The organism is Streptomyces sp. NPDC025618, from assembly GCF_055558795.1.
Window position 1 is genome coordinate 15,529 of the sequence record NZ_JBVHLW010000008.1, and the last position, 56,163, is coordinate 71,691.

General features: G+C 72.6%; 51 protein-coding genes (1 of these 51 only partly in view). 22 read left to right on the plus strand and 29 right to left on the minus strand.

Annotated features, from left to right (window positions below):
- Positions 1-182: 182 nt before the first annotated feature.
- The 5 genes from ACZ4A5_RS10195 to ACZ4A5_RS10215 form a co-directional block, all read right to left on the minus strand.
- Entirely contained in the window at positions 183-689 is a 507-nt protein-coding gene (locus ACZ4A5_RS10195) for a MarR family winged helix-turn-helix transcriptional regulator (protein ID WP_467580773.1), read from the minus strand.
- Between the two features lie 85 nt (positions 690-774).
- Positions 775-2,388 (minus strand): FUSC family protein, encoded by a 1,614-nt coding sequence (locus tag ACZ4A5_RS10200; RefSeq protein ID WP_467580776.1) that lies wholly within the window; start codon positions 2,386-2,388, stop codon positions 775-777.
- 22 nt (positions 2,389-2,410) lie between these two features.
- A complete protein-coding gene (locus ACZ4A5_RS10205) occupies positions 2,411-3,418 on the minus strand; it encodes an acyl-CoA dehydrogenase family protein (protein ID WP_467580779.1) in 1,008 nt (335 codons plus the stop codon).
- Between the two features lie 34 nt (positions 3,419-3,452).
- Complete coding sequence (locus tag ACZ4A5_RS10210) at positions 3,453-4,607, minus strand: acyl-CoA dehydrogenase family protein (RefSeq protein ID WP_467580782.1); 1,155 nt, start codon at positions 4,605-4,607, stop codon at positions 3,453-3,455.
- Positions 4,607-5,455 (minus strand): enoyl-CoA hydratase, encoded by an 849-nt coding sequence (locus tag ACZ4A5_RS10215; RefSeq protein WP_467580785.1) that lies wholly within the window; start codon positions 5,453-5,455, stop codon positions 4,607-4,609. The genes ACZ4A5_RS10210 and ACZ4A5_RS10215 overlap by 1 nt, the downstream gene beginning before the upstream one ends.
- A gap of 44 nt (positions 5,456-5,499) precedes the next feature.
- On the opposite strand from ACZ4A5_RS10215, the gene ACZ4A5_RS10220 reads away from it, so the two are divergent.
- The 3 genes from ACZ4A5_RS10220 to ACZ4A5_RS10230 are packed head-to-tail and all read left to right on the plus strand — an operon-like array spanning position 5,500 to position 8,125.
- Positions 5,500-6,318 (plus strand): SDR family oxidoreductase, encoded by an 819-nt coding sequence (locus tag ACZ4A5_RS10220; protein ID WP_467580788.1) that lies wholly within the window; start codon positions 5,500-5,502, stop codon positions 6,316-6,318.
- A gap of 14 nt (positions 6,319-6,332) precedes the next feature.
- Positions 6,333-6,947: a TetR/AcrR family transcriptional regulator gene (locus ACZ4A5_RS10225; protein WP_467580791.1), complete on the plus strand. Its 615-nt coding sequence runs from the start codon at positions 6,333-6,335 to the stop codon at positions 6,945-6,947.
- Positions 6,948-6,967: 20 nt separating this feature from the next.
- Positions 6,968-8,125, plus strand: a complete 1,158-nt coding sequence (locus ACZ4A5_RS10230; protein ID WP_467580794.1) for an acetyl-CoA C-acetyltransferase — start codon at positions 6,968-6,970, stop codon at positions 8,123-8,125.
- Between the two features lie 20 nt (positions 8,126-8,145).
- Here the strand turns inward: ACZ4A5_RS10230 and ACZ4A5_RS10235 are convergent, their stop codons facing one another.
- Positions 8,146-8,949: a phosphotransferase gene (locus tag ACZ4A5_RS10235; protein WP_467580797.1), complete on the minus strand. Its 804-nt coding sequence runs from the start codon at positions 8,947-8,949 to the stop codon at positions 8,146-8,148.
- Between the two features lie 332 nt (positions 8,950-9,281).
- The gene (locus ACZ4A5_RS10240) at positions 9,282-9,497 is read right to left on the minus strand and encodes a hypothetical protein (RefSeq protein ID WP_467580800.1); all 216 of its coding nucleotides are present in this window, start codon (positions 9,495-9,497) and stop codon (positions 9,282-9,284) included.
- 104 nt (positions 9,498-9,601) lie between these two features.
- On the opposite strand from ACZ4A5_RS10240, the gene ACZ4A5_RS10245 reads away from it, so the two are divergent.
- Entirely contained in the window at positions 9,602-10,432 is an 831-nt protein-coding gene (locus ACZ4A5_RS10245; RefSeq protein WP_467580803.1) for a helix-turn-helix domain-containing protein, read from the plus strand.
- Positions 10,429-10,635, plus strand: coding sequence for a DUF397 domain-containing protein (locus tag ACZ4A5_RS10250; protein ID WP_467580806.1), 207 nt, complete (start codon positions 10,429-10,431; stop codon positions 10,633-10,635). The genes ACZ4A5_RS10245 and ACZ4A5_RS10250 overlap by 4 nt, the downstream gene beginning before the upstream one ends.
- Before the next feature lie 62 nt (positions 10,636-10,697).
- On the opposite strand, the gene ACZ4A5_RS10255 is transcribed toward ACZ4A5_RS10250, so the two are convergent.
- The 4 genes from ACZ4A5_RS10255 to ACZ4A5_RS10270 are packed head-to-tail and all read right to left on the minus strand — an operon-like array spanning position 10,698 to position 14,120.
- On the minus strand, positions 10,698-11,747 hold the full coding sequence (locus ACZ4A5_RS10255; RefSeq protein ID WP_467580809.1) for an NAD(P)H-dependent flavin oxidoreductase: 1,050 nt from the start codon (positions 11,745-11,747) through the stop codon (positions 10,698-10,700).
- On the minus strand, positions 11,744-12,496 hold the full coding sequence (locus tag ACZ4A5_RS10260; RefSeq protein WP_467580812.1) for a CoA-transferase subunit beta: 753 nt from the start codon (positions 12,494-12,496) through the stop codon (positions 11,744-11,746). The genes ACZ4A5_RS10255 and ACZ4A5_RS10260 overlap by 4 nt, the downstream gene beginning before the upstream one ends.
- The gene (locus tag ACZ4A5_RS10265; RefSeq protein ID WP_467580815.1) at positions 12,493-13,359 is read right to left on the minus strand and encodes a CoA transferase subunit A; all 867 of its coding nucleotides are present in this window, start codon (positions 13,357-13,359) and stop codon (positions 12,493-12,495) included. Before ACZ4A5_RS10265 ends, ACZ4A5_RS10260 begins: the two co-directional genes overlap by 4 nt.
- Entirely contained in the window at positions 13,356-14,120 is a 765-nt protein-coding gene (locus ACZ4A5_RS10270) for an enoyl-CoA hydratase family protein (RefSeq protein WP_467580818.1), read from the minus strand. Before ACZ4A5_RS10270 ends, ACZ4A5_RS10265 begins: the two co-directional genes overlap by 4 nt.
- Before the next feature lie 79 nt (positions 14,121-14,199).
- Here ACZ4A5_RS10270 and ACZ4A5_RS10275 point away from each other — a divergent pair, with 79 nt between their 5' ends.
- On the plus strand, positions 14,200-14,985 hold the full coding sequence (locus tag ACZ4A5_RS10275; protein ID WP_467580821.1) for an SDR family oxidoreductase: 786 nt from the start codon (positions 14,200-14,202) through the stop codon (positions 14,983-14,985).
- Position 14,986: 1 nt separating this feature from the next.
- Positions 14,987-15,907, plus strand: coding sequence for an SDR family oxidoreductase (locus ACZ4A5_RS10280; protein ID WP_467580824.1), 921 nt, complete (start codon positions 14,987-14,989; stop codon positions 15,905-15,907).
- A gap of 14 nt (positions 15,908-15,921) precedes the next feature.
- On the opposite strand, the gene ACZ4A5_RS10285 is transcribed toward ACZ4A5_RS10280, so the two are convergent.
- From ACZ4A5_RS10285 to ACZ4A5_RS10320, 8 genes are all read right to left on the minus strand, one after another.
- Entirely contained in the window at positions 15,922-16,788 is an 867-nt protein-coding gene (locus ACZ4A5_RS10285) for an ABC transporter permease (protein ID WP_467580826.1), read from the minus strand.
- A complete protein-coding gene (locus ACZ4A5_RS10290; RefSeq protein ID WP_467580829.1) occupies positions 16,785-19,532 on the minus strand; it encodes an alpha/beta fold hydrolase in 2,748 nt (915 codons plus the stop codon). Before ACZ4A5_RS10290 ends, ACZ4A5_RS10285 begins: the two co-directional genes overlap by 4 nt.
- A gap of 55 nt (positions 19,533-19,587) precedes the next feature.
- Positions 19,588-22,626 carry an alpha-mannosidase gene (locus ACZ4A5_RS10295; protein WP_467580832.1) on the minus strand — a complete coding sequence of 1,013 codons (3,039 nt, stop codon included), beginning with the start codon at positions 22,624-22,626 and terminating at the stop codon, positions 19,588-19,590.
- Between the two features lie 26 nt (positions 22,627-22,652).
- Complete coding sequence (locus ACZ4A5_RS10300) at positions 22,653-24,674, minus strand: endo-beta-N-acetylglucosaminidase (RefSeq protein WP_467580835.1); 2,022 nt, start codon at positions 24,672-24,674, stop codon at positions 22,653-22,655.
- Positions 24,675-24,796: 122 nt separating this feature from the next.
- The gene (locus ACZ4A5_RS10305) at positions 24,797-26,035 is read right to left on the minus strand and encodes a glycoside hydrolase 5 family protein (protein ID WP_467580838.1); all 1,239 of its coding nucleotides are present in this window, start codon (positions 26,033-26,035) and stop codon (positions 24,797-24,799) included.
- A gap of 29 nt (positions 26,036-26,064) precedes the next feature.
- Positions 26,065-26,850 (minus strand): carbohydrate ABC transporter permease, encoded by a 786-nt coding sequence (locus tag ACZ4A5_RS10310; protein WP_467581229.1) that lies wholly within the window; start codon positions 26,848-26,850, stop codon positions 26,065-26,067.
- A 41-nt stretch (positions 26,851-26,891) separates the two neighbouring features.
- Positions 26,892-27,794: a carbohydrate ABC transporter permease gene (locus ACZ4A5_RS10315; protein ID WP_467581232.1), complete on the minus strand. Its 903-nt coding sequence runs from the start codon at positions 27,792-27,794 to the stop codon at positions 26,892-26,894.
- A complete protein-coding gene (locus tag ACZ4A5_RS10320; RefSeq protein ID WP_467580841.1) occupies positions 27,791-29,086 on the minus strand; it encodes an ABC transporter substrate-binding protein in 1,296 nt (431 codons plus the stop codon). Before ACZ4A5_RS10320 ends, ACZ4A5_RS10315 begins: the two co-directional genes overlap by 4 nt.
- A 174-nt stretch (positions 29,087-29,260) precedes the next feature.
- On the opposite strand from ACZ4A5_RS10320, the gene ACZ4A5_RS10325 reads away from it, so the two are divergent.
- The 4 genes from ACZ4A5_RS10325 (at position 29,261) to ACZ4A5_RS10340 (ending at position 33,817) form a co-directional block, all read left to right on the plus strand.
- Entirely contained in the window at positions 29,261-30,298 is a 1,038-nt protein-coding gene (locus ACZ4A5_RS10325; protein ID WP_467580844.1) for a LacI family DNA-binding transcriptional regulator, read from the plus strand.
- Between the two features lie 209 nt (positions 30,299-30,507).
- The gene (locus ACZ4A5_RS10330) at positions 30,508-31,506 is read left to right on the plus strand and encodes an NADPH:quinone oxidoreductase family protein (protein WP_467580847.1); all 999 of its coding nucleotides are present in this window, start codon (positions 30,508-30,510) and stop codon (positions 31,504-31,506) included.
- On the plus strand, positions 31,503-32,690 hold the full coding sequence (locus tag ACZ4A5_RS10335; protein ID WP_467580850.1) for an acyl-CoA dehydrogenase family protein: 1,188 nt from the start codon (positions 31,503-31,505) through the stop codon (positions 32,688-32,690). Before ACZ4A5_RS10330 ends, ACZ4A5_RS10335 begins: the two co-directional genes overlap by 4 nt.
- On the plus strand, positions 32,687-33,817 hold the full coding sequence (locus ACZ4A5_RS10340; RefSeq protein WP_467580853.1) for an acyl-CoA dehydrogenase family protein: 1,131 nt from the start codon (positions 32,687-32,689) through the stop codon (positions 33,815-33,817). The genes ACZ4A5_RS10335 and ACZ4A5_RS10340 overlap by 4 nt, the downstream gene beginning before the upstream one ends.
- 28 nt (positions 33,818-33,845) lie before the next feature.
- Here ACZ4A5_RS10340 and ACZ4A5_RS10345 read toward each other — a convergent pair whose 3' ends face one another.
- On the minus strand, positions 33,846-34,112 hold the full coding sequence (locus ACZ4A5_RS10345; protein ID WP_467580856.1) for a hypothetical protein: 267 nt from the start codon (positions 34,110-34,112) through the stop codon (positions 33,846-33,848).
- Positions 34,113-34,304: 192 nt separating this feature from the next.
- The gene (locus tag ACZ4A5_RS10350) at positions 34,305-34,535 is read right to left on the minus strand and encodes a hypothetical protein (protein ID WP_467580859.1); all 231 of its coding nucleotides are present in this window, start codon (positions 34,533-34,535) and stop codon (positions 34,305-34,307) included.
- A 158-nt stretch (positions 34,536-34,693) separates the two neighbouring features.
- Here ACZ4A5_RS10350 and ACZ4A5_RS10355 point away from each other — a divergent pair, with 158 nt between their 5' ends.
- The 9 genes from ACZ4A5_RS10355 (at position 34,694) to ACZ4A5_RS10395 (ending at position 43,148) form a co-directional block, all read left to right on the plus strand.
- Positions 34,694-34,960 (plus strand): GlsB/YeaQ/YmgE family stress response membrane protein, encoded by a 267-nt coding sequence (locus ACZ4A5_RS10355; RefSeq protein WP_467580862.1) that lies wholly within the window; start codon positions 34,694-34,696, stop codon positions 34,958-34,960.
- A 69-nt stretch (positions 34,961-35,029) separates the two neighbouring features.
- The gene (locus tag ACZ4A5_RS10360; RefSeq protein WP_467580865.1) at positions 35,030-35,758 is read left to right on the plus strand and encodes a tyrosine-protein phosphatase; all 729 of its coding nucleotides are present in this window, start codon (positions 35,030-35,032) and stop codon (positions 35,756-35,758) included.
- Positions 35,759-35,838: 80 nt separating this feature from the next.
- Complete coding sequence (locus ACZ4A5_RS10365) at positions 35,839-36,426, plus strand: TetR/AcrR family transcriptional regulator (RefSeq protein ID WP_467580868.1); 588 nt, start codon at positions 35,839-35,841, stop codon at positions 36,424-36,426.
- Complete coding sequence (locus ACZ4A5_RS10370; RefSeq protein ID WP_467580872.1) at positions 36,423-37,250, plus strand: alpha/beta fold hydrolase; 828 nt, start codon at positions 36,423-36,425, stop codon at positions 37,248-37,250. Before ACZ4A5_RS10365 ends, ACZ4A5_RS10370 begins: the two co-directional genes overlap by 4 nt.
- A 654-nt stretch (positions 37,251-37,904) precedes the next feature.
- A complete protein-coding gene (locus ACZ4A5_RS10375) occupies positions 37,905-39,488 on the plus strand; it encodes an ABC transporter substrate-binding protein (RefSeq protein ID WP_467580876.1) in 1,584 nt (527 codons plus the stop codon).
- 41 nt (positions 39,489-39,529) lie between these two features.
- Positions 39,530-40,486: an ABC transporter permease gene (locus ACZ4A5_RS10380; RefSeq protein WP_467581235.1), complete on the plus strand. Its 957-nt coding sequence runs from the start codon at positions 39,530-39,532 to the stop codon at positions 40,484-40,486.
- Entirely contained in the window at positions 40,479-41,336 is an 858-nt protein-coding gene (locus ACZ4A5_RS10385) for an ABC transporter permease (protein WP_467580878.1), read from the plus strand. The genes ACZ4A5_RS10380 and ACZ4A5_RS10385 overlap by 8 nt, the downstream gene beginning before the upstream one ends.
- A 92-nt stretch (positions 41,337-41,428) precedes the next feature.
- On the plus strand, positions 41,429-42,469 hold the full coding sequence (locus ACZ4A5_RS10390) for an ABC transporter ATP-binding protein (RefSeq protein WP_467581238.1): 1,041 nt from the start codon (positions 41,429-41,431) through the stop codon (positions 42,467-42,469).
- A gap of 1 nt (position 42,470) precedes the next feature.
- On the plus strand, positions 42,471-43,148 hold the full coding sequence (locus tag ACZ4A5_RS10395; RefSeq protein ID WP_467580881.1) for an ABC transporter ATP-binding protein: 678 nt from the start codon (positions 42,471-42,473) through the stop codon (positions 43,146-43,148).
- 3 nt (positions 43,149-43,151) lie between these two features.
- Here the strand turns inward: ACZ4A5_RS10395 and ACZ4A5_RS10400 are convergent, their stop codons facing one another.
- Both ACZ4A5_RS10400 and lysX read right to left on the minus strand, forming a co-directional pair.
- On the minus strand, positions 43,152-44,138 hold the full coding sequence (locus ACZ4A5_RS10400; RefSeq protein WP_467580887.1) for a DMT family transporter: 987 nt from the start codon (positions 44,136-44,138) through the stop codon (positions 43,152-43,154).
- An 80-nt stretch (positions 44,139-44,218) separates the two neighbouring features.
- A complete protein-coding gene (lysX, locus tag ACZ4A5_RS10405) occupies positions 44,219-47,593 on the minus strand; it encodes a bifunctional lysylphosphatidylglycerol synthetase/lysine--tRNA ligase LysX (protein WP_467580890.1) in 3,375 nt (1,124 codons plus the stop codon).
- A gap of 371 nt (positions 47,594-47,964) precedes the next feature.
- On the opposite strand from lysX, the gene ACZ4A5_RS10410 reads away from it, so the two are divergent.
- Positions 47,965-48,159: a hypothetical protein gene (locus ACZ4A5_RS10410; RefSeq protein ID WP_361520260.1), complete on the plus strand. Its 195-nt coding sequence runs from the start codon at positions 47,965-47,967 to the stop codon at positions 48,157-48,159.
- A 42-nt stretch (positions 48,160-48,201) separates the two neighbouring features.
- On the opposite strand, the gene ACZ4A5_RS10415 is transcribed toward ACZ4A5_RS10410, so the two are convergent.
- From ACZ4A5_RS10415 to ACZ4A5_RS10425, 3 genes are all read right to left on the minus strand, one after another.
- The gene (locus tag ACZ4A5_RS10415) at positions 48,202-49,608 is read right to left on the minus strand and encodes a family 2B encapsulin nanocompartment shell protein (RefSeq protein ID WP_467580895.1); all 1,407 of its coding nucleotides are present in this window, start codon (positions 49,606-49,608) and stop codon (positions 48,202-48,204) included.
- A 105-nt stretch (positions 49,609-49,713) separates the two neighbouring features.
- Positions 49,714-51,126, minus strand: coding sequence for a family 2B encapsulin nanocompartment shell protein (locus tag ACZ4A5_RS10420; protein ID WP_467580898.1), 1,413 nt, complete (start codon positions 51,124-51,126; stop codon positions 49,714-49,716).
- Positions 51,127-51,271: 145 nt separating this feature from the next.
- On the minus strand, positions 51,272-52,498 hold the full coding sequence (locus tag ACZ4A5_RS10425; RefSeq protein ID WP_467580902.1) for a phosphodiester glycosidase family protein: 1,227 nt from the start codon (positions 52,496-52,498) through the stop codon (positions 51,272-51,274).
- A gap of 227 nt (positions 52,499-52,725) precedes the next feature.
- On the opposite strand from ACZ4A5_RS10425, the gene ACZ4A5_RS10430 reads away from it, so the two are divergent.
- Positions 52,726-53,598 (plus strand): phosphatidylinositol-specific phospholipase C/glycerophosphodiester phosphodiesterase family protein, encoded by an 873-nt coding sequence (locus tag ACZ4A5_RS10430; protein ID WP_467580905.1) that lies wholly within the window; start codon positions 52,726-52,728, stop codon positions 53,596-53,598.
- A gap of 271 nt (positions 53,599-53,869) precedes the next feature.
- Here the strand turns inward: ACZ4A5_RS10430 and ACZ4A5_RS10435 are convergent, their stop codons facing one another.
- The 3 genes from ACZ4A5_RS10435 to ACZ4A5_RS10445 form a co-directional block, all read right to left on the minus strand.
- Complete coding sequence (locus tag ACZ4A5_RS10435; RefSeq protein ID WP_467580907.1) at positions 53,870-54,235, minus strand: hypothetical protein; 366 nt, start codon at positions 54,233-54,235, stop codon at positions 53,870-53,872.
- The gene (locus ACZ4A5_RS10440; protein WP_467580910.1) at positions 54,232-55,101 is read right to left on the minus strand and encodes a YceI family protein; all 870 of its coding nucleotides are present in this window, start codon (positions 55,099-55,101) and stop codon (positions 54,232-54,234) included. The genes ACZ4A5_RS10435 and ACZ4A5_RS10440 overlap by 4 nt, the downstream gene beginning before the upstream one ends.
- A 163-nt stretch (positions 55,102-55,264) precedes the next feature.
- A protein-coding gene (locus ACZ4A5_RS10445; RefSeq protein ID WP_467580913.1) for an SWIM zinc finger family protein crosses the window boundary here: on the minus strand, positions 55,265-56,163 show its 3' portion. 388 nt of this gene lie beyond the right edge of the window; 899 of the gene's 1,287 nt are visible here — the last part of the coding sequence; the start codon falls outside the window, past its right edge — the gene reads right to left on this strand; its stop codon occupies positions 55,265-55,267.

The window sequence follows — 56,163 nt, forward strand, 5'->3', positions numbered from 1 at the left end:
AGACCCCGCACCCGGCAACGGACCCCGCACCCGGCAACGGACCCCGCACCCGGCAACGGACCCCGCACCCGGCAACGGACCCCGCACCCGGCAACGGACCCCGCACCCGGCAACGAATCCGCACCGCGAACCCGGGGGTCGGAAACGGCCCCGCACCCATGAAAAGAAACCGCCGCCAACGGCTACGGCTGAAGCCCCCCAAGCCGCCCCTCCAGCAGAACCAGCAACTCCCCAAGCGTCTCCGAGAGCCGATCGCGCCGCTCATCCCCGAGCCCGTCCAGCAACGTGCTCTCATAGGCGAGCTGCCGGGGAATCAGCCGGTCGATGAGGTCCGCACCCGCTTCGGTCAGGGAGAGATGAGCCACACGCCGGTCGCGCTCGTCGGCGCGGCGGGTGACGAGGCCACGGTCCTCCAGCACGCGCAGCCGCTTGGTGACGGCGGCCCCCGAGGCGAAGGTCTCCCGCGCGATCTGACCCGGCGACAGCTCCCGGCCCGTACGCCGCAGCGTGCCGAGGATGTCGAACTCCGGGCGCGTGAGCCCCTCCCGCACCAGGGGCGCGTCCGTCGCCTGCGCGAGCAGCGCCGCGCAGCGGTTGAGCCGGCCGATCACGGCCATCGGCGCGGTGTCGAGTCCGGGGTGGACCTGCTGCCACTGGCGCAGCACGCGCGCGACGACGTCCTCGGTCACGGTGGGGGTTCCTTTCGGCCGGGTGCTCCGGAACAAGATTCTGCCGTCCCGCCGCGGCCGCCCGGTGCCGGGGCCGGGTCCCCGGCTACGCCGCGGCCGTGGCCAGGCTCCGGACGAGCGCGGTCAGGGTGTGGTGGCCGTCGCGCTCGGCGCGCTCCACCCGTTCGTGGGGGAGCGGCGGGAGCGAGCGCCGCCGCCACTCGCCGGCCGCCGCGTCCGCCGTCTCCCGCAGCTCCACGAGCGCGGTCGCGAGCCGGTCGCGGGCCCGGCCCGCTTCGTGGGCGGAGTGCGGGGCGTCCAGCAGCGCGTGTGCCGCGGCCCGCGCCTCGGCGACCCGGTCCACCGCGGCGCCGACCCGGTCCGCCGAGCGCCGGTCGGTGACCAGCGCGCAGGCGAGCAGTCCGATCACCGCGCCGACGAGCGTATCCGCCCAGCGGTCACCGACGAGCCGGCCCGCGGGGTGGCTGCCCGCGAGTTCACCGAGCAGCAGGGACATCGGGGTGACGCAGACGGCCGCGAGCGTGTAGTTGCGGGCGATGAGCGCCTCGGCGCCGAACTGGAAGATGATCGACATCAGCACCATGGCGAAGGCCCCCGTCCGGGCCACGGGCAGCAGCGCGGTGAAGAGCAGCAGCCCCAGGAAGTTGCCGAGGACGCGCTGCACGGCGCGCTGCCAGGACAGCACGGAATTCGCCTGAAGGACGGACGCGACTGTCACCACCGCCCAGTTCGGATGGCCGAACCCCGCCGCCTCCGCCGCCCAGCCCGCGAGCACGCCCCCGGCCAGGACCCGGGCCCCGACGGTCAGCAGCGGCGAACCGGGCCGCAGCCGGTCGAGCGCGGTGGGCCCGCCGGACGGGCTCACGCGGGGTGAGCCGCCGCCGGTGACCTCGCCGGGCAGGGCGCGCCCCTTGCGCAGGTCCCGGGCCCAGGTGTCGAAGAGCTCCGCCTCCGCGCCGGGGCCGCCCGCGCCCGCCGCCTCGGCCCGTACGAGCAGGGCCTCCAGCCCGGCGAGCGCACCGGCCCGGCGCGGCGGCGTGCGGCGCAGCTCCGCGCGCGCCGCGCCCACCAGGGCGATCACGGCGTGCCGGGCGCGCGGGGCGGCCTCCGCGTCCGCGCGCAGCAGCCGGGCGGCGGCCTCCAGGGCGCGGGCCGTGGCGATGCGCTCCGGGCCGTGCGGCCGCACAAGTCCGGGAGCCATGCAGATCAGCCACGCGAGCGCGCCGCAGGCCAGGACGAGCCCGACGTGGAAGGGCACCTCGCCCGGCCGCTGCGGCACGAAGCACGCGGTGGAGCTGACGAAGGTGAGGACGATGCTGCCCGGAGGGCCGGCCCGGAACGCGTCGCACAGCGTCTTCTGCGCCGCCGCCAGCGCCGCGGCGATCACGACCAGCAGCGCGACGGAGCCCGTCAGCGCCGCCGCCGTCAGCGCCACCCCCACCCCGGCGGCCATGCCGAGCACCACCCCGGCGAGCGCGCGGGCGCGCGCCGCGTACGGCCTGGCGTGGCCGTAGAGCGCGCAGAGCGCTCCGGCCGAGGTGTAGAGCGCGAGGTCGAGGCGGTCGGTGGCGAGCAGGACGCCGTCGGGGACCGCGATCGCGGCGACCGCGCTGAAGGCGGGCTTGTGCCAGATGTCCCCGGCGCGGTTCAGCCGGATCGTGCCGCGCAGGGGGAAGCGGCGAGGGGTCTGTTCGGGCATACCAAAAAGATTAGCAAGTGTTTTACTCAAAAAATATCCCCATCGCGCGGGCCCTGCACTCCGTCGGCGTCCCCCACGCCGAACGCAGGGCGCGGGCCTTGCCCAGCCATAGCGACAGGTCGTACTCCGCCGTGTAGCCGAGCGCCCCGTGCAGCTGGAGCGCGGTGCGGGCCGCCGCGTACGCCACGTCGCAGGCGGTGGCCTTCGCCGCGGCGACCTCGGCCGGCGCGCTCCGCGCGCCCGTCGCGAGCGCGACCGCCGCACCGAAGAGCAGCGGCCTGGCGAACTCCAGGCCCACGAGGGTGTCCGCCAGCCGGTGCTTGACCGCCTGGAACGCGCCGACCGGCGAGCCGAACTGGGTGCGCTGCCGTACATACGCCACCGTGCGCTCCAGCAGCGCGCACCCCACGCCGAGCGCCTGCGCGGCGGCCGCGAACGCCGCGAGGTCCGCCGCGTGCGCGGCCGCCTCCCGCACGGCCGGGCCCGTGGCCAGCACCTCGCCGCCGCCGTCCGGCAGGGCGAGCCGTCGCGCGGGGTCGAGCGACGGCTGTACGGGCCCATGGCCGGTGACCAGCCGCAGGGCGTCCGGTGCCACGGTCAGGACCGCGTCGCACGCGTCCGCGTCCAGCGCGTACGGGCCGCCACCGGGCAGCGTCAGGGTGAGCCGCGCCGCGCCGGCGCCGACGCGGGGGAGCCAGGCGTCGGCGGGGCCGGTCTCGCCGCGCTCGGCCAGGCGGGAGAGGAGGGCGGCCGCCGCGACCGTCTCGACGTAGGGGCCGGGTGCCGCGTGGCGACCCAACTCGGTGAACGCGACGGCGAGTTCGACAGGCAGCGTGCCCGAACCGCCGTACGCCCGCGGTGTGGCCAGCCCGAAGACGCCCATGTCCGCCACCCGGCCCCACAGCTTCAGCCCCGGCCCGTGCTCGCCGCGTGCCCACGCGCGGACGGCCGACGGCGTGCCGGCCTCCTTGAGCATGCGCGCGAGAGCGTGCTGGAAGTCGAGTTGCGCGGTGTCGAGCGAAAGCCTCACGCCAGGTCCTCCCGCCTGAGGAGGGCGCGGGGGGTCATGCCCGCCGTCGCCCGCGGGGCAGGCCCAGCAGGCGCTCGGCCACCACGTCCCGCTGGATCTCGTTCGTCCCCGCGTAGATCGGCCCCGCCAGCGCGAAGACATAGCCTTCCGCCCAAGCGCCCGCCGTCAACTCGCCCTCCGCGCCCAGCAGATCGAGCGCCGTCTCGTGCAGCGCGAGGTCCAGCTCGGACCAGAAGATCTTGTTGAGGCTGCTCTCGGCCCCGAGTGAGCCCCCGGCGGCCAGTCGCTCCGCGTGGGCGTAGGTGAACAGCTGGTACGCCCGTGCCCTGATGGCCGCGTCCGCCACCCGCTCCCGGAGTGCCGTGTCGGCGGGATCCGCCCTCTCGTGCCAGAGGGTCACCAGCCGGCGCGCGGTGGCGAGGAAGCGGCCGGGGCTGCGCAGGGTCAGCCCGCGTTCGTTGCCCGCGGTACTCATCGCGACGCCCCAGCCCTGCCCGGGCTCGCCGATCACCTCCGTGTCCGGCACGAACACGTCGTCGAGGGAGATCTCCGCGAAGGCCGGTTTCCCGTCGAGGCGGCCGATCGGGCGCACCGTCACGCCGTCCGCGTCCAGCGGGAACATCACGTACGTCAGCCCGTGATGCGGTGGCCGGCCCGGGTCGGCGTGGCTGCGGAACAGCCCGAAGGCCCGGTCGGCGAAGGCCGCGCGCGAGGACCAGGTCTTCCGGCCGCGCAGCACCCAGCCGCCCCGCTCGGGCACCGCGACCGACCGCAGGGCCGCGAGGTCCGAGCCCGCCTCGGGCTCGGACCACGCCTGCGCCCAGACCGTCTCGCCGCTCGCCATCGACGGCAGCACGCGGGCCCGTTGCTCCTCCGTGCCATGGGCGAAGAGGGTGGGGGCGAGCAGGCCGATGCCGTTCTGGGCGACCCGGCCGGGGGCGCCCGCCGCGTGGTACTCCTCCTCGAAGAGCAGCCACTCCAGCAGCGAACGGTCCCGGCCGCCGTACGCCGCGGGCCAGGAGACCACCGACCAGCGGTCGGCCGCCAACTCCCGCTCCCATGCCCGGTGTTCGGCGAACCCCTCCCGGGTCTCCAGTGAGCGCAGGGGAGTGTTCGGCACATGCGCGGCGAGCCACGCGCGGGCCTCGGCGCGGAACTCCTCCTCCTGTGCCGTCAGGTCCAGGTCCATCAGGCGCCGCGCTCCTTCGCCTTCATCGCCCCGATGTCCATGCCGCCGAGCGGATCGCTGCCGGTCTCGGCGTTGTGGGCGTGGGCGAGGTGGTGGAGGGCGAAGGCCGCGTCGAGACCGCTGTGCAGCCCCTGAAGGTCCTCGGCCTGGTTCACGGCCCGCTTCGCGAGGGCGAGGCCCATGCGTGGCATCGCGGCGATCCGGGCAGCCAACTCCTGTGTTCTCATAGTGAGTTCCTCACGCGGCACCACATGGTTGACCATGCCGATCTCGTGCGCGCGCCGGGCGCTCATCCGGTCGCCCGTATAGAGGAACTCCTTGGCGACGCGCGGCGGCATCACCCATGGATGGGCGAAATACTCGACACCGGGGATGCCCATCCGCACGACCGGATCGGCGAAGAACGCGTCCTCGCTCGCAACGATCAGGTCGCACACCCACGCCAGCATCAACCCGCCCGCCACACAGGCGCCTTGGATTGACGCGATCACGGGCTTGGGCAGCTCGCGCCACCGCCGGCACATGCCGAGATAGACCTCGGACTCGCGGGCGAAGCGGCTGTCCGCCCCCGCCTTGTCGGAGTGGTCCCACCACAGTCCCGCCCGGCGCGCGTGCGGGAGATGGGCGTCGCGCTCCGGGGTGCCGATGTCATGGCCCGCCGAGAAGTGCTCACCGGCCCCGGCGAGGATCACGACCCCGACCCCGTCGTCCCTCGCGGCCTGCTGGAAGGCGTCGTCGAGGGCGTAAGTCATCGCCGAATTCTGCGCGTTGCGGTACCGCGGCCGGTTCATCGTGACCGTCGCGACCGGGCCCTTCCGCTCGTAACGCACTGCCGGGTCAGTGGACATGCCCATCCTTCCCTAACAAGTGTTTGGTAGGTTAACGTACGGCCATGAGCAGCGTCGAGGAGTCCCGCACCGCCTCCCGGCCCGTACCGCCGCCCTATCTCCCCGGCCACGAACTGCTGTCGGGCCGCACCGCCGTCATCACCGCCGCCGCGGGCACCGGCATCGGCGGCGCCACCGCGCGCCGGTTCCTCGAAGAGGGCGCCCGCGTCGTGCTCGGCGACGCCCACGCCCGCAGACTCCGGGCGACCGTCGCCGCGCTGTGCGACAGCTACGGCGCCCGGCAGGTCGCCGGACTGCCCTGCGACGTCACCGACGAGGCCCAGGTCACCGCCCTGTTCGAGCTCGCCGAGGAACGCCACGGCGCGCTCGACATCGTCGTCAACAACGCGGGCCTCGGCGGCACCGCCGATCTGGTGGACATGACCGACGAGCAGTGGGACAAGGTCGTCGACACCTCCCTGAACGGCACCTTCCGCTGCACCCGCGCCGCCCTGCGCCGGATGCGCGCCACGGGCACCGGGGGCGTCGTCGTCAACAACGCCTCCGTCGTCGGCTGGCGCGCCCAGCGCGGCCAGGCCCACTACGCCGCCGCCAAGGCGGGCGTCATGGCCCTCACCCGCTGCGCCGCCGTCGAGGCCGCGGCCTACGGCGTACGCGTCAACGCGGTGGCGCCCAGCCTCGCCATGCACCCCCACCTCGCCAAGGTCACCACCCCCGAGCTGCTCGCCGAGCTCACCGCGCGCGAGCCCTTCGGCCGCCCCGCGGAGCCCTGGGAGGTGGCCAACGTCATCGTCTTCCTCGCCAGCGGCTATTCCTCGTACATGACGGGGGAGACGGTCTCCGTCAGCGGCCAGCGCGCGTGACCGAGAATGACCTCGTGCCCAACAGCAAGCAGACCACCGCTCACCCCGCCGCCCCCGAGCGGCGCCGCGAACTCCTCGCCACCGCCGCCGAGGTGTTCGCCACCCACGGCTACAACGCCACCACCGTCCGCCGGATCGCCGACGAGGCGGGGCTGCTCGCGGGCAGCCTCTACTACCACTTCGACTCCAAGGAGTCGATGCTCGACGAGATCCTCTCCACCTTCCTGGGCGAGCTCTGGGCGGGCTACGACGCCGTGCTCGCCGCCGGCCTCGGCCCCCGCGAGACGCTGGAGGCCCTCGTCACCGAGTCCTTCCGCGAGATCGACCGGCACCGCCCCGCCGTCGCCATCTACCAGAAGGAGTCCCGCCACCTCGCCGCCCGGCCCCGCTTCGCCTATCTCGCCGACTCGCAGCGCAGGTTCGAGAAGGCGTGGCTCGGCACCCTGCGGCGCGGCGTCGCCGAGGGGGTGTTCCGCGCCGACCTCGACGCCCGGCTCACCTACCGCTTCCTGCGCGACACCGTGTGGGTCGCCGCGTCCTGGTACCGGCCGGGCGGGCACCACACGCCCGAGGAGATCGCCCACCAGTACCTGTCGATGATCCTGGACGGTATCGCCGTTCCGGACTGACGGAACATCAAGGAGCCGACATGGCCGAGGCATACATCGTCGATGCGGTGCGCTCCCCCGTCGGCCGTCGGGGCGGCGGGCTCTCGGCCGCCCACCCCGCCGACCTCGGCGCCCATGTGCTGCGCGCCCTGATGGACCGTACGGGCGTGGACCCGGCCGCCGTCGACGACGTCGTCCTCGGCTGCCTCGACGCGGTCGGCCCGCAGGCCGGTGACATCGCCCGCACGAGCTGGCTGGCCGCAGACCTGCCCGAGGAGGTGCCCGGCGTCACCGTCGACCGGCAGTGCGGCTCCGGGCAGCAGGCCGTCCACTTCGCCGCCCAGGCCGTGCTCTCCGGCACCCAGGACCTCGTCGTCGCGGGCGGCGTGCAGAACATGTCGCAGATCCCCATCGCCTACGCCTCTCGCCGCGCCGCCGAACCGCTCGGGTTCGCCGACGGCCCCTACGCCGGGTCGGACGGCTGGCGGGCCCGCTACGGCGACCGGCCCGTCAACCAGTTCCACGGCGCCGAGATGATCGCCGAGCAGTGGGGCATCAGCCGCGCGGCCATGGAGGAATTCGCGCTGCGCTCGCACCGGCGGGCCGTGCGCGCCGCCGACGAGGGGCGCTTCGACCGCGAACTCGTCCCCTGGGGAACCGTCGTCGCCGACGAGGGCCCGCGCCGCGACACGACTGCGGCGAAGATGGCCGCGCTCCCGCCCGTCCTCACCGGCGGCACGCTCACCGCCGCCCTCTCCTCCCAGATCTCGGACGGCGCGGCCGCCGTCCTCATCGCGAACGACCGCGCGCTGCGCGACCACGGGCTCACGCCTCGGGCCCGCGTCCACCATCTTTCCGTACGGGCCGAGGACCCCATCCGGATGTTGTCCGCGCCGATCCCCGCGACGGCCCGCGCTCTCAAGCGGGCCGGGCTGGCGATGGACGCCATCGACCTGGTGGAGATCAACGAGGCGTTCGCCTCCGTGGTCCTGGCGTGGCTCCAGGAGACGGGCGCGGATCCGGACCGGGTCAATGTCAACGGGGGCGCGATCGCTCTGGGGCACCCGCTGGGGGCGACGGGGGCCCGGCTGCTGACGACGTTGCTGTACGAGTTGGAACGGCGGCGCGGGCGATACGGGTTGCTGACGATGTGTGAGGGCGGGGGCCAGGCGAATGTGACGATCGTGGAGCGGCTGTAGGTGGCCGGGCTGGGGGCCACTCAACGGTCGTGGTGGAAGCCCAGCAGATGCCGGAATCTGGCGTTACTGGGCTCTGCGGCCTGCTCGCCGACGGTCGCCGCCCAACGCCGGCACGTGACGTTCACGAACGCCTCGACCGATCTCGGCTCCGCCTGCCGCCAACTGGTGAACCCGCCGAGCCAGGCGAGCGCGTCAGCGGGCGCCTGCCCGCATTCCATGAGGCGCACGGCCGTGTACGCCGGGTCGGCCCATGCGGGGCCTGTCGCGGGCATGGCCCAGTCCACGATGCAGGCGTTGCCGTTGCGTTTGTCGATCAGGATGTTGTGCGGATTCGTGTCCGTGTGGAGCAACGCGGTTCCACTCAGGGACGCGGCCTCACCGGGCAGCAGGTACGGCGTGAACCGGTCGACGAAGGGCGGGGCGGGGAAGGCGGAACCACTGAACGCCTGCATGTGTCGCAGAGCGGACGCCACGGCTGCCAGGTCACTCGTTCCGGGGCCGAGGTCGGCGTGCCGACCGTCGACGAACGCGAAGGCGAGACAGGACCACCCGCTGACCCGGAAGTGGTGCAGCACCGTGGGGCTGACGCCTTGCACCACACCGTTGATGCGGGCCTCGTGGTCGAGTGCCGCGACGGCTGCCACGTGGGTTTCGCGCACCCCCTTGAAGAACAGGCGTTCGCCGCGTTGCGTGGTCAGGACGAGGGCAGCGGCGCAGTTGAGCCCCTCGGCGACGATCTCCGACGCGATCACCTGCCCCGCACGTTCCTCCACCGCGCCGCGCAGTCCGGCGGGGAGCGCTTCCCAACTGACTCGTTCGATCACGGGTACTCCTGTCAAGGCAAGGAAAAGGAAGGGGCACCGCCCGGCGCCCCTTCCCGCTCTTCGACGTTACGACTGTGTCGTGCCGCACTTACGGCAGCGGTTGGCTCCGCTCCACTCCACCCATTCGTGGTCGCATTCGTCGTTGCTCAGCGTGTGCCACATGACGAACTCCCTGTGAACCGAGTTTCGTTCCCTTTGAAGACCCGCCCGGCCTTCTTCAGCCACGAGGATGGCCGGGCGGGCGTCTTACCCGCTCCTCTCCGGGGATGATCAACCTTGGAGGAGCGGAGCCTGCCCGCCGGAGTGCGGGAGGGAGAACGGGGGTGTAGGCCTCAGACGCTCCGGGGGCCGAGTCCGAGAGTGGCGCGCTCTTCCGTGGTGGCCAGACGGACGGCGCGCTTGTCGGCAGTCCACTCGTGCGGGCCGCCCTTCGCCCCTTTGAGGGTGTACCGCTCGCCGTCGAAGGCGACGCTGACACCGATGCGGTTGGTGGACGTGTCCACCACGAGCGCGCCGGATCGGTAGCCGGTCCAGGGATCGGCGGGCACGATCACTCCTCTCCGTATGGCTTTTCCTGACGGCGGTGTTCAGCGTGGCCTACAGTCATCCTGTCTTCAACTTGCGAGGATTGCTCGGGGAGTTGGGAGAACGGATGGTGAACCGTAAGGACCTGGACCCCGAGGGGTCGCCCGGTGCGCGCTTCGGCCAGCGGTTGCGTGCGCTGCGGGACGAGCGTGGGTGGACGCAGGATGAGCTGGGCGAGCGGATGGGGTTCTCCGGAACGCACATTTCTGCCGTCGAAACTGGTCGACGTCCCCCAACTCCCCGGTTCTCGAAGAGTGCGGACCGGGCGTTGGGGACGGGCGACAGGCTTGAGCGTCAGAGCCGTGCTGTACGCCACACCGCGCTGATCGAAGGATTCCCGGAGTACGTGGCGCACGAAGCGCGAGCCGCCGAGATCAGGCTGTACGAGGTGGGCGTCATCCCTGGTCTGCTTCAGACGCCGGAGTACGCGGCGACGCTGGAAGCGGATGCGGTGCGGAGAGAAGCGATCACTCCCGAACAAGCCGACGAGCGCGTGGATCTGGTGGTAAGTCGGCAAGCCGGCCTTGTGCGATCGCCATCGCCTCTGATCTTCGCGGTACTGGACGAAGGGTGCATCCGGCGGCCGATGGGGTCCCTCACGGTCATGGATGCGCAGTTCGAGCGCTTGCTCGAGTTCGCCGAGATGCCGAACACCGTGTTGCAGGTTGCCCCCTTCTCCATGGGGGCGCGCAGGCCGTTCAGCTTGCCCGTCACCGTGCTCACGATGCCGGACCGGTCGCTGATGTCCTACGCCGAGTCCACACATCGGGGCCATCTCGAAAGGGAAAGCGTGTTCGTCCTCTCCATATTGGCGGCCTACCATCAGTTGCAGGCCGACGCCCTCTCCCAGGCGGAGTCTGTGGCCTTGATCAAGCAGGTACGAAAGGGCAGACCGTGACCGATTCCCCCCGTTGGTTCAAATCGTCCCACAGCGGTAACGGCGGCCAGTGCATAGAGGTCGCTACCAACCTTGTCGCCTCGCGCGACGTGGTCCCCGTCCGTGACTCCAAAAACCCTCACAAGCCCCTGCTCACCTTCCCGTCCGGCGCCTGGTCCTCCTTCGTGACCAGCGTCAAGGACGCGGCGGAGCTCAGCCTGTAGCCGCCCGTCGGCCCCGGCCCGCCGCGAGCGGGCCGAGGCTCGCGGAGGGCGGCCGGTCCGTTTCACCGTCCCGAGGTCAAGGACGCCAGCACCTCCGACGCCTCCGACACCACCCGCTCCACCAACTCCCCGCACGACGGGAGGTCGTCGATCACCCCGGCCACCTGCCCCGAAGCCATCACCCCCACATCCGTCCGGCCGTCCACCATCGCCGCCCTCAGCAACATCGGCGTGCTCGCGGCCAGCAGCACCTGGCTCCACGTCAGCTCCGCACCGCGCCGCATCGCCATCCCCTCCCGGAGCAGCCGCACCGACCCCAGCCCCGACACCTCGCGGAACGCGAAAGCGTGCCGCGCGGCCCGTACGAGCGCGGCGGCGCGGCCCGAGCGTTCGAGGGCCGTGACGAAAGGCGTGCGCAGCATCCGGTGGGGGAGGCCGTCGACCTTGATGGTCACCGTGACGTCCGTGACGGACGCGGCGAGGTACGCGGCCTTCACCGCCGGCGGGACCGGGCTGTCGGAGGTGAGCAGGAAGCGGGTGCCCATGGCGACCCCGGCCGCCCCGAAGGCCAGTGCCGCCGCCAGGCCGCGCCCGTCGTGGAAGCCGCCCGCCGCGATCACCGGGATGCCGACGGCGTCCACGACCTGGGGGAGCAGGACCGTCGTCGCGACCTGGCCCGTATGGCCGCCGCCCTCGGCGCCCTGCGCCACGACCGCGTCCGCGCCCCACGCCGCGGCCTTCTCGGCGTGCCGCCGCGCGCCCACCGAGGGGATGACGACGACACCGGCGTCCTTGAGGCGGGTGATCAGCTCCCGGGAGGGCGCGAGGGCGAAGGAGGCGACGCGCACCTCCTCGTCGATGATCAGGGACACACGCTCGGCCGCGTCCCCGGCGTCCGCGCGGAGGTTGACGCCGAAGGGCTGGTCCGTGCGCGAGCGCACCTCCTTGATCGCGCCCCGCAGCTGATCGAGCGTCATGGTCGCGGAGGCGAGGATGCCGAGCGCCCCCGCGTTCGCCGTGGCCGATACCAGGCGGGGCCCCGCGACCCAGCCCATGCCGGTCTGGACGACCGGGTGCCGGACGCCCGTCAGCTCGGTGAGCGCGGTCCTCATGCCCGCACCTCCTTCTCCCGCAGAGCCTGCGGGTCGAGGGCGTCGCGGATCAGGCGCAGTTCCTCGGCGGTCGGTGCGCGGGTGCGCGGCGCGTGGTCGGGCATGTCGAGCGGGAAGCCCGTGGCGGCCCGCACGTCCTCGGCGGTGACGCCGGGGTGCAGGGAGCGCACCCGCATCGTGCGGTCCGGCGTCTCGAAGTCGAGTACGGCGAGGTCGGTGACGACGCGGCGGATGCAGTGGAAGCGCGTGGCGGACGGGCCGGCGGCGGCCGCCCGGCCGTAGCCGACACCGCAGACCATGTCGGCCTTCTCGACCAGCACCCGGGGGGAGTGCCGGGGGATCCAGTAACTGGTGGGATGGTTCAGGGTGTTGGCCGGGGCGCCGCGCACGCCGAGGAGCTGCCGGGTGGGTCGCACCCAGTCGCCGACGCACGAGATGTTCTGGTTGCCGTGCCGGTCGAGCTGGCTCGCCCCCATCATCACATGCCGTCTGCCGCCGGTGACCAGCGCGAGATGGCGGCGGAACGGCAGCCACCCCTCGACGGCCGTAGCGGGCTCACCGAACGCGGGCACGTCGGCGATCAGCATCGCCTCACCGTCCGTCAGCAGCAGGTCCGGCGCGAAGGTCAGCCGCGCGAGCCGCGCGCCGAGCGTCGGCACCACGCCCATCGGGGCGGCCAGGATCTCGCCGTCGCCGCGCCACGCCTCGGCGCACGCCACGACGCAGACCTCGGCCCTGGTCGCCGTCACGCCGCCGCCCCCTTGAAGTCCGCGACGGCCGCGCGGTAGGCGTCCTCGTCGCCCGAGAGGAAGCGGCCGGTGAACTCCCGCCATCTCGCCGGGTCGGCGGCCGCCTCGGCGTACGCGGCCTGGAACGCCTCGTCCCGGTCGTAGTCGGGCACGCAGGAGGTGAAGTGGGCACCGCCCGGCGCCTCGACGACGCCGTTGACGCACGCCCGCTGCACCAGCATCGTCTGCGGCCCGCCGGCGGCCGCGAACTCCGCGCTGCCGACGACGCGTTCGCAGGAGACGTACGCCTCCCGCGCCGCCTCGCAGAAGAGGTCGTCGAAGTACGGATCGGGGCCCAGGTACTGCGCGTTGCCGCGCGCGTCGGCCCGGTTGAGGTGCACCAGCGCGGCGTCCAGCGTCAGCGCGGGCACCGCGACGTACTCCTCGCCGTCCTCGTACGGTGAAGTGACCGTGCGCAGGCTGGGGTTGACCGTCATCACGTCGGAGCCGAGCCCGGCCCGTACCGGCAGGAACGACAGCCGGTGCGCGGCCGCCGTCAGCCCCCACATGAACATCGCCTCGTCCAGCTCCGTCAGCTCGATCTCCCCCCGCTGCCGGGCGGTCCGGAAGTGCGGTTCGAGGGGGATGGAGTCCAGCGTGGCGAAGGGGGCGACGAGCCTGCGGATCCGCCCGGCCGCCGCCAGCAGGCCCACGTCGGGGCCGCCGCAGGACACGACGGTGAGGTCGCCGACGCCCGACCGCAACAGGGCCCGGATCAGCGCCATCGGCTTGCGCCGCGAGCCCCAGCCGCCGATGCCGACCGTCATGCCGCTCTGCAGACGGGCGACGGCCTCGTCCGCGGTCATCCTCTTGTCGGCGGTCATGGCTGCCGCTCCTTCCCCGCCCCGCCTTGGACGAAGGCGTCCCGCCGCCGGTCCGCGAGCCCGCTCAGACCGGCCTCGAAGGTGAAGCTCTGCTCGTAGCGGTAGCTGCGGTGAACGTCGACCGGGTCGATGCCGTTGATGGCGGCCTTGGCCATGCGCAGCAGTGTGCCGTCCTTGGCGGCGATCTCCCTCGCCAACTCCATGGCGGCGTCGGCGAGTTCATCGCGAGGCACGACCTTCCACACGGCGCCGTGCCGGTGCAGCTCCTCGGCGGTGACCGTGCGCGAGGTGTAGTACAGCGTGCGCATCAGGTGCTGCGGCACCAGCCGGGAGAGGTGGGTGGCGGCGCCCAGCGCGCCGCGGTCCAGCTCGGGCAGGCCGAAGGTCGCGTCGTCGGAGGCGACGACGGCGTCGGCGTTGCCGACCAGGCCGATGCCGCCGCCGAGGCAGAAGCCCCGCACGGCGGCCACGACGGGGACCTCGCAGTCGTAGACGGCCGAAAAGGCCGCCGCGCAGCCGTGGTTGGCGCCGATCAGGACCTGTCCGCCGGGGGAGCGCTGGATCTCCTTGAGATCGACGCCGGCGTTGAAGCCGCGCCCGGCGGCGCCGAGGATCACACAGCGGACCGCGGGATCGCTGCCCGCCGCGCGGACGGCGGCGGCGAGGTCGTACCAGCCGCGCACGGGCAGGGCGTTGACGGGAGGGAAGTCCACGGTGACGACGGCCACGGCGGATTCGGGGCGGGAGGTGGAGACACCCATCAGAGGATCAGCTACCTTTCCACCAAACGTTTGTTAGGTGTGACGGTAGCAGCGGGCAAGCCGGCGCGGGAGGTGCGAAATGGGCGGCGCCGAGGGAGCGCCGGGCCGGGTCGTCGTCGTCACCGGCGGGACGCGCGGCGTCGGGGCGGGCATCGCGCGGGCGTTCCTGGACACCGGGGCGCGGGTGGTCGTCTGCGCCCGCAGGCCCCCCGAGCGGCCGGTCGCGACGGAGCGCGGCAGCGCCCGTTACCTGCCGGTGGACCTCCGGGACGCGGACGGCGTACGGGCCTTCTTCGCCCGGCTCGACGAGGCGTACGGGCGGCTGGACGTGCTGGTCAACAACGCCGGGGGCACACCCTTCCAGCCCCTCGGCGAAGGATCGGACGAACGCCACGCCCGCGTCCTGGGCCTCAACCTCCTCGCGCCGCTGACCGCGTCGCTCGCCGCGTACCGCCTCATGCGACGGCAGCCGGAGGGCGGCTGCGTCCTCATGACCGGCAGCGTGAGCGGCACCCGCCCCTCGCCCGGCACCGCCGCCTACGGCGCGGCCAAGGCGGGACTCGAGAACCTCGCCCGCACCATGGCCGTCGAATGGGCGCCCGCGATCCGGGTCAACACCCTCGTCCTCGGCATGGTCCGCACCGCCTCGGCACACCTCCACTACGGCGACGAGGACGGCGTCGCCGCCGTCGCCCGGACGGTGCCCGCCGGGCGGCTCGCCGAGCCCGGCGAGATCGGTGCCGCGGCCGTCTTCCTCGCCTCCGCCGACGCCGCCTACATCACGGGCGCGAGCCTGCTCGTCCACGGCGGCGGGGAACGCCCCGCCTTCCTCGACGCCGCGTCCGTCCACCACGAGGAGCGCTGACATGCCCCAAGAGCCCACCGGAAGCTGCGCGGGCCGCGTCGCCGTCGTCACCGGCGCCGGCCGCGGCCTCGGCCGCGCGCACGCGCTCGCCCTCGCCGCGGAGGGGGCCCAGGTCGTCGTCAACGACCTGGGGGTGGGGCTCGACGGGCACGGCGGCTCGGCGGACCCCGCCCGGCACGTCGCCGAAGAGATCACCGCGCGCGGCGGCGAAGCGGTCGCGCACCACGGCGACATCGCCACCGACGAGGGCGCCGCGTCCCTCGTCGCGACCGCCCTGGACACCTACGGGCGGCTCGACGCGCTCGTGAACAACGCCGGATTCCTGCGCGACCGCATGCTCGTCAACCTCGGCGAGGACGACTGGGACGCGGTCGTACGCGTCCACCTCAAGGGCCACTTCCTGCCGCTCCGGCACGCCGCCGCGCACTGGCGCGCCGAGGCGAAGGCCGGCCGCCGGCCCGCGGCGCGCGTCGTCAACACCACCTCCGGGGCCGGGCTGCTGGGCAGCGTGGGGCAGGCCAACTACGCCGCCGCCAAGGCCGGGATCGTCGCCCTCACCCTCGTCGCCGCCGCCGAACTCGCCCGCTACGGCGTCCAGGTCAACGCCATCGCCCCCGCCGCCCGCACCCGCATGACCGAGCGGACCTTCGCCGGCACGATGGCCGCGCCCCCGGCCGGCTTCGACGCGATGGACCCGGCCAACGTCTCCCCGCTGGTGGTCTGGCTGGCCTCACCCGGCTCCGCGGACGTCAGCGGCCACGTCTTCGAGGCCGACGGCGGCCGCATCACGGTGCTGGAGGGCTGGCACCCGGGCCCCACAGCCGACAAGGGCGCCCTCCGGACCCCGGGGGAGGCGGGGGAGGCGGTACGCGAGCTGCTGAAGGGAGCACGCCCGCCGGAGGCGGTCTACGGGGCGGGGTAGGGCCGGCGCTCCGGCTACGACACCACGTCCTTCCCCCGGAAGTGCCGGAACGCGAAGGCGAAGAGCACCAGCGCGTACGACACCGACACGGCCGTGCCCTTGATCATGCCCGACCACTCCAGGTGCGGCTGGAGCGCGTCCGCCCAGGCGAACTGCCAGTGCGCGGGCAGGAAGTCGCGCCAGTGCCCGAGTGCCGTCACCGCGTCCAGGACGTTGCCCACGATGGTCAGACCCACCGCGCCGCCCACCGCGCCCAGTGGCGCGTCCGTGACGGTCGACAGCCAGAACGCGAGCCCGGCCGTCACCAACTGCCCCACGAAGATGTACGCGACGACGACCGCGAGCCGCAGGGCCGCCGTGTCACCGGGCAGCGCGCCGCCGGTGGGGATCTGGAGCGGCCCCCAGCCGTACGCCGCCGTGCCCGCGGCCAGGGCCACCACCGGCAGCAGCACCATCGCGGCCGCGCTGAACCCCAGCGCCACGGCCAGCTTGCTCAGCAGCAGCCGGGCCCGCGGCACCGGCGCCGCCAGCAGATAGCGCAGGGACGACCAGCTCGCCTCGGACGCCACCGCGTCACCGCAGAACAGCGCCACCGGCACCACCAGCAGGAAGCCCGCCGAGACGAACAGACACGTCGCCGCGAAATTGACGCCCGAGGAGGTGGCCGTGTCGATCAGCGTCACCCTGCCGTCCCGCCCGCTCGGCTGCCCACCGATCGCGAAGGCCGCGATCAGGACGAACGGCAGCACGGCCAGGACCGCCCCGACCACGAGTGTGCGCCGGCGCCGCAACTGCCGCATCGCCTCGACCCGCAGCGGCAGCGTGCGCCGCGGGCGGTAACCCGGCGCGGCCTCCGGGGCGGTGTCCGTCGCCGTGCTCATGCGGAGCCTCCGATCAGGGTCAGGAACGCGTCCTCCAGGCGGCGGTGCGGACCCACGCGCTCCACCGGGACCTCCAGCCGGACCAGCTCCGCCAGCAGCGCCGCCGAGCTCAGCCCGTCGAGCTCCACCAGCAGCCCGTCGTCCGTCCGCACCGCGGACGCCACGCCCGGCAGCGCCGCCACCTTCTCGGCGACGGCCTCCGTCGGCCCGCCCTCGACGCCGACCAGCAGCGTGTCGCCCGAGCCGACGATCTCCGCGACGGGACCGGCCGTGACCAGCCGCCCGCGGTCCATCACCACCAGGTGCGTACAGCTCTGCTCGACCTCGGCGAGGAGGTGGCTGGAGACGATGACCGTGCGCCCGGCCGCCGCGTAGCGGATCATCACCTCGCGCATCTCCCGGATCTGCGGCGGGTCGAGACCGTTGGTCGGCTCGTCCAGGATCAGCAGCTCCGGCAGGCCGAGCATGGCCTGCGCGATCGCGAGCCGCTGCCGCATGCCCTGGGAGTACGTCCGCACGGCGCGCTCCAGCGCGGAACCCAGCCCGGCGATCTCCAGGGCCTCGTCGATACGGGCGTCCTCGGCCGGGCGGCCGGTGGCCTGCCAGTACAGATCGAGGTTGGCCCGCCCGGACAGGTGCGGCAGGAAACCGGCGCCCTCCACGAACGCCCCCACCCGCGACAGCACCGGCGCGCCCGGCCGGATCGCGTGCCCGAAGACCCGCACCTCGCCACCGTCCGGCCGGATGAGGCCCATGAGCATCCGCAGCGTCGTGGTCTTGCCCGCGCCGTTCGGGCCGAGCAGACCGAGCACCTGCCCCCGCTCCACCCGGAAGGACAGGTCACGGACGGCATACCGGTCGGCGGACTTGGCGTAGCGCTTGCTCAAGTCCGTGATCTGCAACGGCACCTCGGCGAGCGCCGGATCGGGCGCGGGCACGGCCACGCGCCGCCGCCCGGTCAGCAGCACGGCCGCCGCGACGGCCGCACCGGCCACCGGCAGCCCCCACGTCCACCACGGCAGCGCGGCCGAAGCGGTCCGCACCTCCGGCGCCGTCGGCACACTCAGCCCGCCGCCCTCCAGGGCGACGGTGTAGGTCGCGGGCTGCGCCGGCGAGGCATAGGCCAGGTCCGTGGCGGCGAGCACGAGCCGCATCCGGTGCCCGGCCTCGAAGGTGTGGTCGATGGCGGGAAGCCGCAGCTCGACGGTCCTGCCGTCCTTGGCGTCGGTCACCCGCGCGGGCGCGACGAGCTGCGCGGGCAGCACCTGCTGCCCGTTCGGCCCCACGTCGTAGACCTTGGCGAAGAGGACCGCCTCCCCGGAGTCCGAGGAGACCTTGGCCTTCACCGTCGGCGAACCGGTCACCCGCACGCCCTCCGTCAGCCGCGCGGATTCGAAACGCGCGTACTGACCGGGGAAGTCCAGCGACAGCCCCACCCCCAGCCCCGACAGCTGCGACACCGCGCCGATCCCCGGCAGTGCGGAGATCGCCGGAGGCGTGGCACCGGCCGGATTGCCGAACGACTGCGGACGGCCGGTCAGCGGGACCGCGCGCGTGTCGTTGCGCAGCCCCGGATAGCGGTCCGCGCTCGCGCCGCGCACCTGTGCCTTGCCGTCGGTGGTGTCGATGCCACCGGTCCTGCTGACCCGGAACGCAGGTCCCGTGTCCGCGCTCTTGTCGTCCTTGAGGTAGCGGTCGAACCACGCGCGCGTGCGCTGCTGGAGGCGGCCGGTCTCGCTCATGCCGCCGTCGTGCCCGCCCGCGATCCAGTCGACGGAGACGGGCGCGCCGTTGTGGGCGATGGCCCCGGCCGCGGCGTCGGACTGGTCGAGCGGGAAGAGCGAGTCCCCCTGCCCCTGGACCAGCAGCGTGGGCACCTTGACGCGGTCGGCGACGGCGGACGGGCTGCGGCGCTCCAGCAGTTCGCGCGCCTGCGCGTCCGGCTTCCCGGCGACGGCCACCCGCTCGTACATCTCGCACAGAGCCGGCTCGAAGCCGCCGCAGCCGCCCTGCGGCGCGGAGGGCGGGGCCTGGGCGCCAGCGCCGGGACCGGCCGTGACCGGGCCGCCGGTGGAGCCGGTGGTGAAGAAGATGCCGGCCCAGAGCTTCTTGAAGACCCCAGGATCCCGGCTCGCGTCCCCGGGCTTCTCGACGACATCGTTCGGGAAGAGCGCGTCGGCGAGATTCCAGTAGGTGATCTGCGGGGCGATCGCGTCGACCCGCTTGTCGTACCCGGCCGCGAGGAGGGAGACCGCGCCGCCGTAGGAACCGCCCGCGATCCCGACCCTCGGGTCACCCGCCTTGTCCAGCCTCACCTCGGGCCGCTTGGCCAGCCAGTCGATGAGCCGGCTCACGTCGGCGACCTCGTGGTCCGGGTCGTTCAGCCCGATCCGGCCGCCGGATCTGCCGAAGCCCCGCGCGGACCACGTCAGCACCGCGTAGCCGTCACGCGCCAGATCCTCCGCCTGGCCGCGCAGATCCTCCTTGCTGCCCCCGAAACCGTGCGCGAGCAGCACGGCGGGCCTGCGCCCGGTGTCGCCGGCCGTGAAGTACGACATGTCGATCCGGACCTTGTCACCGCTGCCCGGCGACCCGGGCACGCTCAGGAACCCGTCCTCGCGGTGCACCGAGGGGCCGCCGCCCGTGGCCGAAGCCGCCGTCCAGGTGCCGGCCCCGGCCAGTACGGCACCGACGGCCACGGCGGCGAACAGCCGCCGGCGCCGCCGGGGGAATCGCAGTCTCATGCGGTGATGCTATGCGCAGGCACTGACACCGCCGCCAGGCGGTCGGCCGGGAAGGTCAGGCGCGGGCCAGCCGCACGGTCACGATCTCGAAGGGGCGGAACGACAACGAGACGCCGCCCTCCGCGCCCGCCTCCGCGCCGCCCTCCGTCTCGACCGCCTCGAGCGGCCGCTCCAGCAGGTCGCACACGGACGCCGACGCCACCGCGAAGCCCGCCGCCAGGCGGATCCGCGCCCGCCCGCCGCCCGCCTCGTACAGCCGCACCACCACATCGCCGCTGCCGTCGTCCGCGAGCTTGACGGCCGACACGACGACGGAGCCGTCCGGGACCGACACCAGCGGCTCCACCGCGCGGGCCCCGGGCACCCGCCGCTCCGGCAGGTTGATCCGGTGTCCCTCCCGCACCGCGTCCCCCAGGGACGCGTTCGGCACCAGCGCGTAGCGGAAGCGGTGCACGCCCTGGTCCGTGCGCGGGTCGGGGAAGCGGGGCGCCCGCAGCAGGGAGAGGCGCAGCGTGGTCGTCGTGCCTGTGCCGCCCTCGCGTACGGCACGCGTCACGTCGTAGCCGTACGTGGAGTCGTTGACGACCGCCACGCCCCAGCCGGGCTCCTCCAGGTGGACGAAACGGTGCGCGCACGCCTCGAACTTGGCCGCGTCCCAGCTCGTGTTGGCGTGCGTGGGGCGGTAGAGGTGGCCGAACTGGGTCTCCGCCGCCACGCGGTCGGTGTGCACGTCCAGCGGGAAGGCCGCCTTGAGGAACTTCTCCGTCTCGTGCCAGTCGACCTCCGTCGTGATCTCCAGCCGCCGCTCACCCTCCGGCAGGCCGATGAACTGCTCCACCCGCGACGCCCCGAAGGCCCGCGTCACCCGCACCGCACCGCTGTCCGTGAGCTCCAGCGCCTCGACGTCCGTGAGATCCGTGACGGTGTTGCGGTAGAAGTGGTCGACATCCCAGGCGTCCCACATGTTCGGGAAGTCCGGGTGCAGTTGGAGGAGGTTCGCCGCCGCGCCCGGCGCGACCGTCTCGCGGTCCGCCGCCAGGTCGTACACGGAGACCACCAGCCCCCGCCCGTCGACCACCACCCGCAGCAGCCCGTTGTCGAGCGTGAACCCGCCGCCCTCGCGGGGCGCCGCGCGCACCGCCGCACCGTCCGCCGGGCCGCCGACGGCCGCGCCGAGCGCCGGCACGCCGCCGCGCCCGTGCGGCGCCGCGTTGAAGACCACGCTCCCACCCGCCTCGGCGTCCCCGGCCAGCGCCGCCAGCGCGCCCCCGATGACCTCCTCCAGCTCCGCCGCGACCGCCGCGTAGGCCGCAGCCGCCTCCCGGTGCACCCAGGCGATCGACGTACCGGGCAGGATGTCGTGGAACTGGTGCAGCAGCACCGTCTTCCACAGCCGGTCCAGCGCCTCGTACGGATACGGGAATCCGGTGCGCACGGCCGCCGTCGCCGCCCACAGCTCCGCCTCCCGCAGCAGGTGCTCCGAGCGCCGGTTGCCCTGCTTGGTCCGCGCCTGGCTGGTGAGCGTCGCCCGGTGCAGCTCCAGATACAGCTCGCCCACCCACACGGGCGCGTGGGCGTACTCCGCGTGCGCCTTCTCGAAGAACGCCGACGGCTTCTCGAAGGTGACCCGGGCCGACCCCTCCAGATCCGCGAGCCGCTTGGCGCGGGCGAGCATCTCGCGCGTCGTCCCGCCGCCGCCGTCACCCCAGCCGGTCGGCGCGAGGGAACGTGTCGCGCCGCCCTTCTCCTGGAAGTTGCGCACGGCGTGCGCGACCTCCTTGCCCGACAGCTGCGCGTTGTAGGTGTCGATGGGCGGGAAGTGCGTGAAGACACGCGTCCCGTCCAGCCCCTCCCACCAGAAGGTGTGGTGCGGGAACTTGTTGGTCCGGCTCCACGAGATCTTCTGCGTCAGGAACCACTTCGCGCCCGCCAGTTTCACGAGCTGCGGCAGCGCGGCCGAATAGCCGAACGTGTCCGGCAGCCACACCTCCTCCGTCTCGATCCCGAACTCCTCCAGGAAGAACCGCTTGCCGTGCACGAACTGCCGTGCCAGCGCCTCCGACCCCGGCATGTTGGTGTCGGACTCCACCCACATGCCGCCCACCGGCACGAAACGGCCCTCCGCGACGGCCTTCTTCACCCGCGCGTAGACCTCCGGCCGGTGCTCCTTGATCCAGGCGAACTGCTGAGCCTGCGACATGGCGTAGACGAAGTCCGGCTCGTCCTCCAGCAGCGCCGTCATGTTCGACGTTGTCCGCGCGACCTTGCGCACCGTCTCGCGCAGCGGCCACAGCCACGCCGAGTCGATGTGCGCGTGCCCGACCGCGCTGATCCGGTGGGCCGAGGCGTGGGCGGGCGCGGAGAGCACGCCGGTGAGCCGCTCACGGGCCCGCTCCGCCGTGCCGTTCACGTCCTGGAGGTCGAGTGCGTCCAGCGCCCGCTCCACGGCGCCCAGGATCTCCCAGCGGCGCGGGGAGTCCACGGACAGCTCCGCCATCAGCTCGCCCAGCACCTCCAGATCCTGGACCAGCTCCCACACCGTCCGGTCGAAGACCGCGAGGTCCATCCGACCCAGCCGGTAGCGCGGCGCGCCGTCCGCGGTCTGCCTGTCACCCAGTTCGGTCGGCAGGAAGGGGTGGTAGTCCAGGATCACCGGGTTCGACGACGCCTCGATGTGCAGCGTCACCTCCTCGCCACCGGCCGCCTTCTCGCCGACGCGCACCCATTGGTTGCGCGGATTGAGCCCCTTCACCGGCGAGCCGTCCGGGCGGTAGACGAGCCCCTCGCACTGGAAGCCCGGCATGTTCTCGTCGAAGCCCAGGTCGAGCAGCGCCTCGACGGTCCGGCCCGCCCACTGTGGCGGCACCGTTCCCGTGACGGTGAACCAGCTCGTCCCCCACGGAGGCCCCCACCGCTCGCCGGTCCGGACCGGCACCCGCGCGGCTGCCAGCCCCTCCGCCACGGGGACGGGCTCGCCCGGCGCGTTCCACACCGAGACGGCCAGCGGCACCGACTCGGGGTACACGGCGGGCCGGACGCGCTCGTCCAGCACCCGCTTCAGTCGGGCTTCGGTGATGGTGCGGTCGTTGTGCATGGAGTCGGTGTCCTCACGCAGTAGGTCTACCAGCGGAAAGTGACGGACGCGGGTGCCGAGGAGGCGTACAGCTCGTCCACGGCGCGCACTTCGACGCGCGTGACCGCCTCCCTGGCGGCGCGGCGCAGCGCCGCGACGTAGTAGGCATGCCCACAGGTGCCGCCCAGGAAGCGACGGCCGCCGCCGGGGAGCACCTGATGGAGCTCGTAATGGCGCACGTCCCCGCCGGTCGCCCCCCAGGCCAGCCGTAGTTCCGCCGTGCCGTCGCCGGTCCGGCGGGAGGCGGTCACCCGGACGCGGCCGGGCCGGGCGGGCGCCGGCGGTGCTCCGTCGTGGACCGCGAGGCCGCCGAGCCGCCAGCGGACCGTACCGCCGTCCGGCGCGGTCAGACGCACGCCCAGCGCGTGGAGGGTGCCGTGCGGCAGCGCGCCGAGGCGCAGCCGGACGGTCGTCCAGCCGCGGCCCCCTCCCGGCAGCGTGCCCGCGGGCACGTGGTGGAAGAGGCCCGGGCGCGGCGACACGGCCAGCTCCACCCGCACCGCGGCCGACCCGGTGTCGGTGCGGTGGGCCAGTTCCACGACGGTGGCGCGGGACAGCGGCAGCCGCGCCGTGTACAGCTCGACCGTCGCCGGCGCGGTCGGCGCGCCCTCCACGAGGAGGCTGGTGCCGCCGCGCCAGGCGTCGCCGAAGTCGAAGCCGACGCCTGGCCGGGTGCCCGCCGTGCGGACGACCCAGCGGCGGCCGGGCAGCCGGTCCTGGAGCCCCAGGTGGTTCCAGGCGGCGTCGGAGAGGCGCTCGCCTCTCTCGTACCAGCCGGTCCCGTGGCCGGTGTTGAAGGTCGTCGCGAACGGCAGCGTGGTGAGCGTGGAACGGTCCGCGACGGACGCCGCGGGCGCCCGCCAGGGCCCGGCCGGCGGCACGGTGGGGTCGAGGCCCTCGCCGGACCAGAAGCGGTCGTCCCGCGCGTGGAAGGCCGCGGGGGAGCGCCCGCCCGCGGGCAGGCTCGTCCAGGTCCACTCGGGCCGGTAGAAGCCGTAGGAGACGGTGTGCGGGCCGCCCGCCGGGACGACCGCGTCCCAGTCGACCGGAGTTTCCCAGCCGCGCGCCTCGACGTCGACGCCCGCCCACAGCGAGTACGGGCTCCGCCCCAGCCGCCGCGCGCGCCCGGCCGAATCCGCGAGCCCGGCACGGCTCCAGCCGAAGTTGAGGAACATCGAGCCGGCCGCCCGGAAGAACGGGGCGTTGTGGTCGTTGAGCTCGTTCTGCCAGGCGATGTCGCCGGAGACGGCCATCGCGTCGTACCACGTGACGCGCAACCCCGTGCCGCGCTCTTGCAGGTACGCCACGAAGTCCCGCATCGCCGCGCCCAGCCGCCCGTCCCCGCCGCCGGTCTCGGCGTTGAGGAACCAGCCGTCGAAGCCGTACGCGCGCGCGACCTGGATCAGCTTGTCGGCCAGCGGGAAGCGGCCGCCCGCCGCGCGCCGCACGAGGTCCTCCGTCCAGCGCAGCTGCCCGCCGTACGCGGCCGGAGGCAGGAACACCGTCCCCAGGACGGGCACGCCGTTGCGGTGCGCGGCGTCGACGACCGGCGCGTTCGGGGCGAGGATCAGCCCCTCGTCCGAGGAGCCGCCCCAGAAGACCAGTTCGTCGAGGTATGCCCAGTGGGTCAGCGCGTAGTGGTCGGCGGTGTCCGAGCCCTGTGAGGGGTTGCCGGAGGTGTGCGCGAAGGCGGCGAGCGCGCAGACGCGTGCCTGCCCGGCGCGCGCGGTGGTGTTGACGGGCGGGGGAGTGAAGCGCGGGGCGAGCGGCACGGACGCCCTGTTGAAGGGCAGGTCGCTGTCGCTCGCGGGCGTCCAGGCGCGGAGGCTGCGCCAGCGGACGCCGGGCCGGGGGGAGCCGGACGGCAGGCTGTCGGGGTACCAGTAGGAGGCGTACGGCTGAAGGCCGGCCGTCCCCTCGGCGGCGCTCGGGCCGGAGGCCACGGCCACGGCCGCCAGGGCTCCGGCGCCGACGGCCATGACCTCACGCCGCGTGGGTCCTTGGCGCATGAGTGCTCCTTGGTCGAGCCCGTCCGGCGGCCGAGGACCGGGGTCCGGGGCGGAGCCCCTGCGCGGCGGAGCCGCACATCGGATGCGGCCGGGACGGGCGGGTGGGGGAAGGGAACTACCGGCTAGAGAACGTGGTCCACGGTCAGCACTTCCGTGATGCCCCGAGCGGCCAGATGCCCGGGATCCGCCGCCAGTTGGGCGAGCACCACCGCCGCCCGCCTCCCGTCGGCGGCGAGCCGCATCCACGCCTCGAAGAACGCCCCGCCCGGTGCGCACACGGACCGCCCCGGCGCGCCCTCCGTATCCCCCGCGTCCACGACCAGCGCGGTCCGGCGCGGGGCCGCCGGCCGCCGGGCCGCCCGGCTCTCCCGGGCGAGCCGCGCGATCACCTCGCCCGCGGGCTTGACCCGCCGGTCGTTGGTGAGCAGCCCCAGCCCGTACTCCAGCTCGGGGAAGTCCGCGAGCGCGCGGTCGACGTCGTGGGAGCACCACCAGGTGATGCCCCACAGGCCGGTGCAGTCCAGCGCGTTGGTGACGGTCGCCTCGGTGAACGCGGCCGCCTGCCCGGGGGCGATGTGCGGGGCGGGCGCCCCGACCTCCTGGAGCCACACCGGCCGGGCCGGGTCCTCGGCCCATGCCTTGGACAGCTCGATGAGGTACGCGGCGTGGTGCTCGGTGGCCGTGCCGCGCGGGCCGTGCCGTTGCGCGGTGCCGTCGAAGACCCAGGAGTGCACGGCGGTCATGGCACCCAGGCGGGCCGAGTGGGCGGGGGTGAAGGGGTGCGCGCCGTCGTACCAGGCGATGTCGTAGGAGGCGTGCAGATGCGTCCGGCCCGGCGCGGCCTTCTCGCAGGCGGCCAGCATCCGGCGCAGCCAGCGCTCCGCCTCACCCGGCCCGATCCGGTCGGGGTCGGGGTGCGGGTCGCCGGAGAACTGATTGGTCTCGTTGCCGACCGTCATGCCCAGGAAATACGGCCGGTCGGCGAGCGCGCCGGCGAGCGCGGCCAGATACTCCTCCTGCGCGGTGACGACCTGGGGGTCGGTGAAGAGGTTGCGGCGGTGCCAGGTCATGGTCCAGGAGGGGACGAAGTCGAAGCTGGAGAGGTGGCCCTGGAGGCCGTCCACGGCGACGTCGAGCCCGCGCTCGCCCGCCGCGTCGACGAGGCTCACCAGCTGTGCGACGGCGCGCGGGCGGATCAGCGCGCGGTTGGGCTGGAAGACGGGCCACAGGGGGAAGACACGGATGTGGTCCAGGCCGAGGGCGGCGATGGAGTCGAGGTCGGCGCGGATGTCGTCCAGGTCGAAGTCGAGCCAGTGGTGGAACCAGCCGCGGGTGGGGGTGTAGTTCACACCGAAGCGCATGGAGGTGTCCCTTCGGGCGGGGAGCGGGGTCAGCCCTTGACGGCGCCTTCGCCGACGCCGCGGAAGAAGTACCGCTGGAGGCAGGCGAACAGCACGATGAGCGGTGCGACGGCGATGATGGTGCCCGCGGCGACCAGCCGGGGGTTCTGCTGGAACGTTCCGTGCAGGTAGTTCAGGCCGACGGTCAGCGTGAAGCGGTCCGAGTCGGAGAGGACGATCAGCGGCCAGAGGAAGTCGTCCCACGCGCCCATGAAGGAGAAGATCGCGACGACGGCCAGGGTGCCGCGTACGGACGGCAGGGCGATCCGGTGAAACCGCTGCCAGACGTTCGCCCCGTCGATGACGGCCGCCTCCTCGATCTCGTACGGGAGGTTCGCGAAGGCGTTGCGCATCAGCAGCACATTGAGCGCGCCCACCGCGCCGGGCAGGACGACGGCGGTGAGGGTGTTGTTGAGGTGCAGGTCGCGCATCATGGTGAACTGCGCGATGACGATGGACTCCAGAGGGACGAGCAGCGCCACCACGAAGGCGAGCCCGGCGAGCCGCCGGCCGCGGAAGCGCAGCCGGGCCAGGGCGTATCCGGCCAGTGAGGCACCGACAAGGTTGGTGACCACATTGGTGAGAGCGACCTTGAGGGAGTTCAACGCATAGTCCCAGACCGGAATGATGTCGGCGACACCCGCATAATTCCCGGTGGTCGGATGCTCGGGCAGGAAGCCGGGCGGATAGGTGTAGATGTCCTCGGACGGGCCCTTGAACGAGGTGGACAGCTGCCAGAGGAACGGCCCGACGGTGATGCCCAGCACGACGAGCATCAGCAGATAGCGCAGCGCCTTCTCCCAGCCGGACGTCCGCGTCACGAGACGCTCTCCTTCCGGTCGGCGCGGAGCACCAGCAGCATCAGCAGCAGCGCGATCACGAAGACGACGAGGGACAGCGCCGAGGCGTATCCCACCCGCCCGTTGAGCCCGGTGCCGGTGCGCTGGACGAGCATCACCAGCGTGGTGTCCTGCCCGGCCGGTCCGCCGGTCGGGCCCGCCAGCAGATAGACCTCGGAGAAGACCTTGAAGGCGGCCACCGACGACAGCGCGCCGATCAGCACCATCGTGGAGCGCAGGGCCGGGACGGTCACACTGACGAAGCGCCGCAGGGCGCCGGCCCCGTCGACCGCGGCCGCCTCGTGCAGCTCGCGCGGGACGTTCGCGAGCGCCGCGAGATAAATGATCATGTAGTAGCCGAGGCCCTTCCACACCGTCAGCGCCATGGCGCTGAACAGCAGCAGCCACTCGTCACCGAGGAAGGCCACCGGGCCGGCCCCGAAGAAGCGCAGGATGCCGTTGACGAGCCCGCGGTCGTCCAGCATCCAGGCCCAGATCAGCGACACCACGACGACGGAGGCCACGACCGGGGTGTAGAAGGCGGAGCGGAAGAACGTCACGCCCGGGAGCCGCTTCTGCACCAGCAGCGCCAGCAGGAGCGGCAGCAGCACGGTGAAGGGCACGACCAGCAGGACGTACAGCCCGCTGTTGCGCAGGGCCACCCAGAACTGGTCGTCCCCCAGCATGTCCTGGAAGTTGCGCAGCCCCACCCAACTGCCCGGAGTCAGCGTGCGCGCGTCGGTGAACGCCTTCTGGACGGTGCTGACGAAGGGGTAGAGGTTGAAGGCGGCGATCACCCCGAGGCCGGGCAGCAGGAAGAGCCAGGGGCTGGCCGCGCGGTGGGTGCGCACAGGTGCGGAGGGCTGCTTCACGGCCGTCAGCTCTGCTTGAGGAGCTTGTCGCTCTGCGCGACGGCGTCGTCCAGCGCCCGCTGGGGCGACTTCTTGCCCTGAAGGGCCTTGGCGACCTCGTTCTTGAGGACGACCTTCATCTCCTCGCTCAGCACCACCGGCGTGTAATTGACCGCGCCCTTGAGCATTTTCGCAGAGGCCACCCGCACCCGGCCCTCGTCCGTCCCGTCGTCCTTGGTCCAGTAAGGGTCCTCCAGCGATCCCTTGGTGCTGGGAAAGACGGCGACTTTGTGCGCGAAGTCCTCCTGGTTCTTCCGGTCCGTGATGAAGTGCGCGAAAGCGACGGCCGCGGCCTTGTGCTTGCTCTGCTTGCTGACGGCCAGACCCATCACGTACATGTTCGGCTTGCCCGTGTTGTTCGGGGCGTCGGTGATGCCGAGCTCCTTGTACAGACCGGGCGCGCTCTGTTTGAAGGTGTCCAGGTCGTGGGCGCTGCCCGGATTCATGGCGACCTTCTGCTCCAGGAACTTCTGCCCAGCCTGCTCCGCGGTATTGGTGAGCGCCTGCGCGTCGAGCCCGCCGTGGGTATAGAGCTCCTTGTATCTGGTGAGCAGCTCGACGCCCTTGGGCTCGTTGTAGGTGAACTTCGTGGCGTCGGAGTTCATCAGCCGTACGCCGTAGCGCCCGAAGTCCTCGATGGACGGGGTGCCGGCGAGGGTCGCGGTCTTCCCGCCGGACCGTTTCGCCAGCGTGTCGGCGGTGGCGAACAGCTCGTCGTAGCTCTTCGGCGGCTTCTCCGGATCGAGCCCCGCCTGCCGGAAGAGCGCCTTGTTGTAGAACAGCGGACCCGTGTTGAGATACCAGGGAAAGGCGTACGAACCGTCCAGGCCCGGCAGCACGTTGCCCTGCCACGCCTCGGGCGTGTACTCGCCCTTGAACTTCGCGGCGGCCCGCTCCCGGTCCAGGTTCAGCAGCAGCCCGGCCTTGGCCAGCGGATAGGAGAGGTCGGGCGACACATTCACGACATCGGGCAGCGTGCCGCCGCCGGCGTCGGCGCTGAGTTTCTCCGCGTAGTTGTCGGCGGGCTGATCGATCCATTTGACCTTGACGCCCGGATGCTGTTTCTCGAATTCGCCGGCCAGGCCCTCGAAGTAGTCCTTGAATTTGCTGCGCAGATTCCAGGTCTGGAAGGTGATGCCGCCCTCCGGCTTGCCGTCCGCGGCATCGCCGTCCGAACCACCACCGGAGCCGCAGGCGGTGAGCAACAAGGCGGATGCGAGGAGCGGGACGGCGGCGGCAGCGGTTCTGCGGGAACGGGGCATGGCGCGGCGAACTCCTTCGGTAGGACCGGGAGGTGCGCAACAAAAGCTGCACCCGTGGCGGGGTGAAGTCAATACTTCCGCTGTCGGCTAATGCGCTTTAGCCTGCGGGGAGTTACGCTCGCTCGAGCGCTTCGGTACGGCCCCGCGCCCCGGGCGCGGGCAGAAGGAGAGCCCATGCGCCGCACCCCGGCCCGCCGCCCGACGATGAAGGACGTCGCGCGCCGCGCGGGCGTCTCCGAGAGCGCGGTCTCCTTCGCGCTCAACGGCCGCCCCGGCGTCTCCGACGCCACCCGCGCACGCGTGCGCCGGGTCGCCGAACAGCTCGGCTGGCAGCCCAGCACCGCGGCCCGGGCCCTGTCCGGCGAGGGGGCGGCCACGGTCGGACTCGTCCTGGCCAGGCCCGCCCGCACCCTGGGCGTCGAGTCCTTCTTCCTCCAACTGGTCTCCGGCGTGCAGGAAGTGCTCGCGGACCACCGCCTCGGCCTGCTCTTCCAGATGGCCGAGGACATCGACGCGGAGTGCGCGGTCTACCGCCGCTGGTGGGCCGAGCACCGCGTCGACGGGCTCCTCGTCGTCGACCCCCGGGCGGACGACCCGCGCCCGGCCCTGCTGGACGAACTCGGCCTGCCCGCCGTGGTCATCGGAGCGCTCGACGGGGACATCGGCGCCCACGGCGCGATCTCCAATCTCTGGGCCGACGACACCGGCGCCATGGCCTCCATCGTCGGCCACCTGCACGGCCTCGGGCACCGCCGCGTCACCCATGTCGCCGGCCTGCCCGAACTCGCCCACACCCGGCGCCGGATGGCCTGCCTGCGGGCCGAGGCCGAGCGGCGCGGCCTGCCCGACGTCACCTCGGTCACCACCGACTACTCCGACGCCCAGGGCGCCGCGGCCACCCGTCGGCTGCTGTCCGCGGCACGGCCGCCCACCGCCATCGTCTACGACAACGACGTCATGGCCGTCGCGGGCCTCGCCGTCGCCGCGGAGCTCGGGGTGTCCGTACCCGCCGAACTCTCCATCGTGGCCTGGGAGGACTCCGTCCTCTGCCGCAGCACGCACCCGCCCCTGACGGCGCTGACGCGCGACACCCCCGCCTTCGGCCGCCAGGCGGCCCGCCTCCTGACCGAGCTCCTGACGGGAGCCCCGGCCGGCCGCGTCCAGGCGGCGACCCCGCGTCTGACCGCCCGCGAGTCGACGGGCCGGGTGTAGCCGCGCGCGGCGGGCGGACCCCTTGAGGTCCGCTTTGGCGAAGGGGCGGGCCGTCCCCCCCGCTCGGCCACCCCTCAGCCTCGCCGGGCAGTTGAGGTCCGCCTTGGCGAAGGCGGGCCGTCCGCCCCGCTCGGCCACCCCCTACCCCCGGCCCTTACCAACCGCTTAGTATGCGAATCGCACGCCACCCCACCACCCCGGAGGACCCAGTGAAGGCATGGCGAGTGCACAGCAACGGCGAACCCCGGGACGTCATGCGTCTCGAGGACGTGGCGGACCCCCGGCCCGGGCCGGGCGAGGCCCTCATCCGCGTCCTCGCCGCCAACGTCAACTTCCCCGACGCGCTGCTGTGCCGCGGTCAGTACCAGGTCCGCCCGCCCCTGCCGTTCACCCCCGGCGTGGAGACCTGCGCGGAGATCCTCGCCCTCGGGGAGGGCGCGGAGGGCACGGTGGGGGCGCGCGTCCTCGCACAACCCGCCCTCCCCGCGGGTGGTTTCGCCGAGCGCGCCGTCGTGGACGCCCGGACCCTGCTGCCCGCCCCCGGGTCCCTGGACGACGCCGAGGCCGCCGCCCTGCACGTCGGCTACCAGACCGGCTGGTTCGGCCTGCACCGCAGGGCCCGCGTCCAGCCCGGCGAGACCCTGCTCGTCCACGCCGCCGCGGGCGGCGTCGGCAGCGCGGCCGTACAGCTCGGAAAGGCTGCCGGGGCCACGGTCATCGGCGTCGTCGGCGGCCCCGACAAGGCCCGCGAGGCCCGTGAGAACGGCTGCGACGTGGTGATCGACCGCCGCGCCGAGGACGTGATCGCGGCCGTCAAGGACGCCACCGGCGGCCACGGCGCGGACGTCGTCTACGACCCGGTCGGCGGCGACGCCTACACCCAGTCGACCAAGTGCGTCGCCTTCGAGGGCCGCATCGTGATCGTCGGCTTCGCGAGCGGCAAGATCCCCAGCGCGGCCCTCAACCACGCCCTGGTGAAGAACTACTCCATCCTCGGCCTGCACTGGGGCCTCTACAACACCAAGGACCCGGCCACCGTCCGCGCCTGCCACGACGAGCTGACGAAACTCGCCGCACAGGGCGCCATCCGCCCCCTCGTCAGCGAGCGCCTGCCGCTCACCGCGGCGGCCGACGCCGTCCAGCGCGTCGCCGACGGCACGACCACCGGCCGCCTCGTCGTCCTCCCCGCCCAGGAGGGCCCGCGATGAGCGCTCTGGACGCCGCGGAGTTGCGCGACCGCGTCGCCGCCCTCCTCGCCGCGCACGACCCGGCCACCACGGCGCCCCTCGACTTCCTGCGGGCCCGCTTCGACGCCGGGCTCGCCTGGATCCACTTCCCCGAAGGGCTCGGCGGCCTCGGCGCGCCCCGCTCCCTCCAACCGGTCGTCGACGCCGCGCTCGACGCGGCCGGTGCCCCGGACAACGACCCCCGCCGCATCGGCATCGGCCTCGGCATGGCCGCCCCCACGATCCTCCAGTACGGCACGGACGAACAGAAGCGGCGCTTCCTGCGGCCCCTGTGGACCGGCGAGGAGGTGTGGTGCCAGCTGTTCAGCGAACCGGGCGCCGGCTCCGACCTCGCCGGGCTCGCCACCCGGGCCGTGCGCGACGGCGACAGCTGGACCGTCGACGGCCAGAAGGTGTGGACCTCCAGCGCCCACCTCGCCCGCTGGGCGATCCTCATCGCCCGTACGGACCCCGACGTGCCCAAGCACCAGGGCATCACCTACTTCATCTGCGACATGACCGACCCGGGCGTCGAGGTGCGGCCGCTGCGCCAGATCACGGGCGAGGCGGAGTTCAACGAGGTCTTCCTCACGGGCGTACGGATCCCCGACGCGCACCGCCTCGGCGAGGCCGGTGACGGCTGGCGGGTCGCGCAGACCACCCTCATGAACGAACGGGTGGCCATCGGCGGGACGCGCGTACCCCGCGAAGGCGGCATGATCGGCGTCGTGGCCCGGACCTGGCGCGAACGCCCGGAGCTGCGCACCCACGACCTCCACCAGCGCCTGCTGAGCCTGTGGGTGGACGCCGAGGCGGCCCGCCTCACCGGCGAACGGCTCCGCCAGCAGCTGAGGCGCGGCCGCCCCGGACCCGAGGGCTCGGGCCTGAAACTCGCCTTCGCCCGGCTCAACCAGGAACTCAGCGCCCTGGAGCTCGAACTCCTCGCCGAGGACGGGCTCACCTATGAGGACTGGACCATGGTCCGGCCCGAACTCGTCGACTTCACCGGCCGCGACGCCGCCTACCGCTATCTGCGCGCCAAGGGCAACTCCATCGAAGGCGGCACCTCGGAGATCCTGCTCAACATCGTCGCCGAGCGCGTCCTCGGCCTGCCGCCCGAGCCCCGCAACGACAAGGACCTCCCGTGGAAGGACCTGCCCCGATGACGCCGGACCTGCTCTACTCCGAGGCCGAGGAGGACCTGCGCGCCGCCGTCCGCTCCCTGCTCACCGCCCACGGCGCCCCCGCGTCCGTCCTCGCCCGCGCCGAGGACGGCCAGCCGTACGACACCGGCCTCTGGCAGGCCCTCGCCGCGGACATGGGCACGGCCGGGCTGCTCGTGCCCGAGAAGTGCGGCGGCCAGGGCGGAACCGCCCGTGAGGCCGCCGTCGTCCTGGAGGAGCTCGGCCGCACCGTCGCCGACGTCCCCTTCCTGACCAGTGCCGTCCTGGCCGTACGCGCCCTGCTCGGCTGCGACACCGGCCGCCCCGAGGTCGCCGCCCCGCTCGCCGCCCTCGCCGAAGGCCGTCAGGTGGGCGCGCTCGCGGTGCCCCTGCCGACCGCCCCGGGCGCGTCCGCGCCGCCGTCCGTGCGCGCCGAAGCCACCGGTGCCGGGCGGGCGTCGCTCACCGGCACGGTCGACTCCGTCGCCGGTGCCGCCGGGTCCGGCATCCTCATCGTGCCCACGGACACCGGCCTCCACAGCGTGGACCCCACCGCGGAAGGTGTCACGGTCACACCGCTCACCGCGCTCGACCTCACCCGGCCGATCGCCCGGATCACTTTCTCCGGAGCCCCGGCCACGCTGCTCGCCGGGCCCGGCCGGGCCGCCGCCGCCCTGGACGCCGCGCTGCTCACCGGCGCCGGACTGCTCGCCTCCGAACAGCTCGGCGTCGCCGAGTGGTGCCTGGCCGAAACTGTGCGCCACGTCTCCGAGCGACGGCAGTTCGGCCGCCCCATCGGATCCTTCCAGGCACTCAAGCACCGGCTCGCGGCGCTCTGGCTGGACATCGCCTCGGCCCGCGCCACCGCCCGCAACGCCGCCGACGCGCTCGCGACCGAGGCCCCCGACACCGCTATCGCCGTCGCCGTGGCCCAGTCCCGCTGCGCCGAGGCCGCGGTTCGCGCCGCGGAGGAGTGCGTCCAACTGCACGGCGGCCTCGGCATGACCTGGGAACACCCGGCGCACCTCTACCTCAAGCGCGCCAAGACCGGCGTGACCGCCCTGGGCACGCCGGCCCGGCACCGCCAGTCCCTGGCGTGGCTGGCTGACGTGCCCGGCCCCGTCGCCTGAGGCGGATCAGGCGCGGATCCGGCCCGGGTCAGTGGCTGTTCCCGAGGGGCGCCGTCCTGTCCGCGCGGCTGTCCGGCGTGGTGAACGCGATGATCCTGGCGGCCCCGCGGGCCGCCAGGAACCGCCGCCGCTGCCAGCGCGAACGCGGCTGGACGCCCCCACGCTCCCTCTGCGGTAGGAGCGTGAGATCGGTGAGGCGCCGTCCGGCCTGGGCGAGTTCACCCAGGAGCCGTTCCCGGCGCCGCTCGTCCGCGGTGGCGTGCAACGCGGCGCAGAGGCCCTCGATCTCGGCCACCGCCGCTCCGATACGCAGGTTGCTACTGCCGGTCGATGGTGTCCCGCCCTGCGGCAACTGAGCTCCTTCCGTGCGCGATCCGGTGACCGTCCCCGACAGGGCCGGCTCTGTCGTTCCGATGGGCTGTCGGCTCCGCCGAGGGGAGTGCGGGGACGCGGCCGACGGGCGCCCCGTGCCGGTGGCCCGGCGGATCTAAGGGCTCGCCGGGTCGAAGCCGTACCGCAGGGGCGCTTCCTTCACACGCGGATCGCGCCGGTATACGTACAGCGCTTCGACGCGCATCCCGCTCGTGGAGTCCTCCACCGCACAGGGGTGGGTGACCTGCACCACTCCCGGCCGGTCGGCCAGCCGGATCAGCGCCCCGTCCGCCGGCCCGCCCTCGAGCACGGCCGTCTCCCATTCCGCCACGCCATCGTGTGTCATGAATGACACTTTAGGGGTTGCGCAACTGGGCAATACCAGCGAGTCGGTGAGGTCGGAGGTGAAACCGCTGCCCCACTGCCACGCGTCACTCACAGTGTCCGGACTCCTGTGCGGACAGCGCACCACAGATCAACCGCTGGAAAGGCAGAGACGACACCATGGGCATCATCGGCTGGATCATCCTGGGGTTGCTGGCCGGAGCGATCGCGAAGATCCTGCTGCCGGGACGCGACCCCGGTGGGTTGATCGGCACCACTCTCATCGGCATCGCCGGAGCGTTCATCGGCGGCTGGATGTCGGCCAAGTTCCTGCACAAGCCGATCAGTAACCACTTCTTCGACGCCGCCACCTGGGGCTCCGCGATCGCCGGCTCGCTCGTCCTGCTGATCGGATACCGCATCCTCTTCGGCAACTCGCGTGACTGATGCGCAACTGGCGTAACGGAGCCGCCAGTTCCCGGACCGGCTCAGGGCCGTGTCTCTAGTGTGATCCGAGTGAAGAGACATATAGCGTTCGAGCGCCTGCACAACTTCCGGGACCTGGGCGGCTACCGGGCCGCCGACGGTCGCACCGTCGGCTGGGGCCGCCTCTTCCGCTCCGACTCGCTGGGCAAGCTGCGCGGCGACGACTGGGACCGCTTCCTCGCCCTGGGTGTCCGCACCGTGATCGACCTGCGGTACCCCTGGGAGATCGAGCGCAGCGGACGCGTCCCGCGCCACGAGGGGCTGGCCTATCACCACCTGAGCATCGAGCACCGGCCGTACGACCAGGCGGGCCTGGCCCCGGACGTCGAGCCCGCGCGCTTCCTCGCCGACAAGTACGCCGAGGTCGCCCACGACGGCGCCAAGGAGATCCGGCGCGCGCTGGAGATCATCGCCGACGACACCGCCCCGCTGGTGTTCCACTGCCACTCCGGCAAGGACCGCACCGGCCTGCTGGCCATGCTCGTCCTCGTCCTGCTCGGAGTGCGCGAGGACGACATCGTCGCCGACTTCGCCCTGACCGGCCTCGCCACCGAGCGCCTGGTGGCCGAATGGCACGCCGGTTACCCCCACCTCACGCTCACCTGGCCCGCCTACGGCCGCGCCCCCGCGGAGATCATGCGCCTCTTCCTGGCCGACCTGAGCGCCCGTTACGGATCGGTGCGCGGCTATGCCGCGGAGCGGCTCGGCGTCGACGACGACCTGGCGGCCGCGCTGCGCGACCGGCTGCTGACGCCCTGACCGTGTCGGCCTCCCACCTTAAAACCTAGGTGTGTTAGGTTTCTGCCTGTGCATACTAGGAACGTGAAGGAGGCGGCCGCATGGTGCGCGCAGGGCTGACCGTTGCCAAGCTGACGGAAGCGGCCGGGGAGCTCGCGGACGAGAGCGGGATCGACGAGGTCACGCTCTCCGCCCTCGCCCGGCGCTTCGGGGTGAAGGACGCGAGCCTGTACTCGCATGTCAAGAACGTGCGGGACCTCCGGGTGCGGGTCGCGCTGCGGGCCTCCGAGGAGATGACCGGCCGCATCGCGGCGGCCGTGGCGGGCCGGGCCGGCAAGGACGCGCTCGTCGCCTTCGCCGACGCCTACCGCGACTACGCCCTCGAGCACCCGGGCCGCTACGCGGCGACCCAGATGCGCCTCGACCCCGAAGAGGTCGCCGACTCCGTCGGCCTGCGCCGCAGCGTCGAGCTGACCTACGGCATGCTGCGCGCCTACGGCCTCACCGAGCCCGACCTGACCGACGCGGGCCGCCTCCTGCGCAGCACCTTCCACGGCTACATCCACCTGGAGCTCAGCGGCGGCTTCGGTCACTCCCGCGACGTACGCGCGTCGTGGTCGCGCTCACTCGACGCCCTGCACGTCCTCCTGGAGAACTGGCCGTCCCGACACGCTGGGAGCGAACGATGACCAAGCCCACGACAGGCACCCTCGCGGTGCCCGGCGCCACCCTGCACTACGAGAAGCGCGGCAGCGGCCCGGTCCTGCTGCTGATCCCCGGCGGTGCCGGTGACGCCGGGATGTACGAGGGAATCGCGACGCGCCTCGCCGCCCACTGCACCGTGGTCTCCTACGACCCGCGCGGCCTGTCCCGCAGCCCCCTCGACGGCCCCCTCGCCGACCAGCGGGTGGAGGTCTGGAGCGACGACGCGCGCCGGCTCCTCGACCTGCTCTCCCCGGACCGGGAGGCGTACGTCCTGGGCAACAGCTCGGGCGCCATCGTCGCGCTGGACCTCCTGGCCCGGCACCCCGAACGGCTGCGCCGCGTGGTCGCCCACGAGCCGCCGCTCCTGGAGGTCCTCGAGGACCCCGCGCCGCACCGCGCGCTCTTCGCCGAGGTGCGCGAGCTCTTCTGCGAGGAGGGGCTCGGTGCCGCGATGGCCCGCTTCAGCGAGGGCCTGGGGGACGACCGCTCCGCGGAGGAGGCGACGGAACTGCCGCCCGAGATCCAGGAGATGCTCCCGCGGATGCACGCCAACTTCCCCGTCTTCCTGAAGCACATGCTGTGCCCGTTCTCGGGCACGGCCCTGGACATCGTCGCCCTCCACCGCGCCTCGAACCGCCTGACCCTGGCCGCCGGCCGTGACTCCCGCGCCCAGACCCCTCTCTACGGCCCGGCCGCCCGCCTGTCCGACCTGCTCGGCACCCCCCTCGTGGAATTCAAGGGCGGCCACCTCGGCTGCACGGAACACCCGGAGGACTTCGCGAAGCAGTTGCTGACGGTGCTGGCGTGAGGCTGTGCGCCTGAGGTTCCGACCTGGATCATGACTTCACCTGTCAGACGATCGGGGTGATGTCCCCGCTGCGACCGGCAGGCGGAACCGTCCGAGGGTTCCGCGGACGGTCCCGCTGACCCCCACCCGGGTGGCGCCGGGAGTCAGGTCACTTCTTGCGCGACTTGTTCAGCTGCTCCCTAGCCTCCTTGAGCACTTTCAGTTGCCGGTTGAGCTGGCCGCGCTTGGTCCAGTCGCCAGGATGTTGCCAACAGCGGGATGTTCCGGGTGACACCGCTCGCTCGCATCGCTTACCGGTCCCGGTCCGGGCCCCGCACTTCTGTGAAACCTTGGCCACTGTTGCCCCCTCCCCTTTGTGTTCGGGCGCCGTCTTCTTGTCCGGGCGCACCGCCGAGCCTTCATCAAGGTGTGGGTAACGGACAGGGCGTACAACGGGCTGAATGGCGGCACCGGGGGCATTCCTGACGCGCAGCGAGGGGTTCCCGCTCCTGGTCGACCCGGATGGCTCCCCGTTTGGCTCCCCAGGGCCGCCCGACGCCGGGCCGACCCCTCTGGCCTGCACCAAAGCCCCCACCCCATGACCTCTCCTTTGCATACTGTTTAATTGCAACTGGTTCGCAATAGCAGAAAAACGTGAGTAAGAGGGTGTGGGGCATGACGGCCCGGTCCGTACGGGGAGTGGCCGCCGCGGCCATGGCAGGGGTTCTCGCGGCAGGTGCCGCGGCGTGTTCGACGCCCGGTGGGGGGAAGGACAAGGAGTCGCTCGTCGTCGGGCTCGCCAATGAGCCCGAGACGCTCAGCCCGCTGCTCGGCTACGGCAAGGACGGCAACTCCAAGATCTTCGACGGGCTGCTGCGCCGCGACGCGGACATGAGGCTCCGGCCCGCCCTCGCCGCCGAGCTGCCCGCGGTGGCCGACGACGGGAAGACATACACGTACAAGCTCCGGCACGGCGTGAAGTTCAGCGACGGCGAGCCGTTCACCGCGAAGGACGTGGTCTTCACCTACCGGACCATCCTCGACGAGAAGACCAACAACGCCGCCAAGGGCGAGCTCGACGCCATCGACGGGGTGCGCGCGGAGGGCGACGACACCGTCGTCTTCACGCTGAAGTACCCGTACGCGCCGTTCGCCGAGCGCACCGTGCTGCCCATCGCCCCCGAGCACGCGGCCAAGGGACAGGACGTCAACACCGGTTCGTTCAACACGGCGCCGATCGGCACCGGCCCGTACGTCCTCACCGGCTGGAGCAAGGGCGAGAAGCTCAGCTTCAAGGCCAACCCCGACTACTGGGGCGGCGAGCCGAAGATCAAGAAGCTCACCATGGCGATCGTCAAGGACGACGACATCCGCGCCACGCGCCTGCGCAACGGCGACCTCGACGGCGCCATCCTGCCGCCGAACCTCGCCAAGAGCTTCAAGGGCGACAAGTCCAAGCTGTCCGTCACCGCCCGGACCACCGACTTCCGCGGCGTCACCCTGCCCACGGCGAACAAGGTGACCGGCGACATCGCCGTCCGCCGCGCCCTCGACCTCGCCGTCGACCGCAAGGCCATGGTCGACAAGCTGCTCGAAGGCGCGGGCAAGGCGGGCTACGGCCCGGTCCCCACCGACAGCGAGTGGTTCGCCAAGGGCACCGAGCGCCCGTACGACCTCGACAAGGCGAAGAAGCTGCTCGACGACGCCGGCTGGAAGACCGGCGACGGCGGCATCCGCGAGAAGGACGGGCAGCGCGCGGAGTTCACCCTCTGGTTCCCCGCCGGTGACAAGCTCCGCCAGGACCACGCCCTGGCCTTCGCCTCCGACGCCAAGAAGGCCGGCCTCAAGGTCGAGGTGCAGAGCGGCACCTGGGAGGTCATCGAACCGCGGATGAAGAACGACGCGGTCCTGGCCGGCGGCGGCAACCCCGCCGACCCCGACTTCGACCTCTACAACCTGCTCCACTCCTCGCTCGCCCTCGACGGCTTCAACAACATGGCCGCCTACGCGGACCCCGAGGTGGACAAGGCCCTGGAGGAAGGGCGCCGCAGCGGCGACAAGGGCGCCCGCAAGGCCGCCTACGAGAAGGTCCAGCGGGGGCTCGCCGACAACCCCGGCTACACCTTCCTCACCCACGTCGACCACCTCTACGTCATGAACGACGAGTGGCAGGACATCACCACCCAGGTCGAGCCCCACGACCACGGCCTGGGCGCCGGACCGTGGTGGAACGTCGAGTCCTGGCAGCCGAAGAAGTGACCCGCGCCGCCGTCCGGCTCCCCTGGGGGCCGATGGCGCGCATGGCCGGACGGCGGCTGTTGGCCGCCGTCCCCGTGCTCGCCGCCGTCACCTTCGGCGTCTTCGCCATCGCCGCGGCCTCGCCCTTCGACCCGGCCCAGGCGTACGCGGGCTCCGCCGGGCTGAGCGCGGGCCAGGGGGTCCTCGACCAGCTGCGCGAGAACCTCGGCGCCGACCGGCCGTTCGCCGTCCGCTGGTGGGACTGGATCACCGCCGCCGTCACCGGCGACCTCGGCGACTCCACCTCCCTGCGCCAGCCCGTCGCCCAGGTCATCGGCGAGCGCATCGGCTGGTCCGTGCTCCTGTGCGCTGTCGCGTTCGCGCTGGCGGTCACCGCCGGCACGGCGCTGGGTGTCCTCGCGGCACGGCGCCGGGGCGGCCTGTTCGACCGGGCCGTGACCTCCGTGGCGTACGCGCTCGAAGCGGCGCCGCCCTTCTGGCTCGGGCTGCTCGCCATCTGGTTCCTCGCCCTCAAGCTCGACGCCCTGCCGTCCGGCGGGCTCACCGACACGGGCAGCGACGCGGCCACCCCCGGCCAGGTCGTCTCCCATCTCGTCCTGCCCGCGCTGGTGCTCGCCGTCTCCCAGCTGCCGTGGTTCGTGCTGTACGTACGCCAGGGCGTCGGCGACGCGCTGGAGGAGGACCCCGTGCGCGGCGCACGCGCGCGCGGCCTGCGCGAACGGACCGTCCTCCTCCACCACGCCCTGCGCTCCGGGCTGCTGCCCGTCCTCACGCTCATCGGTTCGCGCGTCCCCGAACTCATCACCGGCGCGCTCCTGGTGGAGACGGTCTTCAGCTGGCCCGGCATCGCGTCCGCGACCGTGGAGGCGGCCACCAAGGTCGACTTCCCGCTGCTCGCGGCCCTGACCGTGCTCGCCACGGCCGCGGTCCTGGTGGGCAACCTGCTGTCCGACCTGCTGTACGGACTGGCCGACCCGAGGGTGGGATTCGATGGCTGACACCCTCGGCGGCACGACCCGGCGGGCCCTGCGCGTGCCGCCCCCGAGCGTCTCCGGCGTGCTCGTCGCGGCCGTCGTCCTCGTCGCGCTGCTGGTGCCCGCGCTCGTCCCCCTGGACGAGCAGGCCGTCGACCTCGGCGCCAAGCTCCGCCCGCCGTCCTGGGCCCACCCCTTCGGTACCGACGAGGTCGGCCGCGACCTGCTGCTGCGCTGCGTCTACGGGCTGCGTGTCTCCCTCCTCGTCGGCGTGGTCGCGGCCTTCTCGGCGACGGTCGTCGGTACGGCGGTCGGCGCGCTGGCGGGCGCGCTCGGCGGCTGGGCGGACCGCGTCGTGATGCGGGTCGTCGACCTGTGCTCCTCGGTGCCGCATCTGCTGCTCGGCATCTTCATCGTGGCGATGTTCCGGCCGGGCGTCTGGCCGGTGATCGTCTCGGTCGCCTTCACCCACTGGCTGTCGACCGCCCGGATCGTCCGGGCCGAGGTGCTGTCGCTGCGCTCTCGCCCGTACATCGACGCGGCCGTGGCAGGCGGCTCGTCCCGGTGGCGCGTCACCGTGCGGCACCTCCTGCCGGGCGTGCTGCCGCAGGCCGGGCTCGCGGCGGTGCTGATGGTCCCGCACGCGATCTGGCACGAGTCCGCGCTGTCCTTCCTGGGCCTCGGGCTGCCCACCCACCAGGCGAGCCTCGGCAACATGGTCCAGGCCGCCCGGGGTTCGCTGCTCGCCGGTGACTGGTGGCCGACCCTCTTCCCCGGCCTGTTCATCATCGTCCCCACCCTGGCCATCGCGGGCCTCGCGGCCGCCTGGCGGGACCGGCTCAATCCGCGCCGCCGATCGGAGCTGACGCTGTGACCACGAGTGCCCCCGAAGAGACCGCGCCGCCCGGCGGCCGGGACGCGGACGGGCCCGTCCTGTCCGTACGCGGCCTGTCCGTCCGCTTCCGGATGCGCGCCGGCGGAGACGTCGCCGCGGTCACCGACGCCACCTTCGACGTACGGCCGGGGGAGTGCCTCGCGCTGATCGGCGAGAGCGGCTGCGGCAAGTCCGTTCTTGCCTCCGCGCTGCTGGGACTGCTGCCGGCCAACGCCCGGACGGCGGGACAGGCGCTGCTCGCGGGGACCGGCGCCGCCGGTGGGGCCGACGGCGGGCTCGACCTCCTCGCCGCCGACGAGCGCACGCTGGCCCGCACCGTACGCGGTCGGCGCATCGGCCTCGTACCCCAGAGCCCGGCCGCGCACCTCACGCCCGTACGCACCGTGCGCTCGCACCTCCACGAGACACTGCGCGAGCTGACCGGGATCCGGAAGACCGGCCGCCGGAAGGACGCTCTCCACCAGGACGCGCGCCGGAAGGACGCTCCGCACCGGGACGCCCGTCCGGAAGACGGTCTTCCGGCAGCCGGTCCCGGAACGACCGCGCCCCGGAAGGACGGCCTCCGGGAAGCCGGTGAAGCCGCCGCCGCGCGCGCCGCGTTCCCCGCCGACCACCTCGACCGCCACCCCCACGAGCTCTCCGGCGGCCTCGCCCAGCGCGCGGCCACCGCCCTCGCCCTGGTCGGGAACGCCCCGCTGCTCCTCGCCGACGAGCCGACCACCGGCCTCGACCGCGACCTCGTGGACCGTACGGCCGACGAACTGCGCCGGCACGCCGACTCCGGGCACGCCCTGCTGATGATCACCCACGACCTCGCGGCGGCGGAGCGCATCGCCGACCGCGTCGCCGTGATGTACGCGGGCCGCATCGTCGAAATCACCGATGCCACCACGTTCTTCGGCACCGGAGGACCCCGCCACCCGTACGCCCGCAGGCTGCTCGACGCCCTGCCCGAGCGCGCCTTCACCCCGATCCCCGGCATGCCGCCCGAACTCGGCGACCTGCCGCCCGGCTGCGCCTTCGCCGCCCGCTGCGTCAAGGCGACGGACGCCTGCGGAACGGTGCCGCCTCTCGTCGACGGCGTCGCCTGTCACCACCCGGAGGAGAGCTGACGTGCTTGAACTGAGCCGGATCACCGCGGGTTACGAGCGACGGGCCCCCGTCGTGCGGGACGTCTCGCTGACCGTCGGGGCGGGGGAGGCCGTCGGACTGCTCGGCCCCAGCGGCTGCGGCAAGTCCACCCTCGCCAGGGTCGCCGCGCTGCTGCACCGGCCCTACTCCGGCAGCGTCGTCATCGACGGCACCCCCGCCCACGGCTGGCGCCACCGGGCCCCGCGCGAGCAGCGCACCGCCTTCGGCGTCGTCTTCCAGCAGCCGCGCCTCTCGGCGGACCCGCGGATGCGGCTCGCCGACCTGATCGCGGAACCGCTGCGGGCCACCGGGCGCCGCGCCGAGGCCGACGGGAGGACGGCCGAACTCGCCGGGCGCGTCGGCCTCTCCGCCGACCTGCTGCGGCGGCGGCCGCACGAGGTCAGCGACGGGCAGCTGCAACGCGCCTGCCTGGCGAGGGCGCTCGTGCTGCGCCCGCGCTGGCTGATCTGCGACGAGATGACGGCGATGCTGGACGCGTCCACGACCGCCGCTCTGGTGGCCGTGGTCGAGGAGTACCGCGCGGAGACCGGCGCGGGCCTGCTGGCCGTGGGCCACGACCGCACGCTTCTCGGCCGCTGGTGCGACCGTACGGTGCGGTGGGAGGAACTGGCGGACGCCGAGGCGCCCACCGTCGGCTGACGGCTACTTCCGGCTGCCCGCGCCGGTCAGTTCCCGCTCGGGCGTTGTGGAGGCCCGGGCCGCCGGGCGCGGCGCGGACGTCGCGCGGCGCACCGAGGCGACGGCGACGCCGGCGAGGACCAGCAGGCCGCCGAGCACCGCGCTGAGGGCGGGGACGTTGCCGAGGAACGCGGCGTCCAGGGCGAGCGCGGCGACGGGCACCGCGTACAGCACGAGCGAGGCGGTCGACGCGGTCGTCGCGCGCAGCGTGCGCGACCAGGTCCAGAAGGCCATGGCCGTGCAGCCCAGGCCCAGCCAGAGGACCGCCAGGGTGCGGTGGGTGTCGGCGGCCGCGACCTGGCCGACGGCGTCCGGAGCCGTCGCCAGCAGCGGGACGAGGCCGAACAGGCTGCCGTAGAAGACACATTCCGCGCCCGAATACTTCTTGAGCAGCGGCTTCTGGAGCGCGAACGACGTGGCCTGGGTGGCGGCCGCGAGGAGGACCATCAGCGCCCCCGTGAGAGAACCGCTTCCGGAGCCCGACGTGACCGCGACCAGCAGCGCACCGCACAGGGCGAGGCCGAGACCGGCCAGCCCGCGCCGCCCGGGGCGGTCGCCGAGGAAGGCCATGCCCAGCACGGTCGTGAAGACCGGGGAAGCGGCGATCAGCATGGCCGCGGTGCCCGCTTCCACGCTCTGCTCGCCGGCGCACAGCAGCACTTGGTACGCGGTCATCCCGGTGAGCCCGAAGGCCGCCATGCGCAGAACGTCCCCGCGCTCCAGGCGGCCGATGCGCTTGAGCGCCAGGCACGGCAGGAGCAGCACCACGGTGACGGCGATGCGCAGGAGCGCGATCGTGGTGGGCGAATAGTCCGGCAGGGCGACACGGATCGCGGTGAATGCCGACCCCCACAGCGCCGCCGTGGCCGCCATCGGAAGCCATGGGGTCGCCGCACGCTGTGCCGCCGTCATAGAAAACACCACCAGCTCGGTCAGGGACTGAGCTGTCAAATTAACAACGCCCGATCTATAAGGCAAATAACGAATTCTATTCGCATCTCAAAGAATGTCTTTGATGGAGGGTGGGGAATTCAGCGCCTGCGGACCAACGGGAAGGGCAGGGTCTCGCGGATCGAGAGCCCGGTCAGGAACATCACCAGCCGGTCCACACCGATTCCCAGCCCGCCCGTCGGCGGCATCGCGTATTCCAGGGCCCGCAGGAAATCCTCGTCCAGCTCCATCGCCTCGGGATCGCCGCCCGCGGCCAGCAGCGACTGCGCGGTCAGCCTGCGCCGCTGCTCGACGGGGTCGATCAGCTCCGAATACGCCGTCCCCAGCTCGGTGCCGAAGGCCACCAGGTCCCAGCGCTCGGCCAGGCGCGGATCGGCGCGGTGCGGGCGGGTCAGGGGCGAGACCTCGGTGGGGAAGTCCTTGTAGAACACCGGCAGGCCGGTCCGCTCCTCCACCAGCCGCTCGTACATCTCCAGCAGGATGTCCCCCCGCCGGTCGTCCGGCTTGTGCGGCACCCCCGCGGCGTCGCAGTGCCGCCGCAGCACCGCCACGGGCGTATCGGCGTCGATCTCCTCGCCGAGCGCCTCCGCCACCGCACCGTGGACGGTCTTCACCGGCCACGGGCCCGAGATGTCGTGCTCGACGAGCTTCCCGCCGCCGTCCGCGCGCAGAATGACCGCCGAGCCGTGGGCGGCGACGGCCGCACCCTGGATCAGCTCGCGCGTCAGGTCGAGCATCACGTCGTAATCGGCGAACGCCTGATACGCCTCCAGCATCGTGAATTCGGGATTGTGCTTGTACGAGACGCCCTCGTTGCGGAAGGTGCGCCCCATCTCGAAGACCTTCTCCATGCCGCCCACGCACAGCCGCTTCAGATAGAGCTCGGGCGCGATCCGCAGATAGAGGTCGAGGTCGTAGGCGTTGATGTGGGTGGTGAAGGGCCGGGCGTTCGCGCCACCGTGGACCTGCTGGAGCATCGGCGTCTCGACCTCCAGATAGCCCCGGTCGAGCAGCCCTTGGCGCAGCGCCTGCACGGTGGCGCTGCGAGCCCGCACGGTCTGCCGCGCCTCCGGCGAGACGGCCAGATCCACATAGCGCATCCGCACCCGCGCCTCCGGATCGCTCAGTCCCCGCCGCTTGTCGGGCAGCGGGCGCAGGCACTTGGCGATCATACGGCTCCGGGTCACGAAGACGGTCAGCTCACCGCGGTCGGTGGTGCCCACCTCGCCCTCGGCCTCGATATGGTCGCCGAGATCGACATGGGTGGCGAAGCGGCGCAGGCAGTCGTCCCCCGAGTCGTCGCGCGTGAAGGCCAGTTGAAGATCACCGGACCAGTCGCGGAGAACGGCGAAGGCGATGCCGCCGTGGTTGCGCACGAGCAGCACCCGGCCGGCCACGGTCACCCGCTCGCCCGTACGGGACGAGGGCGCGAGCCCCGGGTGCGCGGCCCGCACGGCGGCGAGGGTGTGGGTGCGCCGGGCGTCGACCGGATACGGGTCCACCCCGGCCTCCCGCAGCCGGTCCAGCTTCTGCCGCCTGACCCGCACCTGCTCGGGCAGGCCCGCGAGCTCGTCCTGCCCCTCCTCGCCGCCGGGGCCCTCGCCGCCCGCGAAGCCGAGCTCGGAGAGCGAGGGCAGGCCCGCGGTGGAGGCGGGGCTCGTGATGCCCCGCGCCCGGCCCCGGCCCCACAGCTTGCCCAGGCTGGGCACGGCGACGAAGCCCTCGGCGATGCCGGAGGCCAGCCCGATCCGGGCGAGGGCACCGGCGTCGGCGTAGCAGAGGAACCGCGGATGCCACTCCGGGTTGTATTTGACGTTCGACCGGTAGAGCGCCTCCAGCTGCCACCACTTGGAGAAAAACAGCAGCAGCTTCCGCCACAGCCGCAGCACCGGCCCCGCGCCGATCCGCGCGCCCTCCTCGAAAGCGGAACGGAACACCGCGAAGTTCAACGAGATGTGCTTGATACCGAACCGCCCCGCCTGCGCGCACAGCTGGGCGACCATGAACTCCATGACCCCGTTGGGCGCCGCCCGGTCGCGGCGCATCACGTCCAGCGAGACACCGTCACGGCCCCACGGCACGAACGACAGCAGCGCGATCATCTTCCCTTCGCTGTCGAACGCCTCGACCAGCAGGCAGTCACCGTCGGCCGGATCGCCCAGGCGCCCCAGCGCCATGGAGAAGCCCCGCTCGGTCTCTGTGTCCCGCCACGCGTCCGCGCGCCTGATGACCTCGCCCATCTCCTCGTCGGAGAGCGCCGAGTGCCGCCGGATCCGCGTGGTCGCGCCCGTGCGCTCCACGCGGTTGACCGCTTGCCGGGTCACCCGCATCTCCCGGCCGTCGAGGTCGAACGCGGCCACCTGAAGGATCGCCTCGTCACCCAGCTGCAGCGCGCCGAGCCCCGAGCGGGCGTACGCCTTGGCCCCCGCCTCGCTGGCCCCCATCACGGCCGGCTGCCAGCCGTACCGCCCCGCGAGCTCCAGCCAGGCGTCGATCGCCGGGGTCCACGCCTCCGGGTCGCCGAGCGGGTCCGCCGAGGCCAGACAGACGCCCGCCTCCACCCGGTAGGTGACGGCGGACTTGCCGCTGGGGGAGAAGACCACGGCCTTGTCACGGCGGGTCGCGAAATACCCGAGGGAGTCCAGGCCGCCGTAGCGGCTGAGGAGCGCGCGGATGCGCGGCTCCTCGTCGCCGTGCAGCGCGGCCTCCAGCCGCTGTGAACGGAAGAGCGTCATGGCCGCGTTGAGCAGCGCCAGCGCGCCGAGCAGCCCGAGCAGGAAGTACAGCCAGTGCGGCGGGTGCCCGGTGAAGTGCCGGCCGCTGACCAGACCGCCGCACACCTTGTTGGCCACGAACAGCAGCCGGTTGCCGCCGCCGCGCTCCAGCGAACCCGGGAACGCCGCCACCAGACCCCAGCCCACCAGGATGGCCACGGCCAGTCCCGCGATCAGCACCAGCAGCGCCCGCAGGAACGCCCCGCGCCGCGACGCCGCGTAGAACTCCCGCCGGGCCAGGATCAGCAGCGTCATCGCGGCGACACACAGCACCAGGGACGGGATCGTGTCCCAGTAACCCACCGCCAGCAGCAGCGCGTCCGCGATCAGCAGCAGGGAGAGATAGCCGAGGACGAACCAGAGGGTGACGCGCTTACGGGCCGCCATCGCCGTGGCGAGCAGCAGCAGGAAGACGGCGTAGGCGAGATTCGGCGCGGTGGGCACGGTCAGCGTGTCCAGGGCGTCGGTCAGGGGGCGGGCCGCGCGCCGCAGCGGCACGATCAGCGAGGTGATGGCGCAGAACAACCCGAGCAGCCCGAAGAAGACCGCGAACCCGTTGGGCACCCGGTGCAGCAGCCGTTGCCAGGCGGTGCCCCGCCCCTCGCTGCTCTCCCGGCCTCCGGCCCCCGCCGTGGCGGGGGGCGCCGCCGCGTGTGGGCTGTCCGGGGCTGTACGGCTCATTCCGTCAGCCTAGGCAAGGCCCGGCCCGCCTGCTCGCCGAACGCCTGCCCCGGTCTTCCCGGCGACCGGCCGCGTCCGTAGGGAAGCGCGACCGCGTCCCCGTCGTGGGGCTCCGGACCTCGCCGCCCGGCCGGCGCGCTTCCGCTGCGGAGAGGCCCGAGCCCGTTCCCGCTCATCCCAGGCCGCCCTCCCGGCATCCGGCCGACGGTCCGCCGATGCCGACTTCGCTTGCGCCGATCTTGTCCGCGCGGCCGTCGCCGCGCTCCCGGCCGGGCGCACTCCCACCCGATTGGAGTACACGCTCTTCGCAGGTCCAGGGCGTGTGATGGGCCAGACTGGCGGAAAAACCACTCCGCCTCAGGAGGCTCACCGTGGCCGTTTCGATCTCCATGGTCGTACTGCTTCTGATCATGGCGGTGGTGTTTCTCCGCAGCGGCGCGCTGCGGGTCTCCCACGCACTGGTCTGCGTTCTGCTCGGATTCCTCCTCTCCAGCACGAGCATCGCCCCGACGCTGGCCCACGGGCTCTCGGCCACCACGACGTTCGTCAGCGGCGTACGGCCCTGACGCCCCGGCCGACGCTGCGGCCGGCCAGGGCAGGGGGTGGTGCTACCGCCCGATCTCGACGTCCTCCAGCACGCCCAGGGCGTCCGGCACGAGGATGGCCGCCGAGAAGTAGGCACTCACCAGGTAGGACGAGACGGCCTGCTCGTTGATGCCCATGAACCGCACATTGAGACTGGGCTGGTATTCGTCCGGGATGCCGGTCTGGTGGAGGCCCACCACACCCTCGTTCTCCTCACCGGTGCGCATCGCGAGGATCGAGCTGGTCCCCGACTCGCTGATCGGGATCTTGTTGCACGGCAGCAGCGGCACCCCGCGCCAGGAACGGACGGCCGACCCCAGGACCTCCATGTTCTTCGGGTAGAGGCCACGGCTGCTGCACTCCCGGCCGAAGGCCGCGATGGTGCGCGGATGCGCCAGCAGATACTGCGTCTTACGGCGCCGGGACAGGAGCTCGTCGAGGTCGTCGGGGGTGGGCGGGCCGGTGCGGGTGTGGATGCGCTGGCCGAGGTCGGCGTTGTGGAGCAGCCCGAACTCGGGGTTGTTGACCATCTCGTTTTCCTGGCGCTCGCGCAGGGCTTCGATGGTCAGGCGCAGTTGCTGCTCGACCTGGTTCATCGGGTCGTTGTAGAGGTCCGCGACGCGGGTGTGCACCCGCAGGACCGTCTGGGCCACGCTCAGTTCGTACTCGCGCGGGGAGAGTTCGTAGTCGACGAAGGTGCCGGGGATGACCGGCTCTCCCTTGTGGCCGGAGGCCACGGCGATGTCGGCCTCACCGCGGTGGTTCTGCGCCGGCCGGGGGCGGGAGGCGAAGCCCTCCACGTGGGCGCGCAGCGCCTCGGAGCGGTCGGCCAGCTCCTGGAAGGTCTGGAGAGGGAGTGCCAGGACCGTGCAGCGCGTGACGGCCGTGACGGTGAACGGCCAGGTGGCGTCCGGCTCCAGTGGCACACGCTCGCCGAAGTAGTCGCCGTCGGCCAGCACTCCGAGCACCGTGTCGTCCCCGTATTTACCGGGGCCCGTCTTGTTGAGCTTGCCGTGGGCGATCAGGAAGACCTGGTCCGCGGGGGCGCCGGCCTGGACCAGGGTGTCGCCCGCCGCGTACTGACGCTGGACGAACCCGTCCGCCAGCGACTCCAGCACGGCGTTGTCCTCGAAGCCGCGCAGCAGGGGCAGTTCGCCCAGCTCCGGGGGGATGACCCGGATTTCCGCCCCGGTCGAGATGAACTCGACCCTGCCGTCGCCGACGGTATAACTCAACCGCCTGTTCACCCGGTAGGTGCCCGCGGACACCTGGACCCAGGGCAGCACACGCAGGAGCCAGCGGGAGGAGATCCCCTGCATCTGCGGTACGGACTTCGTCGTGGTGGCGAGCTGCCGTGCCGCCGGAGTGCCGAGGCTCAGCTGCGACTGACCCGGCTGCTCATCGGACACGGACTCCACTGACGTGGTCATGGCTGGTTATCACCCATCTGTAGCGATTGTCTGGATGCTTGCGCTGTCCGACGCGATACGTGTGCGCTGGGCCGGGGGTATCGGAATCCGGCCCCGGTCCGGATTTCAGTGCCCGATTTCCACGTCCTCGAGAATTCCCAGGGCGTCGGGAACGAGAACGGCGGCCGAATAGTAGGCGCTCACGAGGTACGAGATGATGGCCTGCTCGCTGATTCCCATGAACCGCACCGAAAGGCTCGGGCGGTATTCGTCGGGAATTCCCGTCCGGTGCAGACCGACCACGCCCTGGGATTCCTCCCCGGTGCGCATCACCAGGATGGAGCTGGTGCCCGCTTCGGTGACGGGGATCTTGTTGCACGGGAAGATCGGGACGCCGCGCCAGGCGGGCACCGCGTGCCCGTTCACGTCCACGCTGTCGGGATAGATGCCCCTGCTGTTGAACTCGCGGGCGATCGCCGCGATCGTGCGCGGGTGCGCGAGGAAGAACGCGGGGTCCTTCCACACGGTGGCCAGGAGCTCGTCGAGGTCGTCGGGGGTGGGCGGCCCGGTGCGCGTGTGGATGCGCTGCTTGAGGTCGGCGTTGTGGAGCAGCCCGAAGGCGCGGTTGTTGACCATCTCGTTTTCCTGGCGCTCGCGCAGGGCTTCGATGGTCAGGCGCAGCTGCTGCTCGACCTGGTTCATCGGCTCGTTGTAGAGGTCCGCGACGCGGGTGTGCACTCGCAGGACCGTCTGGGCCACGCTCAGTTCGTACTCACGCGGGGAGGTTTCGTAGTCGGCGAAGACACCCGGCAGCGGCGGCTCGCCGGTGTGGCCCGACGCGACGGCGATGGCCGACTCGCCGTGCTCGTTCTGCGGGAGGCCGACGGTGGCGTGGAAGGCCGCGACATGGGCACGGAGCTCTTCCGACGCGGAGAGCAGCTCCTGGAACGCCTGGCGGGGGAGGGTCAGCACCGTGCAGGCGGTGACGGCCTTGGCGGTGAAGTCCCAGGTCTGCTCCTCCTCCGCGGCGACCGCCTCGTCGCCGAAATACTCGCCGTCCGCCAGCAGGTCGAGCACGGCTGTGTCGCCGTACTCGCCCTCGCGCTCCTTGTCGATCTTGCCGTGGGCGATCAGGACGACCTGGTCGGCCGGCTGTCCGGCCTCCACGAGCACGTCGCCGGGCTGGAACTCGCGCTGGGTGAAGCGGCCCGCCAGGGCCTCCAGCGTCGCCGCGTCCGTGAAACCCCGCAGCAGCGGCAGCTCGCCCAGCTCGGCCGGGATGACCCGGACCTCCGAGCCCGTGGAGACGAACTCCACCCGGCCGTCGCCCAGCGTGTGTGTCAGCCGACGGTTGACCCGGTAGGAACCGCCGGGGACGTGAACCCAGGGCAGCAGGCGCAGCAGCCACCGTGAGGTGACGCCCTGCATCTGCGGCACGGTTTTGGTCGTGGTCGCCAGATTGCGCGCGGCCGCGGTGCTCAAACTCAGGGGGGCGGTACCGCTATTGTCCGCGGTGCCGGTCTCCACTGATGTCGTCATGATGCGAATGCCCACCCATCCATTGCGAAATGCCCATTGCGGACCCGACGATTCTTTTCCGCTGATTTTTCGCTCGTGCACCTTCGAAGCTAGCAGCGGGAATCGCGTGGCACAGTCACTCACATGGGTGGATTGATCGACGATGTTAAGTTCGGATAAAAATTCCGATTCCGTTGGCGACCGGGCGCTCACCCCCGCCCGACGGGTGGTTGCGGACCGTGGTGCGCCCGTCGTCAGGGTCGCGCGTCACCAGGGTGCTCGACCCGCCGCCGTCCAGGTTCACCGCGTCGTCCGCTCCGAGGTCCCGCATGAGGGCGGCCAGTTCGGCGACGGTCATGCCCGAGCGGTATTCGGTGCCGCCGTCCAGGGCGAGAAGGAGGAACCGCCGGCCGCCCCCACCCGTGCCCGCCGAGGTCCGCACCGCCGCCGTCGAACGGTTCAGCCCCGCCAGGGGTCTGCCACCACGCAGCACCGGGAAGCCGCCGATGGCGAAGCGGAGCGCTCCCCGCCCCTTGGACTCCAGCCGCTCCTCGACCTTCACCGAGTCGCCGACCCGCAGTTTGCGGAGCTCCTTCGCGCCCCCTTCGCGCCCCACCAGGACCGTCGACCCGGAGGGGATCGCACCGCGCCCGGGGGTCTTCGCCACCTCCGTCACGCGGTTGTGCCGCACGGTCAGTTCATAGGTGTTGGCGCTGCACGGAGCCGACCGGTCGGTGTTCGTCCCGCACGTCGCCCGGCGCCGCGAGGCCGTGCCCCAGTCCGGGGTGTACGCCCCGATCCCGCCCACCGGCAAGGCGTACTGGTTCAGGCCGCGCAGCGTCAGCTTCCTGCCCTTGGCCGTCACCGTGCCCGCCAGGGTCAGGCGGTCCAGCCGGGCCTTGCCGTCCGTCCCGACGCCGATGACATCCCGGGTCGACGCACCCGGCGGCATCGCCGGCCCGAAGCGCTGACCGTCGGGCACCGCCGCGCCGAGCCGGTGGCCCCTCGCGATGGACGGCCCCACCGGGGCGCCCGTCGCCTCGACCCCGGGGTGCTGGGACTCGGTGATGTTGAAGAAGTCGCCGTTGACCCCGCCGACCGCGCCGCTCCGGTCGGCCATGTGGGACACCGTGGACCGCGCGGCGACCGATCCGGGGTAGAGCAAATCCAGGGAGACGCCCGGCTCGCGGAGGTCGACGGTCAGCAGATGCCCGTACGTGGGTCCGTGCGAGGCCGACAGGGCGAAGTCCCGGTATTCGACCCCAGGTGCCACAGAGGTCGACGCGCCCAGCCGTAGTGCCTGCCGTGTGCCGGCGTCCGCCGCGTCCGCCCAGGCCGTACCTCCCGCTACCAGCGCCGCCCACGCCACCAGAACCGTCAGCCCCGCGCGCACGCGGCTTCTGCATCCGCTCACAGTCTCCCCAGAGGTCCCATCAACTCTGGCACGATGCAAGAGAGTTCACCATGCCCCGAAAGAACGACAGGGAACGCGCCGACGTCGACGCGGGCAACTCTTGCCACTTCCCTGCCCTTTGGCCCTGTGGCCCCGGATACTCGCAGGAGACAGCTCGTGCGGGCCGCCGCCACCGCCGCGGACGCCCCCGATCCGGGAGAGTCGCCATGACCCCTCGTACGCGCCGCGCAGCCGTCGTCACCCTGGGAGCCGCCCTCGCCGGCTGCGTCGCGGGACCCGCCTTCGCCCAGCCGGCGGACGCGGCGCCCGGCGCGGGCGCCGCGCGGGGCAAGCCGCCGCTGCGCCGTGCCCACGCGCACAACGACTATGAGCACCTCCACCCGCTCACCGACGCGCTCTCCCACGGCTTCGGCAGCGTCGAGGCCGACATCTGGCTCGTCGGCGACAAGCTCCTGGTCGCGCACGACGCCTCCGAGCTCGACCCCACGCGCACCCTGGAGTCGCTCTACCTCGACCCGCTGCTGCGCCGGGTCAGATCCGGGCACGGCCGGGTCTACCCGGGGTACGACTTCTCCTTGCAACTGCTCATCGACATCAAGACCGCGGGCGGTCCGGCCTACCGGGAGCTCTCCCGGCATCTTCGGCGCTACCGCTCGATGCTGAGCGTGTGTGACAACGGCCGGATCCGGCGCGGCGCGATCACCGCCGTCGTCTCGGGTGACCGGGGCGCTCGTGGCCCCATGGAGGAGGAGCGGGTGCGGCACGCCTTCTACGACGGCCGCCTCACCGATCTCGGCAGCGGCGTCCCCGCCTCCTTCGCCCCGCTCGTCAGTGACGACTGGAACCTCAACTTCGCCTGGCAGGGCGTCGGTCCGATGCCCGGACGGGAGCGTGCCAAGCTGCTGCGGCTCGTCTCCACCGCGCACGCCGAACACCGGCAGGTGCGTTTCTGGGCCACGCCCGACCAGCCCGGCGTGGCACGTGACGCCCTGTGGCACGAACTGCTCGCCGCGGGTGTGGACTATCTCAACACGGACGACCTCGCCGGCCTTGAGGCATTCCTGCGCGCGCGCCGCTGAGCGACCCGCGTAAGGTTCGACAAGCACCGGCAAATCGTATGATTATGGCTGTTTTCCTCGAGGCTGCCACGCGGAACGGGCGCGTGTTTTCCCACCCTGGAATGTCGCGGTCCTGGGCGGAGCGTGTGGCGGTACCGTCACCGCGCGGTGACGACGGCCGACGGCCGGGAACGCTGGACCGTATGGCCACTCCACCGGGACCGCCGTACGGCCCGCCCGCGAGCCCACCGCCCCCGCCCTCCGCCCCGCCTCCGGGCGGGTTCGGGCCGGGTCAGCCGCCGTGGGAACCGGAGCCGCCGTCGGGCGGTGGCGGACGGCGGACGGTGATCGCCGTGACCGTGCTGGTGGCGATCGCGGCGGTCGCGCTGGGGGCGGTGCTGATCATCGGGGACAAGGGCGAGAAGGGCGACGAGCCCGGCCATGGGCCCTCGGCCGGCCCGTCGCCCTCGCTCACCCTCCCCAGCGGATTTCCCTCGGAGCTGCCGACGCATCTCCCCAGCCGGCTGCCGACGACTCTGCCGTCCGGATGGCCCAGCGGCCTTCCGACGAGCCTGCCCAGCGGATTCCCCACGGAGTTGCTGCCGTTGCCCGTCGACGACCGCGAGAACCGGGCCGCCGTGCGGGCCGGTGCCGTCACTGGGCCGGTACGGCCTGGATGTCCAGCTCGATCCTGATCGTCGCACCGATCATGACGATGCCGCGCTGGAGCATCGAGCGCCAGTCCAGGGTGAAGTCCTCGCGGTGCAGCTCGGTCGAGGCCGAACAAGCGGTGCGGGTCTCGCCCATGATGCCGGTGCCGATGCCCAGGTAGCGGGTGTCGAGCGCGACGTTGCGGCTCACCCCGTGCAGATTGAGCACACCCTGCACCGTCCACCGGGACCCGCCGCGGTGCACGAACCGCTCACTGGTGAACTGCATGTAGGGGAACTTGGCGACGTTCAGGAACTCGGCCGAGCACAGGTGCTCGTCACGCTGCTTGACTCCCGTGTCGATGCTCGCCGTCTCGATCACCACATCGATGCGGGACTGTTCCATGTTCTCGGCGATCCACAGTGTGCCCTCGAACCGGTTGAACCGGCCGTGCACCTCGGCGAGCCCGATGTGCCGGGAGATGAAGCGCACGGCCGTGTGGTCCGGATCGATGCGCCACGCGCCGGGAGCGGGCATGGCCGGAGCGGGCGCCGGTTCCATACCCACCGGTTCGAGGGAGGTGCGGGCGCCCTCCGTGGACGTGAAGGAGCGCCGTACAGGCTGGAATCCTTCGGCCGTCACGGCGACGGTGTACTCGCCGGGCGCCATGGTCGTCGCGAACCGGCCGTGCGGATCGGTCTGCCCGTGGACCACTTCCTGACCGTTGAGATCCCGCACGGATACTTCCGCTCTGTGCAGCGGTAGCTGGACCGGATCGAGCACCAGGCAGTCGAGAGCCCCCGCGCCGTGCGGAATCGGAGCGACCTCCTGGTGGAGGGAACGCTTACGACGGCGCAGCAGGGCGAAAACCATCCCGAAGGGCCTTTCTCTGATCAGAAGGTGATGTACCTGTAGATCACCATATTCCTGCACTGAAAGGCAAAATTTTGACAACCTCCTGGGAAAGTGTGAATTTCGCCCACTCTTGCCTTTGATTTATGGCCAGAGCGGGGGCTTCTCAGGATGTGGCCTTCTGTCAGCCCTCCTGCGAACCCTCCGTCAGTACGGCGAGAGCGGACGCGGGATCGTCCTCGCAGGGTCCTGCGGGCTGCCAGCGACCGCTCTCCTTGCGGTACGGCCACCATCGGCCGTCGCGTCCGTAACGCAGCTGTGCGTCCGAGCCGACCGCCGTCCAGCGGTTGCGCGAGGCGCGCAGTACCGGCACCGTCCCGGCTTCCCGGGCGGCAGCCAGTTGCGCGCCGGCGCGCGCGAGGTCCTCGGCCCCCGGTGCCCATGCGTCCTCCAGGACCGACAGCGCGGCGGGCCCTCCGTGGCCCCACGCCCGTACGGCCTGGGCGAGCCCGGCGCGGTCGCGGCCGCAGCCCGACGCGAGCCGTGCCGCGACACCGGCCGGCGGTCCGGAGGCGGCGAGGCGCACGGTGTCCTGCCACAGGCTCGGTTCAGCTCCTACGGGCGACCGCTCGTGGCCTGGCGCGAGGGCCTCGGCCAGCAGCAGCCGGGCCCGCGCGGCCGCGTCCGCGACGAGGAACTCCAGTGCCTCGGTATCCAGCCCCGGGGCCGGGGCGGTGTCGCCCGACAGCACGGGCGGGCGGCCCGCGGTCTCCACCGGGGGCGGCGGGCCGGGCAGCGGTGGTACGAGGAAGCCCGCCTCGAACACCTCGCGGGCCGGGACACCCGCGGGGACGTCGGCGCCCGGCTCCGGCGTATGCGCCGTGGTGCGCGCGGAGTTGCGGGCCTGGAGCTCGTCCAGCAGCTCGTGTTCCCCGCGCCCGCGGATCAGCAGCAGGACGAACGGATCCTGGTCGAGGATCCGTGCCACCTGATGGCACAGGGCCGCTGTGTGCGGACAGTGGTCCCACGCCCCGCAGCCGCACTCGGGCTCCAGATCGCCGATGCCGGGCAGCAGCTCCACGC

Bases quoted from the DNA above. Each gene is read 5' to 3' on its own strand.
- ACZ4A5_RS10200 (WP_467580776.1), bottom strand. From the start codon at position 2,388: ATGCCCGAACAGACCCCTCGCCGCTTCCCCCTGCGCGGCACGATCCGG.
- ACZ4A5_RS10210 (WP_467580782.1), bottom strand. From the start codon at position 4,607: ATGGACCTGGACCTGACGGCACAGGAGGAGGAGTTCCGCGCCGAGGCC.
- ACZ4A5_RS10215 (WP_467580785.1), bottom strand. From the start codon at position 5,455: ATGTCCACTGACCCGGCAGTGCGTTACGAGCGGAAGGGCCCGGTCGCG.
- ACZ4A5_RS10220 (WP_467580788.1), top strand. From the start codon at position 5,500: ATGAGCAGCGTCGAGGAGTCCCGCACCGCCTCCCGGCCCGTACCGCCG.
- ACZ4A5_RS10230 (WP_467580794.1), top strand. From the start codon at position 6,968: ATGGCCGAGGCATACATCGTCGATGCGGTGCGCTCCCCCGTCGGCCGT.
- ACZ4A5_RS10245 (WP_467580803.1), top strand. From the start codon at position 9,602: ATGGTGAACCGTAAGGACCTGGACCCCGAGGGGTCGCCCGGTGCGCGC.
- ACZ4A5_RS10255 (WP_467580809.1), bottom strand. From the start codon at position 11,747: ATGAGGACCGCGCTCACCGAGCTGACGGGCGTCCGGCACCCGGTCGTC.
- ACZ4A5_RS10265 (WP_467580815.1), bottom strand. From the start codon at position 13,359: ATGACCGCCGACAAGAGGATGACCGCGGACGAGGCCGTCGCCCGTCTG.
- ACZ4A5_RS10270 (WP_467580818.1), bottom strand. From the start codon at position 14,120: ATGGGTGTCTCCACCTCCCGCCCCGAATCCGCCGTGGCCGTCGTCACC.
- ACZ4A5_RS10275 (WP_467580821.1), top strand. From the start codon at position 14,200: ATGGGCGGCGCCGAGGGAGCGCCGGGCCGGGTCGTCGTCGTCACCGGC.
- ACZ4A5_RS10280 (WP_467580824.1), top strand. From the start codon at position 14,987: ATGCCCCAAGAGCCCACCGGAAGCTGCGCGGGCCGCGTCGCCGTCGTC.
- ACZ4A5_RS10285 (WP_467580826.1), bottom strand. From the start codon at position 16,788: ATGAGCACGGCGACGGACACCGCCCCGGAGGCCGCGCCGGGTTACCGC.
- ACZ4A5_RS10290 (WP_467580829.1), bottom strand. From the start codon at position 19,532: ATGAGACTGCGATTCCCCCGGCGGCGCCGGCGGCTGTTCGCCGCCGTG.
- ACZ4A5_RS10295 (WP_467580832.1), bottom strand. From the start codon at position 22,626: ATGCACAACGACCGCACCATCACCGAAGCCCGACTGAAGCGGGTGCTG.
- ACZ4A5_RS10300 (WP_467580835.1), bottom strand. From the start codon at position 24,674: ATGCGCCAAGGACCCACGCGGCGTGAGGTCATGGCCGTCGGCGCCGGA.
- ACZ4A5_RS10305 (WP_467580838.1), bottom strand. From the start codon at position 26,035: ATGCGCTTCGGTGTGAACTACACCCCCACCCGCGGCTGGTTCCACCAC.
- ACZ4A5_RS10310 (WP_467581229.1), bottom strand. From the start codon at position 26,850: ATGCTCGTCGTGCTGGGCATCACCGTCGGGCCGTTCCTCTGGCAGCTG.
- ACZ4A5_RS10320 (WP_467580841.1), bottom strand. From the start codon at position 29,086: ATGCCCCGTTCCCGCAGAACCGCTGCCGCCGCCGTCCCGCTCCTCGCA.
- ACZ4A5_RS10325 (WP_467580844.1), top strand. From the start codon at position 29,261: ATGCGCCGCACCCCGGCCCGCCGCCCGACGATGAAGGACGTCGCGCGC.
- ACZ4A5_RS10335 (WP_467580850.1), top strand. From the start codon at position 31,503: ATGAGCGCTCTGGACGCCGCGGAGTTGCGCGACCGCGTCGCCGCCCTC.
- ACZ4A5_RS10340 (WP_467580853.1), top strand. From the start codon at position 32,687: ATGACGCCGGACCTGCTCTACTCCGAGGCCGAGGAGGACCTGCGCGCC.
- ACZ4A5_RS10350 (WP_467580859.1), bottom strand. From the start codon at position 34,535: ATGACACACGATGGCGTGGCGGAATGGGAGACGGCCGTGCTCGAGGGC.
- ACZ4A5_RS10355 (WP_467580862.1), top strand. From the start codon at position 34,694: ATGGGCATCATCGGCTGGATCATCCTGGGGTTGCTGGCCGGAGCGATC.
- ACZ4A5_RS10365 (WP_467580868.1), top strand. From the start codon at position 35,839: ATGGTGCGCGCAGGGCTGACCGTTGCCAAGCTGACGGAAGCGGCCGGG.
- ACZ4A5_RS10370 (WP_467580872.1), top strand. From the start codon at position 36,423: ATGACCAAGCCCACGACAGGCACCCTCGCGGTGCCCGGCGCCACCCTG.
- ACZ4A5_RS10375 (WP_467580876.1), top strand. From the start codon at position 37,905: ATGACGGCCCGGTCCGTACGGGGAGTGGCCGCCGCGGCCATGGCAGGG.
- ACZ4A5_RS10380 (WP_467581235.1), top strand. From the start codon at position 39,530: ATGGCCGGACGGCGGCTGTTGGCCGCCGTCCCCGTGCTCGCCGCCGTC.
- ACZ4A5_RS10385 (WP_467580878.1), top strand. From the start codon at position 40,479: ATGGCTGACACCCTCGGCGGCACGACCCGGCGGGCCCTGCGCGTGCCG.
- ACZ4A5_RS10390 (WP_467581238.1), top strand. From the start codon at position 41,429: ATGCGCGCCGGCGGAGACGTCGCCGCGGTCACCGACGCCACCTTCGAC.
- lysX (WP_467580890.1), bottom strand. From the start codon at position 47,593: ATGAGCCGTACAGCCCCGGACAGCCCACACGCGGCGGCGCCCCCCGCC.
- ACZ4A5_RS10415 (WP_467580895.1), bottom strand. From the start codon at position 49,608: ATGACCACGTCAGTGGAGTCCGTGTCCGATGAGCAGCCGGGTCAGTCG.
- ACZ4A5_RS10420 (WP_467580898.1), bottom strand. From the start codon at position 51,126: ATGACGACATCAGTGGAGACCGGCACCGCGGACAATAGCGGTACCGCC.
- ACZ4A5_RS10430 (WP_467580905.1), top strand. From the start codon at position 52,726: ATGACCCCTCGTACGCGCCGCGCAGCCGTCGTCACCCTGGGAGCCGCC.
- ACZ4A5_RS10440 (WP_467580910.1), bottom strand. From the start codon at position 55,101: ATGGTTTTCGCCCTGCTGCGCCGTCGTAAGCGTTCCCTCCACCAGGAG.